Source organism: Kitasatospora sp. A2-31, assembly GCF_022288725.1.
GTDB lineage: Bacteria > Actinomycetota > Actinomycetes > Streptomycetales > Streptomycetaceae > Kitasatospora.
Map to the genome: position 1 here is coordinate 274,617 of NZ_JAKNTA010000006.1, position 56,001 is coordinate 330,617.

Below are 56,001 nucleotides of genomic sequence, written 5' to 3' on the forward strand. Positions count from 1 at the left end.
GTCGGCGACCCCTTGATCCCCAACTTCTTCTCCGGCGCCCCGAACGACACCCCCGCATCGCCCTTCTCCACCACGAACGCCGAGATCCCCCTCGACCGGGCCTGCGGATCCGTCACCGCCATCACCGTGTAGAACTCCGACACCCCGGCATTGGTGATCCACCGCTTCACCCCGTTCAACACCCAGAAGTCCCCGTCCCGCACCGCCCGGGTCTTCATCCCCGCCGCGTCCGAACCCGCCTCCGGCTCCGACAGGCAGTACGAGAACATCCCCTCACCCCGGGCCAGCGCCCCCAGGTACTTCGCCTTCAACTCCTCCGACCCCGACAGCTGCACCGGCAGCGAACCCAGCTTGTTCACCGCCGGGATCAACGACGACGAGGCGCACACCCGCGCCACCTCCTCGATCACGATCACCGTCGCCAGCGCGTCCGCCCCCGCACCACCGAACTCCTCCGGCACGTGCACCGCGTGCAGGTCATTGCCCTGCAACGCGTCCAACGCCTCCTGCGGGAACCGACCCTGCTCGTCCACCTCCGCCGCGAACGGAGCGATCTTCGCCTCGGCCAGCGAACGCACCGCCTCACGGAGCATCTCGTGCTCCTCGGAGATCCGGAAGAGATCGAAGTCCGCCGCCCCTGCGCTGCCCGCCATGATGCCCGCCTCGTCGAGTTCGGATGGTGCCGTGAAGTCCCGGTTAATTACCGTTAAGTAGAGATCCTAGGGCTCCGACCTGCGGCTGCCTAGATCAGTCGACGTCCGTGCCGAGGGTGTCGCCGGCCCGGTGATCGCGGAAGTACTGCGGCATCCGGTCGTTGCGCATCGCCTCCCAGAGCTGCGCGGCGGGGCGCTCGTCCAGCAGCACCACGCTCTGCCCGTCCCGGGTGTCGAAGCCGCCGAACGGAGCGTTCATGAACCGGACGTCGTCCGGGCGCAGCGAGCGCAGGCTCCAGGCGAGTCGGAACAGGTCGGTGTTGGAGAACCGGTCGTCGACGCTGACCACCTCGCCGACCGACTGCAGCAGGCCGCCCAGCCTGGCCGGGCTGGTCAGGGTGCCGGAGTCCATGATGCGCAGCATCAGCGAACGGAGGAAGTTCTGCTGCCGCTTGGTGCGGTCGAGGTCCCCGCCCGGCAGGCCGTACCGCTCGCGGACGTACAGCAGGGCCTGAGCGCCGTCCATGTGGTGGGTGCCGGCCTCCCAGGCGCGGGCCTCGCCGACCGCCTCGATGGTGCGCGGGATGGTGATGTCCACCCCGCCGACGGCGTCGGTGAGCGCCCGGAAGCCGTTCCAGTCGATCACGGCGAGGTGGTCGATCCGGATGCCGGTGAGGTTCTGCACGGTCTCGGTCATCAGCGCCGGACCGCCCCAGGAGTAGGCCGCGTTCAGCTTGGCCCGACCGTGACCGGGGACGTCCGCCCAGGTGTCGCGGGGCAGCGAGACCAGGGAGGCGCTGCGGCGGTCCTCGGAGAGGTGCAGCAGCATCATGGTGTCGCTGCGGGCCGCCCCCGCCCGCCAGGCCGGGGCGCGGGCGGCGCTCCCGGTGGTCGGGACGTCGGAACGTGCGTCCAGGCCGACCAGCAGCAGGTTGAGGCCGCTCGCCGGGACGGGTCGCGGCTGGGCGGACTCCGCTGCGGTGGGGAAGGCGTCCGGGATGCGGGTGACCGAGGAGGCGTAGTGCTGGGCCACCCAGTACACGGTGCCGCCGGCCCCGAGGGCCAGCACCAGCAGGGCGGAGAGCGTCCAGAGCAGGGCGCGGCGCGTGCGGCGGCGACGGGCGGGCGGGTCGGGGCCGTCGTCCCCCTGCGGGCCGTCCGCCGCGCCGTCCTCGCCGCCCCTCGGCTCGAAGAGGCTCAAGCCAGGCCCGGGGTGCGCGGATTCCGCGGGGAGCGCGGACCCCTCCGGGCACGGCGGGTCGTCGGGGCACGGCGGGTCGTCCGGGCACGGCGGGTCGTCCGGGCACGGCGGCCCGTCCGGGCGTGGCGGGTCGTCCGGGCGTGGCGGGTCGTCCGGGCGTTCGGGCTTCGGATCCATGCGCGCATTGTGCCGTCGGTCACATCCGCCGCGCCGGGGTTCGGCCGGATCGCCGCGCAACTCCGGCGCCGGGCCGGAAACGGAGCCCCCGCCGGCCGGAACATCGCTCCTGCTGGGACGGCCTGGGCGGGGTAGGAGGCGGCGGATAGCATCGGGGTCGCACGTCCTGTCCGTCCAGCCGACCAGGCCCCCCGGTCGACATCCTGCAAAGGGGAACCCGTGACCCTCCGCATCTCCGTGATCGGCACCGGTTACCTCGGCGCCACCCACGCCGCTGCCATGGCGGAGTTCGGCTTCGAGGTGCTGGGTCTGGACATCGACCCCGACAAGATCGCCATGCTGACCGCCGGACGGGTCCCGATGTACGAGCCGGGCCTGTCCGAGCTGCTGCTCAAGCACGTGGCCGGCCACGAGGGCTCGACCGGACGGCTGCGCTTCACCACCTCCGCCCAGGAGGCCGCGGAGTTCGGCGACGTGCACTTCATCTGCGTCAACACCCCGCAGCGCAAGGGGGAGTTCGCCGCCGACATGTCGTACGTGGACGCCGCGATCGACGCACTGGCCCCGCACCTGACCCGCCCGGTGCTGGTGGTCGGCAAGTCCACCGTCCCGGTCGGTTCGGCGGGCCGACTGGCCGAGCGGCTGGCCACCCGGGCACCGGTCGGCGAGGGCGCCGAACTCGCCTGGAACCCGGAGTTCCTGCGCGAGGGCTTCGCCGTCCAGGACACCCTGCGCGCGGACCGGATCGTGGTCGGCGTCCGCAGCGAGCGCGCCGAGCAGCTGCTGCGCGAGGTGTACGCGGACCCGATCGCGGCCGGGGTGCCGTTCGTGGTCACCGACTTCGCCACCGCCGAGCTGGTCAAGGCCGCCGCCAACTCCTTCCTCGCCACCAAGATCTCGTTCATCAACGCGATGGCCGAGGTCTGCGAGGCGGCCGGCGCGGACGTCACGCTGCTCTCGGACGCGCTCGGCTACGACGAGCGGATCGGCCGCAAGTTCCTCAACGCCGGTCTCGGCTTCGGCGGCGGCTGCCTGCCCAAGGACATCCGGGCGTTCATGGCCCGGGCGGGCGAGCTCGGCGCCGACCAGGCGCTGACCTTCCTGCGCGAGGTCGACTCGATCAACATGCGCCGCCGCTCCCGGATGGTCGAGCTGGCCCGCGAGCAGTGCGACGGCGGTTTCCTGGGCCGTCGGGTGGCCGTCCTCGGCGCCGCGTTCAAGCCGAACTCGGACGACATCCGGGACTCCCCCGCGCTCAACGTGGCCGCCCAGATCCAGCTCCAGGGCGCGCAGGTCACGGTGTACGACCCGAAGGCGACGGACAACGCCCGCAAGATGTTCCCCGGCCTGGCCTACGCCGGGTCCGCGCTGGAGGCCGCGGAGGGGGCGCACGTCGTCCTGCACCTCACCGAGTGGCAGGAGTTCCGCGAGCTGGACCCGGCCGAGCTGGGCGAGGTCGTCGCCGAGCGGCGTCTCCTCGACGGCCGCAACGCGCTGGACGCCGACGCCTGGCGGGCGGCCGGCTGGACGTACCGGGCCCTGGGCCGCCCGAGCTGAGCCGCGCCCGCGCCCGGCCGGGGGCGGCCTTCCGAGGCCGGCCCTCCAGGTGAACGACGGAGGCCGAAGGCCCGCCGGGCGCTCTCGCGCGCCCGACGGGCCCCGCTCCGCCTGCCCCGCCCGGTCGCTACCGGCGGGCCGGGCCGAGCCGGGGGATCTCGATGGCGGGGCACTTGTCCATCACCATCTCCAGCCCGGCGGCCCTGGTCCGCTCGTACGCCGCCGCGTCGATCACGCCGAGCTGGAACCAGACGGCCCCGGCCCCGATGGCGGCGGCCTCGTCGGCGACCCGGCCGGCCAGGTCGGAGCGGACGAACACGTCCACCACGTCGACCTCGAAGGGGATCTCCGCCAGGGAGGCGTAGCCCTTCTCACCGTGGACCGTCTCCGCCTTCGGGTGCACCGGCACGATCCGCTTGCCGAAGCGCTGCAGCACGTCGGCCACCCCGTACGCCGCTCGCCGCTGGTTCGACGAGAGGCCGACCACGGCCCACGTGTCGCCCAGCTCGGTCAGGATCCTGCGGACCGTGTCCGGGTCGCCGTACATGCCCTGCCTCCTCGCCTCCGGGAACTCGCCAGCTCCAGCGCCGGTGGACCCCGGGCCATTCCCGTCCGGGGCCCGGGAGCCGGAGCCGGACCTCATCGGCCGTCGAGCTGCGCGAGGGTGGCGATGGACGGCCGGCGGCCCTCGGCGCGCAGGCGGGCCGCGACCCCCTCGGCGTCGCGCAGGACGCGGACGGCGTTGTGCCAGGTGAGCTTGGCCAGGTCGGCCTCCGACCAGCCCCGGCGCAGCAGTTCGGCGATCAGGTTCGGATAGCCGGCCACCGAGTCCAGGCCGGCCGGGAGGAAGGCGGTGCCGTCGAAGTCCCCGCCGATGCCGATGTGGTCGACGCCGGCCACCTCGCGCATGTGGTCGAGGTGGTCGGCCACGGTGACCGGGGTGGCGACCGGGCGCGGGTTGGCCTGCTCGAAGGCGCGCTGGCAGGCCATCGCGGCAGGGGTGGTGTCGAGGTGGTCGAAGCCGTGGGCGCGCATGTTCTCGTCCGCGGCGGCGGTCCACTCGATGGCCGCGGGCAGGATGAACTTCGGCACGAAGGTGGCCATCGCCACGCCGCCGTTGCCGGCGAGCGCGGCGAGCACGTCGTCCGGGACGTTGCGCGGGTGGCCGCAGACGGCCCGCGCGGAGGAGTGCGAGAAGACCACCGGCGCCTCGGTGACGCGCAGCGCGTCGCGCATGGTGTCGGCGGAGACGTGCGAGAGGTCGACCAGCATGCCGAGCCGGTTCATCTCCCGGACGACCTCCTCGCCGAACGCGGTGAGACCGCCGGCGGACGGCTCGTCGGTGGCCGAGTCGGCCCACGGGGTGTTGTCGTTGTGGGTCAGCGTCAGGTAGCGGACGCCGAGGTCGTACAGCGCCCGCAGGGTGGCGAGCGAGCAGTCGATGGAGTGGCCGCCCTCGGCGCCCATCAGGGAGGCGATCCGGCCCTCGGCGCGGGCGGCCTCCACGTCGTCCGCGGTGAGGGCGAGCCGGAGCCGGTCGGGGAAGCGCTCGGCCAGCGTCCGGACGAAGTCGATCTGCTCCAGCGTCGCGCTGACCGCGTGGTCGCCGGCCAGCCGGGAGGGGACGTAGACGGACCAGAACTGCGCGCCGACCCCGCCCGCGGCCAGGCGGGCGAGGTCGGTGTGCAGGCGGGCGCTCTGGTCGGCGGCCAGATCGAGCGCGTCGAGGTCGTAGCCGACCTGCTCGCGCATCGCCCACGGCAGGTCGTTGTGCCCGTCCACCACGGGCGCGGCGCGCAGCAGAGCCCGGGCGCGCTCCAGCAGGGCGGTGGCGGAGGAGGGATCCAGCAGCTCAGAGGTCATACGAGCTGTTGTATCCGACAGGACTACTTTCCAAAGCCGAAGGAGGAGGAACCCGCCACCTTGGCCCTGAGCTTCTTGCCCTTCTCGGTGGCCTGGCTGTTCAGCTCGGCCTGGAAGTCGGTCATCCGCTCGGTCAGCTCCGGGTCGAACGCGGCGAGCATCCGCACCGCCAGCAGGCCCGCGTTGCGCGCGCCCGCCACCGAGACGGTCGCCACCGGCACGCCGGCCGGCATCTGGACGATCGACAGCAGGCTGTCCATGCCGTCCAGGTAGCGCAGCGGCACCGGCACGCCGATGACCGGCAGCGGGGTGACCGAGGCGAGCATGCCCGGCAGGTGGGCGGCGCCGCCGGCGCCCGCGATGATCGCCTTCAGGCCGCGCGCGTGGGCGTTCTCGCCGTAGGCGACCATCTCGCGCGGCATCCGGTGGGCGGAGACGACGTCCACCTCGTACGGGATCTCGAACTCGTCGAGGGCCTGGGCGGCGGCCTCCATCACGGGCCAGTCGGAGTCCGAGCCCATCACGATGCCGACGAGGGGGGTGCTCGCGTCGGCGCTCGAACGGGGGTGGTGGCCGGGCGACGGGTGGGTCATTCGGTGATCGTTCCTCGCAGGTAGGCGGCCGCGTGACGGGCGCGCTCGCGGACGTCGTCGAGGTCGTCCCCGAAGACGTTGACGTGGCCGACCTTGCGGCCGGGCTTCACGTCCTTCCCGTACATGTGGATCCTCAGGCCCGGGTCGCGGGCCATGCAGTGCAGGAAGGCGTGGTACATGTCCGGGTAGTCGCCGCCGAGGACGTTGACCATGACGGTCCACCTGGCGCGCGGGCGGGGGTCGCCGAGGGGCAGGTCGAGCACGGCCCGCAGGTGGTTCTCGAACTGCGAGGTGACGGCGCCGTCCTGGCTCCAGTGCCCGGAGTTGTGCGGGCGCATGGCCAGCTCGTTGACCAGGATCCGGCCGTCCCGGGTCTGGAACAGCTCGACCGCGAGGTGGCCGGTGATGCCCAGCTCGCCGGCGATCCGCAGGGCCAGTTGCTGGGCCTCGTCGGAGAGGGCCGGGTCCAGGTCGGGCGCCGGCGCGGTGACCTCGGCGCAGACACCGTTCTCCTGGACGCTCTCCACCACGGGGTAGGCGACGGCCTGGCCGCTGGGCGAGCGGACCACGTTGGCGGCCAGCTCGCGCACGAAGTCGACCTTCTCCTCGGCCAGCACCGGCACGCCGGCCAGGAACGGCGCCTGCGCCTGCTGCTCGTCGTCGATGACCCAGACGCCCTTGCCGTCGTAGCCGCCGCGAACGGTCTTCAGCACGACCGGGTAGCCGGAGCCCTCGGCCGCGAAGGCGGTGACGTCGGCCGGGTCGGCGACGATCCGGTGCCGCGGGCAGGGGACGCCGATGGCGTCGAGCCGGGCCCGCATGACGCCCTTGTCCTGGGCGTTGACCAGCGCGTCCGGGCCGGGGCGGACGGCGATGCCGTCGGCCTCCAGGGCCCGCAGGTGCTCGGTCGGCACGTGCTCGTGGTCGAAGGTGACGACGTCGCAGCCGGCCGCGAAGCGGCGGAGCGTGTCGAGGTCGCGGTAGTCACCGAGGACGACGTCGGACACCACCTGCGCGGCGGAGTCCTGGGGCGTGTCGGCGAGGAGCTTGAACCTGACCCCGAGCGGGATACCCGCCTGGTGTGCCATGCGGGCCAGCTGCCCACCGCCGATCATGCCCACCACTGGAAAATTCGCATTGCCCGGGGAAGTCACGCGGCCCAGGATATCCGGGCCGGTCGGGGGCGGTGGAACCACCACCGCGGCCGATGGACCGGACGCGCGTAGATGTCAACCCGACGCCCTCGGGGCTGAGCCGATCGGCGGAAGCGGGTAGCCTGGTTCGCCAGGTCCTGCTACGCGCGGTCAGATCATGTGTGTGCACGCAGGGCTCCAGGGGTCAGCCGAGCACCCGCTCCGGGCCCCCTCGTCGGCAGGTACATGGAGGCAGCCCGGTATGGCGACGACCACGGCGTCGAACCCCTCGCTGGCGCAGAAGCTGCGCGGACTGTCGGGCGAGGTGGTGAAGTTCGCCATCGTCGGCCTGAGCGGTGTGGTGGTCAACTTCGCCGTGTTCTGGATCTGCATCAACGGGCTCCACCTGGCCTCGCTGCGGTCGAACATCGCGGCCACGCTGGTGGCCATCGCCACCAACTACCTCGGCTACCGCTACTGGCTGTACCGCGACCGCGACGCGGCCTCGCGCAAGCGCGAGATCACGCTCTTCCTGCTCTTCAGCGGCGCCGGCATGCTGATCGAGACCGGGGTGCTGGGCTTCTCGGTCTACGTCCTGGGCCTGGACTCGCACTTCGAGCAGCTGGCCGCGAAGGTCGCCGGCCTCGCGGTGGCCACGGTGTTCCGCTTCGTCTCGTACCGGACCTGGGTGTTCACGGCGATCCCCGAGCCGGAGGCCGCCGAGGGCGAGGCGCCCGGCCTGGTCGCCCAGGCCGAACTGATGCTGGCCGCCGAGGAGATCCGGTACGCCAAGGCCGAGTAGGCGCCGGAGTCCACTTGCCCGGGCCGCCGGGACGAGAGGACAGTGGTCTTACCGGGGCGAGCACGGCCGGCGGACGATCGAGGCCGAGGGGGGTTACCCAGGAGGCTCGCCATGGCGTTCGTCCAGATCATCGACTGCAAGACCGACCGGGTGGACGACCTCAACCGGCTCATGGACACGTGGGCCGAGCAGACCAGGGGCAGGCGCACGGCGGGCCACGCGATGGTGGCCACGGACCGCTCCGACACCAAGCACGTCGTGGAGATCGTGGAGTTCCCCTCCTACGAGGAGGCCATGCGGAACTCCAACCTGCCCGAGACCGACCGGATCTTCCGCGAGATGGTGGCGCTCTGCGACGAGCCGCCGACCTTCACCGACCTCGACGTGGTCCGCGACACCCGGTTCAACAAGGCGACCGCGGTCCGCGTCCTCGACGAACTCGCCAGGGGCAACCTCGATGTGATCGACGAGTGCATGGCCGCCGACTACCGCGACCACGACTACGGCAGCGAGGCCGACGCGATCGGCACGGCGGCGTTCAAGGAGCGTTGCAGGGGCTACGTGAACGCCTTCGACTTCAGCTTCGCGATCGAGAGCCGGCTCGCCGACGGCGACGAGGTCGCGCTCCGCTGGACCTGGAACGCCACGCAGAAGGCCGACTTCATGGGCGTCCCGTCCACCGGCAAGTCGGTGGTCGGACGCGGGACGACGACCTTCCGGTTCAAGGACGGCATGATCCAGGAAGGCTGGTGGCAGTGGGAAGTCATGGGTCTGATGAGGCAGCTGGGCATGATGCCGGGCTGACCCGGCTCCGCCCCGGACAGCGCTGGCCGTTCCTGCGGCTCCGCCCCAGACAGCGCTAGTCGTTCCTGCGGCTCCGCCCCAGACAGCGCTAGTCGTTCCTGCGGCTCCGCCCCAGGAAGAGCGCGAACACCGGCGGCTTCAGCGAGAGCAGTTCGAGCCGGCCGCCGTCCGCCTCCGCCAGGTCGCGGGCGACGGCCAGCCCGATGCCGGTGGAGTTGCGGCCGCTGACCGCGCGCTCGAAGACCCGGTTGCCGAGCTCCGGCGGCACCCCCGCGCCCTGGTCCTGCACCTCGACCACCAGCGACGTCCCGGACGGCCGCACCCGCAGCGTGATCGTCCCGGCGCCGTGCATCAGCGAGTTCTCGATCAGGGTGGCCAGGACCTGCGCCACCGTGCCCGGCGTGCCGACCGCGGTGACCCCGTGCAGGCCCTCCACCTGGAGCACCCGGCCGGTGCCGCGCAGCGACGGGCCCCACTCCTCCACCTGCTGCTTGATCACTTCGTCGAGGTCGAAGGCGACCGCGGTGGGGCTGCGCGGGTCCCGCTGGGTGGTGAGCAGCCGCTGGACGACGTCGGTGAGCCGCTCGACCTGCTGGAGGGCGATGGTCGCCTCCTCCTTGACGGTGTCCGGCTCCTCGGCGAGCGCGGTGATCTCCTCCAGCCGCATCGAGAGCGCGGTGAGCGGGGTGCGCAGCTGGTGCGAGGCGTCGGCGGCGAGCCGCCGCTCGGCGGTGAGCATCCGGGCGATCCGCTCGGCGCTGACGTCCAGGACCTCGGCGACCCGGTCGAGCTCCGGGACGCCGTAGCGTCGGTCGCGGGGGCGGGGGTCGCCGGAGCCGAGCCGCTCGGCGGTCTCGGCGAGGTCGGTGAGAGGGCGGGCGAGCCGCTTGGCCTGCCAGACGGCGAGGGCGACGGCGGCCTGGACGGCGAGCAGGGCGACCACGCCGAGCAGCAGCAGCATGTTCGCGATCTCGTGGTCGACCGGCGCCCGGGACTGCTCCACGGTGACGGTCTCGCCGCTGGCGCCCTGCTCGACGGCCTTCAGCAGGTGGTCCCCCTCCGGCCGGGTGCCGCTGGAGACGATCGGCTGACCGGGGATGTCCACCTCGACGTACTGGCCGTCGGTCACCTGGTTGGCGAACTTGTCGCCGGTGACCGGCTCGCCGGCCGCCAGCCGGTTCTCCACCAGGGCGAGCACCCTTACGGCCGCGGCGTCGACGCGGTCCTGGGCGGCGTTGACGATGGTGCGCTTCTCGACCAGGGCGAGCGGCACGCAGAACACGACGACCACCACCAGGACGACGCCGAGCAGCGAGTTGATCATCCGGCGTTTCACGCTGCCGCTCCCCGTGGTGCTGTAGAACCGGGCCGGGGCGGGCGCCCCTTGACCGGGCCCAGGGCCTGTCCTGTGGATCAGCCCTAATTCTTCTCGAACCGGAAACCCACCCCGCGCACGGTGGCGATGTACCGGGGGTTGGCCGCGTCGTCGCCGAGCTTCTTGCGCAGCCACGAGATGTGCATGTCGAGCGTCTTGGTGGAGGTCCACCAGGTGGTGTCCCAGACCTGGCGCATGATCTCCTCGCGGGTGACCACCCGGCCGGCGTCCCGTACGAGCACCCGCAGCAGCTCGAACTCCTTGGCGGAGAGGGTGAGCTCCTCCTCGCCCAGCCAGGCGCGGTGCGACTCAATGTCGATCTTCACCCCGTGCGCACCGGTGGTGAGCTGGTCGACGTTGCCGCGCCGGAGCAGGGCCCGGACCCGGGCCAGCAGCTCGGCGAGGCGGAACGGCTTGGTCACGTAGTCGTCGGCCCCCGCGTCGAGGCCGACCACCGTGTCCACCTCGTCGGCGCGGGCCGTGAGCACCAGGACGGGGCAGCTCTTGCCGTCCGCGCGCAGGCGCCGGCAGACCTCCAGGCCGTCCATCTCCGGCAGCCCGAGGTCGAGGACGACGAGATCCACCTCCTCGGTGAGCCCGGCGGCCAGCGCGGTCGGGCCGTCCTCCCGGACGAGCACCTCGTACCCCTCGCGTCGCAGGGCCCGGGCGAGGGGTTCGGAGATCGCCGGATCGTCCTCGGCGAGCAGCACACAGGTCATGTGGTGATGGTAGTCCGCCGGGGTATGGCCGTTGTCGCTGTGAGGTAGTTCACAGAGCGTGATCGTTATACGGACGGCGAACACCGCTCAACGAACCGCTCCCGACCGCGCGTTCGGCGAAGATTCTGCTTTTCGATCTTCAATCCGAAGGAATTCCGGCGGCCGGACCATGGATCGAACAAGCTAGCCTGTCGCAGGCTTTACCGTCGGCATACCTAATTGCCACGTTTTGTCAGCCGATGCCGCCAAATATCGCCACGTACAGTGGTTCCGTCCACGTCCGCCTCCACCCCCCTTGGCGGACGCTGTCAGGCAAGGAACCCCTACACATGGCGTCTACGACCCTGGACGCCGGCCTCAAGCCGGCCTCTCCCAGCGGCAAGACCTTCCTCGGGCACCCCCGTGGACTCGCCACTCTCTTCATGAGCGAGATGTGGGAGCGCTTCAGCTACTACGGCATGCGCGCCCTGCTGGTCCTCTACATGACGGCCTCCGTCGCAGAGGGCGGCCTCGGCATGAAGGCGGCCGTCGCCGCCGCCGTCTACAGCGTGTACACGGCGATGGTCTACCTGCTCGCCCTCCCGGGCGGCTGGATCGCGGACCGCTTCCTCGGTGCCCGCAAGACCGTCGCGGTCGGCGGTGTGATCATCATGATCGGCCACTTCCTGCTGGCCGTGCCGATGAGCGCGTCGTTCTTCGTCGGTCTGGCGTTCATCGCGATCGGCTCCGGCCTGCTGAAGGCCAACATCTCGACGATGGTCGGCCACCTCTACGACGGGCCGAACGACCCGCGTCGCGACGGCGGCTTCACGATCTTCTACATGGGCATCAACCTCGGTGCCTTCGCCGCCCCGCTGGTCATCGGCACCGTCGGCCAGAGCGTGAACTGGCACCTCGGCTTCGCGCTCGCCGGCGTCGGCATGGCGCTCGGCCTGACCCAGTTCCTGCTGGGCACCCGCCACCTGAGCCCGAAGAGCGACGTGGTCACCTCGCCGATCTCGGCCGCCGAGAAGAGCGCGATCTTCAAGAAGGCCGGCATCTGGCTGGGCCTGGCCGCCGTCTTCTACGCGGTCGTCACGCTGACCGGCCACTTCACCATCAACTGGGCGATCTGGCCGCTGTCGATCGCGGGCATCGCGATCCCGGTCTTCGTCTTCTCCAAGGTGAAGCGGGACAAGGACCTCGACGAGACCGAGCAGTCCCGGATGAGCGGCTACATCTGGTTCTTCGTCGCCGCCGCCGTGTTCTGGATGATCTACGACCAGTCCGGCTCGACGCTGAGCATCTTCGCGGACGAGAACACCGCGTCCACGCTGTTCGGGTTCAACTTCCCGTCGACCTGGTTCCAGTCGCTGAACCCGCTGTACATCATGGCGCTGGCCCCGGTCTTCGCCTGGCTCTGGGTGGCCCTGTCCCGCAAGGGCAAGAACCCCAGCACCACCATGAAGTTCGCCTTCGGTCTGCTGATGATCGGCGGCTCCTTCCTGGTCATGATGCTGGCGATGGGCGCCGCCGCCGGCGGCACCAAGGTCACCCCGCTCTGGCTGGCCATGGTCTACCTGGTCCAGACCGTCGGCGAGCTGACCCTCTCGCCGGTCGGCCTCTCCGTCACCACCAAGCTGGCCCCGGCGAAGTACGCCAGCCAGATGATGGGTGTCTGGTTCCTCGCCGTCACCGCCGGTGACTGCGTCGCGGCCATCTTCCAGCTCGTGCTCGGCGACGAGGTGGTCGGATCCACCGGGTACTTCGCCTTCCAGGGTGCGATGGCCATCGTGGCCGGCGTCGGCCTGGCGATGTACCGCAAGAAGGTCGTGAAGCTGATGGGCGACGTGCACTGACGCCCAGCCGACCTGGCACCGGCTCCGGGGCCGCTGCGGATTCCTGAGATCCGCGGCGGCCCCGGTCGCGTTCCCGGCCCGGTCGCCTCCCGGCCCCGGTCGCGTTCGCGTTCCCGGCACCGGCCCCGCTCCCGGCACCGGCCCCGCCTCCGCCGCCGGTTCGTGCGAGGGTGACGGGATGCCGACCGACTCACTGCCCCGTCAGCTCGCCCTCACCCGGCGCTTCACCCTCGGCGCCCCCACCGCACCGGCCGTCTCCGCCGACGGCCGCACCGTGCTCTTCCTGCGCAGCCGGGGCGGCGACGACCCGGTCTCCTGCCTCTGGGCGCTCGACACCGCCACCGGCGCGGAGCGGCTGCTCGCCGACCCCGCCGCGCTCGGCGCCGCCGACGCCACCCTCCCCGAGGCCGAGCGGATCCGCCGCGAGCGCGCCCGGGTGCTGACCACCGGCATCACGGCCTTCGGCACCGACGGCACCGGCCGGCTCGCCGTCTTCGCCCTCCACGGCGCGCTCTGGCTCGTGGACGGCGCCGACGGCGCGGTCCGCAACGTCCCCACCGCCGCCCCGGTGTACGACCCGCGCCTCGACCGGGCCGGCCGCCGGATCGCCTACGTCGGCGGGGGCGCCCTGCGCGTGGTCGGCACCGACGGCCGCGGCGACCGGGCGCTCGCCGAGCCCGAGCACGAGGAGGTGGCGTACGGGACGGCCGAGCACGTCGCCGCCGAGTCGATGTACCGCACCCGCGGCCACTGGTGGGCGCCCGACGGCACCGCGCTGCTCGCGGCCCGCGTCGACGACCGTCCGCTGAGCCGCCTCCACCTCGCCGACCCGGCCGAGCCGCAGCGGCCGCCGCGGACGGTCCGCTACCCGCTGGCCGGCACCGCCAACTCCGACGTCTCGCTCTGGCTCCTCCCCCTCGACCCGGACCGTCCCGGGGACCGCACCGAGGTCCGTTGGGACCGGGCCGGCTACGAGTACCTCGCCGCCGCCGGCTGGGACGACCACGGCCCGTACGCCGCCGTGCAGAGCCGCGACCAGCGCACCGTCCGCACCCTGGCGATCGCCCCGGACGGCGCCACGAGCGTCCTGGCCGAGCAGCGCGACGAGCACTGGGTCGAGCTGGTCCCAGGCCTGCCGGTCCGCACGGCGTCCGGGGCGCTGGTCGGCTCCGCCGACCTCGGCGGGACCCGCCACCTCGACGTGGCCGGCGAACCCGTCACCCCGGCCGGGCTGCAGCTGCGCGAGGTGCTCGGGACCGAGGGCGAGCAGGTGCTGTTCACCGCCACCGAGGAGCCCACCGAGACCCACCTCTGGCTGTACGGGCCCGCCGCCGGCCTGCGCCGGCTGAGCGCCGGGCCCGGTCTGCACACCGGTGTGCGGCGCGCCGGCACGCTCGTGCTCACCACCCGGGCCTCCGGCGCCCCGGCCGGCCGGACCACCGTCCTGTCCGAGGGCCGCCCGGCGCTCCCGCTGGCCTCGTACGCGCAGGCGCCCGTCCTCACCGCCCGGCCGGAGCTGCTCCGGCTCGGCCCGCGCGGGCTCTGCGCCGCGCTCTTCCTGCCCGCCGGCCACGGCCCCGCGGACGGCCCGCTGCCGGTCCTGCTCGACCCGTACGGCGGGCCGGCCCTGCAGAAGGTCACCACCGGCGGCGGCTGGCCGGAGCTGGTCTCGCAGTGGTTCGCCGACCAGGGCTTCGCCGTGCTGGTCGTCGACGGCCGCGGCACCCCCGGCCGCGGGCCCCGCTGGGACAAGGAGGTCTTCGGGGACAAGGCCACCCCGGCCCTGGAGGACCAGGTCGAGGGGCTGCACGAGGCCGCCCGGCTGCGGCCCGGGCTGCTCGACCTCGACCGGGTCGCGATCCGCGGCTGGTCCTACGGCGGCTACCTCGCCGCGCTCGCCGTGCTGCGGCGGCCGGACGTCTTCCACGCCGCCGTCGCCGGAGCCGCGCCCACGGACCAGCGGCTCTACGACACCCACTGGCAGGAGCGGTTCCTCGGCCACCCCGGCGAGCACCCCGAGCGCTACGACGCCTGCTCGCTGCTCGCCGACGCGCCGCGACTGCGCCGTCCGCTGCTGCTGGTCCACGGCCTCGCCGACGACAACGTGTTCCCGGTCCACGCCCTGCGGCTCTCCGGCGCGCTGCTCGCGGCCGGGCGCCCGCACGAGGTGCTACCGCTCAGCGGCACCACCCACACCCCCACGGACGAGGCGGTGGCGGAGAACCTGCACCACCACCAGCTGGACTTCCTGAAGCGCTCGCTCGGCCTCGCCTGACGCCGGCCCCGCCCGGGGGCCGTCCGAGGCCCGCCCCCCGCACGCGAGGGGCCCCGCGCCCCCGGTGCGGGACGGGGGCCCCTCGCGGTGCACCGGTCAGACCTCGCGCACGCCCGCCCGCCAGACGGCCGCCGTCAGCGGCACGCCCGGCCGGTACGCGAGGTGCACGTGTGAGGGGGCCTCCAGCAGCTGCAGGTCCGCGCGGGCGCCCACGGCCACCGTCCCGACGTCCGTCCGCCGCAGCGCGTGCGCGCCGCCCGCGGTGGCCGCCCAGACCGCCTCGTCCGGCGTCATCCCCATCTCCCGCACCGCGACCGCGATGCAGAACGGCATCGAACTGGTGAAGCTGGAGCCCGGGTTGCAGTCGGTGGAGAGCGCCACCACGGCGCCCGCGTCGAGCAGCCGGCGCGCGTCCGGGTAGGCGGCGCGGGTTGAGAACTCCGCGCCGGGCAGCAGCGTCGCCACGGTGGCCGAGCCGGCCAGCGCCGCCACGTCCTCGTCGGTCAGGTGGGTGCAGTGGTCGGCGGAGGCCGCGCCCAATTCGACGGCGAGCTGCACACCGGGACCGTAGGAGAGCTGGTTGGCGTGCACCCGGGGGGTGAGACCGCGCTCGATGCCGGCGGTCAGGATCGCCCGCGCCTGGTCCCCGTCGAAGGCGCCGTTCTCGCAGAACACGTCCACCCAGCGGGCGTACGGCGCGCAGGCGTCCAGCATCTCGCCGGTGACCAGGTCCACGTAGCCGGCCGGGTCGTCCGCGTACTCGGGGGCGACCACGTGGGCGCCGAGGTAGGTGGTCTCGGGGGTGTACGAGGAGGCGATCCGCAGGGCCCGCGCCTCGTCCGGCACGGTCAGCCCGTAGCCGGACTTGCACTCGATCGAGGTCGTCCCCTGACGCAGCGCCTCGCGGACGAACCGGGCCAGGTTGGCGTCCAGCTCGGCGTCGCTCGCGGCCCGGGTGGCGGCCACCGTGGTGCGGATGCCGCCGGCCGTGTACGACTGGCCGGACATCCGGGCGTTGAACTCGGCGGTGCGGTCGCCCGCGAACACCAGGTGGGCGTGCGAGTCGACGAAGCCCGGCAGCAGCGCCCGCCCCGCCGCGTCGAACCGCTCGTCGGCGGCGGGCGCCTCGGCGGCCCGGCCGACCCAGGCGATCGTGCCGCCGTCCACCACCACGGCCGCGTCGGTGAGCAGGCCCAGCGGCCCGGTGCCCTGCGCGGGGTCGTTGGTGACCAGGCTGCCGATGCCGGTGATCAGGGTGCTCGGCATGCCGTCGCTCCTGGAAGTGCTGGGGGTGCTCACGTCAGGCCTTTCGGGATGGACGAGGGGCGGGGCGGGGGCGGGGCCCCCGCCCCGCCCCGGGGGTCAACGGGATCTCTCAGCAGCTCAGTGCGGCGATCGAGGACTGCAGCGCGCCCGGGACGTCCGGCACCAGCTGGTGCACGCCGTCCTTGACCACGTGCCGGCCGCCGACCACCAGGTGCCGCACGTCGGCGGCCGAGGCGGCGAAGACCGCGATCTCTGCGCCGAGCCGGGAGGGCGGACCGGCGGTGCGCACGGAGTCCAGCGCGATCACGGTGAAGTCGGCCAGCGAGCCGGCCTCGATCCGCCCGGCCTCCGGCCAGCCGAGCGAGGCGTGCCCGTCCTCGGTGCCGGCCCGCAGCAGCGCGTTGGCCGTCCAGTGGCCGCGGGTGCGGGTGCGCAGCCGCTCGTCCAGCTCCAGCGCGCGGGCCTCCTCGAACGGGTCGATGACGGCGTGGCTGTCGCTGCCGAGCGTCACCGGGCAGCCGGCCGAGGCCAGTTGGCGGGCCGGGCCGATGCCGTCGGCGAGGTCCCGCTCGGTGGTGGGGCACATGCAGATGGTGGTGGAGGAGTCGGTGAGGAGCTTGACGTCCTCCTCCGTGAGGTGGGTGGCGTGCACCGCGGAGGTGCGCGGGCCGAGCGCGCCGTGGTCGGCGAGCAGCCGGGTCGGGGTGACGCCGTGCGCGGCGAGGCAGGCGTCGTTCTCGGCGGTCTGCTCGGAGAGGTGGACGTGCAGCGGCGCCTCGTGCATCGACGCCCAGTGCGCGACGGTGCCGAGCTGCTCGGCGGGCACCGCCCGGACCGAGTGGATCGCCGCGCCGATCCGGGCGTGCTCGCGCGGGCGCAGCGCGGCGGCGCGCTCGGCCCAGGCGTCGGCGTCGCCGTCGCTGAACCGGCGCTGCGGCTTGGTCGGCTCGGCGCCGAAGCCGGAGGAGAGGTAGCAGGTGTCCAGCAGGGTGATCCGGATGCCGGCCCGGGCGGCCGCCTCGATCAGCGCCTCGCCCATCGCGTTCGGGTCGTCGTAGCGGGTGCCGCCGGGTGCGTGGTGCAGGTAGTGGAACTCCCCGACCGCGGTGATGCCAGCGAGCGCCATCTCGGCGTAGACGGCGGTGGCGAGCGCCAGGTAGCTGTCCGGGTCCAGCGCGGTGGCGAACCGGTACATGGTGTCGCGCCAGGTCCAGAAGGTGCCGGAGCCGACCTGGACGTTGCCGCGCAGCGCCCGGTGGAAGGCGTGCGAGTGGGCGTTGGCCTGGCCGGGCAGCAGCAGCCCGTCCAGCCGGACCGCGCCGGGCGGGCAGGGCCCGCTGTCCGGCGTCACCTCGGCGATCCTGCCGCCGCTCCCGGTGGCGATCAGCACGTCCTGCTCGACCACCGGCCCGTTGACGTGGGGCAGCCAGGCGTACTGCGCCCAGTAGATCACTGACACGCCAGGTCCTCCAGTACGTCGGCGAGCGCGGCGACCCCGGCCAGGCAGTCGGCGGTCTCGGCGTGCTCGGCCGGGGAGTGCGAGACGCCGCTCGGGTTCCGCACGAACAGCATGGCGGTCGGGATCGCCGATGCCAGGATTCCGGCGTCGTGTCCCGCGCCGGTCGGCAGGACCGGCACGCTGCCGGGTGCCCCGTCGCGCTCCAGCCGGCGGGCCAGCCGGTCGCGCAGCGGGCCGTCGAAGTCCACCACCGGGGTGTAGGACTCGCGGGTCAGCGCGACCCGGACGCCGTCGCGCTCACCGCGTTCGTACGCGGCCCGCTCGATCTCCTCGACCAGCGCGGTGAGGGTCGCCTCGTCGGCGGCCCGGGAGTCCAGCCAGCCGCGGACCAGGGAGGCGATCGCGTTGGTGCCGTTGGGCTCCACCGCGACCTTGCCGAAGGTGGCCAGGGCGCCCGCCAGCTTCGCCTTCTTCCGGGCCGAGAGCACGGTGTTGGCGTAGGTGAGCATCGGGTCGCGGCGGTCCTCGATCCGGGTGGTGCCGGCGTGGTTGGCCTCGCCGTGGAAGTCGAAGCGCCAGCGGCCGTGCGGCCAGATCGCGCTGGCCACGCCGACCGGCTGGTCCTCGGCCAGGTAGCGGCCCTGCTCGACGTGCAGCTCGACGAAGGCGCCGATCCGGGCCAGCCGGTCGCCGTCCGCGCCGATGGCGGCGGGGTCGTAGCCCGCCCGCTCCATCGCGTCGGGCAGCCGGACGCCGTCGGCGTCGCGCAGCTCGTACGCGGCCTCCCTGCCGAGCACGCCGGCGGTCAGCCGGGAGCCGATGCAGGCCACGCCGAACCGGGCGCCCTCCTCGTCGCCGAAGTTGACGATCGCCAGCGGCTTGCCGAACCGGGCACCGCGCGAGCGCAGTTCGTCCAGGGCGGCGAAGGAGGAGACCACGCCGAGCGGGCCGTCGTAGGCGCCGCCGTCCGGGACGGAGTCCAGGTGCGAGCCGGTGACGACGGCGCCCTGGCCCTGCGGGTCGCCCAGCCAGGCCCACTGGTTGCCGTTGCGGTCCAGCTCGTAGGTCAGGCCGCGCTTGCGGGCCTGCTCCTCGAACCAGGCCCGGCACTCGGCGTCCGCGGAGTTCCAGGCGAAGCGGCGGTAGCCGCCGGAGGAGGCGGAGCGGCCCACGGGGAGCAGCTCCGCCCACATCTCCAGGAAGGAGTCGCTCACAGCTCACCCATCGGGATGCGCACCCCGCGCTCGGCGGCGACCTCGTCGGCCCGGTCGTAGCCGGCGTCGACGTGCCGGATGACGCCCATGCCCGGGTCGTTGGTGAGCACCCGGCGGATCTTCTCGCCGGCCAGCGGCGTGCCGTCGGCCACCGTGACCTGGCCGGCGTGGATCGAGCGGCCGATGCCGACGCCGCCGCCGTGGTGGATGGAGACCCAGGACGCGCCGGAGGCGACATTGACCATGGCGTTGAGCAGTGGCCAGTCGGCGATCGCGTCGGAGCCGTCCAGCATCGCCTCGGTCTCCCGGTACGGGGAGGCGACCGAGCCGCAGTCCAGGTGGTCGCGGCCGATCACGATCGGGGCGGAGAGCTCGCCGGAGGCGACCATGTCGTTGAAGCGCTCGCCGGCCTTGTCGCGCTCGCCGTAGCCGAGCCAGCAGATGCGCGCGGGCAGGCCCTGGAAGTGCACCTTCTCCTGGGCCATCTTGATCCAGCGGGCCAGCGACTCGTTCTCCGGGAAGAGGTCGAGCACGGCCTTGTCGGTCTTGTGGATGTCCTGCGGGTCGCCGGAGAGCGCCGCCCAGCGGAACGGGCCCTTGCCCTCGCAGAACAGCGGGCGGATGTAGGCGGGGACGAAGCCGGGGAAGGCGAAGGCGCGGTCGTAGCCGGCCAGCTGGGCCTCGCCGCGGATCGAGTTGCCGTAGTCGAACACCTCGGCGCCGCGGTCCTGGAAGCCGACCATGGCCTCGACGTGCTTGGCCATCGACTCGCGCGAGCGCTGGGTGAACTCGGCGGGCTTCTCGGCCGCGTAGGTGGCCATGTCGTCGAAGGCGACACCGAGCGGCAGGTAGCTCAGCGGGTCGTGGGCGCTGGTCTGGTCGGTGACGATGTCGATCGGGGCGTCCATTGCGAGCAGCTGCGGGAACAGCTCGGCGGCGTTGCCCAGCAGGCCGATGGAGAGCGGCTGCTTCTTGTCGCGGGCGGCGGTGGCCAGCTCCAGGGCGTGGGAGAGGTTCTTGGCCTCGACGTCCAGGTAGCGGTGCTCGATCCGGCGGGCGATCCGGGAGGGGTCGCAGTCGATGCAGATCGCCACGCCACCGTTCATGGTGACGGCGAGCGGCTGGGCGCCGCCCATCCCGCCGAGGCCGGCGGTGAGGGTGATCGTCCCCTCCAGGGTGCCGTTGAAGCGCTTGTTGGCGACGGCGGCGAAGGTCTCGTAGGTGCCCTGGAGGATGCCCTGGGTGCCGATGTAGATCCACGACCCGGCGGTCATCTGGCCGTACATGGTGAGCCCCAGGCTCTCCAGCCGGCGGAACTCCTCCCAGTTGGCCCAGTCGCCGACGAGGTTGGAGTTGGCGATCAGCACGCGCGGCGCCCACTCGTGGGTCTGCATCACGCCGACCGGGCGGCCGGACTGGACCAGCATGGTCTCGTCCTGCTTCAGGCCCTGCAGCGTCCTGACCATGGCGTCGAAGGAGCGCCAGTCCCGGGCGGCCTTGCCGGTGCCGCCGTAGACGACGAGCTTGGACGGGTGCTCGGCCACCTCGGGGTCGAGGTTGTTCATCAGCATCCGCAGGGCCGCCTCCTGCTGCCACCCCTGTGCCGTGAGCCCCGTCCCCCGCGCCGCACGCACCTCGCGCGGTCCGCTCGTCTGCTGCTGCACCATGTCCTGGCCTCCCTGCGGATGAATTCATTCAGTCTTGACCTGGCTGAATATATCCAAACAATCAGCCCGCGGCCAGACCTCGGACCCATCCGATCAGCGCCGGTGCGCCGGACCCCCGAGCCCTACCCCGAATCAGGCGAACACCAGCCACTCGGCCCATCGCCGACGAACGGAGGACGCGAGGACGGCCGCCACCGTGCGACCCGCAAGGCTCGGGGATCCGCCGAGGAGATCGAGCGGAGCACGGCGAGCCCGTCCCGCTCGCCGCACCCCAGCCGCCGGAGCTGCACACCACCGCGGTACGGCCCGCGTCGTACAGCCCACGTCGCCGACCCGCACTCAGGCCGCTGCGCCACCGTCCCAGTCGATGCCGATCTCGGCGAGCCAGCGGCGATCCTCCTCGTCCGGGACGGCGGGGGCGGCCGGGCGGGGCGGGCGGGGGATCTCCTGGACCGGGCCGAGGCCGTACTCGTCGGCGGCCGCGGCCGCACGCGCGTCGGGCTCGATGACGCCGACGTGGACGGCGGTCTCGTCACCCGGGTCCAGGACGGTCAGTTCGGGTTCGGGCAGGCGACGCAGGGTGACGCGGCGTCCGCAGGTCGGGCAGGACCACTCGTCGGCGCCGGAGGCGAGCCGGCCGACGAACTTCATCTCGTGGATCACGCGCATGAGGGCACCCCCTACCGGAAGTGATGCCCGTTCTGGGCGGATCGGCAACCTGGAGGTACGGTCGCTGACGGGTCGGCGAGCGTCGACCCCAACGGGGAGGGACCGGGATGGACCGCGAGTGGAGTGTCGAGGAGAGCATCAGCGTGGCCGCCGCGCCGGCGGCGGTCTACCGCGCCGTCAGCGAGGTGCGCCGGATGGGTGAATGGAGCCCGGAGTGCCGTGCGGTGTGGGCGCGCCGCGGACCGCTGCGCAGGGGTGAGCGGTTCGTCGGCTTCAACCGCCGCGGGCTCTACGTCTGGTTCACCACCTCCCGGGTCACGGTCGCCGACCAGGACCGCGAATTCGCCTTCCGGGTGGACTCGTTCGGGCTGCCGATCGCCGAGTGGGGCTACCGCTTCGAGCCGGACGGCGACGGCGGCACGACCGTCACCGAGTACTGGCGGGACCTGCGGACCGGGCGGGGCGCGCCCTTCGCCGAGCTGCTGGGCAAGGTCTTCACCGGAGTCGCCCCCGAGCGGCGGGCGCAGGCCAACCGGATCGGCATGCGCGCCACCCTGGACCGGCTCCGGCAGGCGCTCGCCGTCTGACGGCCGGTGCCCCGGGCGCGGCCGCTCCGGGCGCGTTCACTCCAGGAACAACCCGCGGGCCGCCGCAGACTGCTCGATCGCCTCCAGCCGGGCCTCCGCACCGGGGAGTTCGTCGCACATGGTCTGCAGCAGCACCCGGCCGAGCATCATCGGCGCGCAGGCGGTGTCGAAGACCAGCCCGGTGCCGACGGCGGCCGGCAGCATCAGGTCGGAGAGCTTGGCCACCGGCGCGAAGGCGCTGTCGGCGACGGTCAGCACCGTCAGCCCGCACTCGCGGGCCACCGCCAGGGCGTCCATCAGCTCGCGCGGGTAGCGCGGCAGCGCGAAGCAGAGCAGCGCGCTGGCGCCGGCCGCGGCGGCCTGTTCGAGGCGGTCGGCCAGCATGCTGCCGCCCTCGTCGAGCAGCCGGATGTCCGGGTGCACCTTGGCGGCGAAGTAGGCGAAGCCGCGGGCCTGCGCCGAGGCGGCCCGCAGGCCGAGCACCGGCAGCGGCCGGGAGGCCGCCAGCAGCCGGGCGGCGCGGATGATCGGCTCGGGGTCGGCCAGCAGCTCGGCGAGGTGGCGCAGGTGCTCGATCTCGGCGAGCACGGCCTGCTGGTGCTCGTTGCGCACCGCGTCGTCCGGGGACTCCGGTGCGGCCGGCTCGCCGGCGCCCAGCTCGCGCAGCTGCTTGCGCAGCGCCGGGTAGCCGTCGTAGCCGAGGGCGACCGCGAAGCGGGTGACGGAGGGCTGGCTGACGCCGGCGAGTTCGGCCACCTCGACGCTGGAGAGGAACGGCGCCTCGTTCGCGTGCCGGACCAGCGAGTGGGCGATCCGCCGTTGGGTGGGGGTCAGCCGGTGCCCCTCGAAGAGCTGGAGCAGCCGGGCGGAGGGGCCGACGGTGCCGGTTTCGTCGGTGGCGGTCATCAGCGATACCTCCGGGTGCGAGCTGTTCGGACGACGACTGTGCAGCAGGACGTCGCGACTGGCAAAGACGTCTCGTCCAGCGGGACGTCCGGTGAGACGTCCCGCCGGCCGGGGCGGCCGGGGCGGCCGCGGGACCGGCCGCCCGGGAGCAGCCGCCGGACCGGTCGCCGACGAACCGCGGTGCGGGCGGGGGCGGTTCTCGGGGTAACCCTGATTTCCCCCTGAGCGCGCCCCGATTCCCGTGCGAACCGATGGACCCGCGGGGTACCGGGGGCCCAGGCTGACCTCATGGACACTCGCCAGGACGAACTGAGGCGCGACCTCGACGCCACCCTGCAGGCCCGCAAGGATCTGGGCAAGGAGTACGAGTCGGAGCTGGTCGACTCGTTCCTGGCCCGGCTCGACGCCCGGCTGGACGCCCGCCTCGACTCCCGGGTGGAGCGCCGGGTGGCGGAGCGGATGGAGGACTACGGTCCGGCCTCCCACCTCCGTCACCACCGCGGCCTCGGCCGCTCCAAGCTGCCGCTGGTCTCGCTGGTGCTGGGCATCCCGCTGACCGCGATCGCGACCGACGGCGGGAACGGCGGGTTCTCCGGCTTCATGGGCCTGGTGGTCTGCTGGGCCGGCATCGTCGGGGTCAACGTCGCGGCCGTGCTGGGCGACCGGCGTGACGAGCGCCGCTCGAAGCCGTCGCGGAGCGAGTGGGACTGAGTCCCACCCGCTCCCACGGCGTCGGGCGTCAGGCCAGCGGGCCGGTGACCTGCTCGACCGCCCGGATCAGCCCGCCGGACGCGACCAGCGCGGCGGCGGCCTCCAGGTCCGGCGAGAGGAAGCGGTCCCGGCCGGCCCCGCCCACCCCGGCCTCCCGGGCTGCGGCCATCGCGGCCGCGGTGGCGGGTGCGAGCCGGCCGCCGGAGTCGGCCTGCTGACGGATCTCCAGCGCGCGGGCGGCGGCGGTCAGCTCGACGGCCAGGATCCGGCCGAGGTTCTCGACCGCCTGGCGCAGCTTGCGCGCGGCGGACCAGCCCATCGAGACGTGGTCCTCCTGCATGGCGGAGGACGGGATCGAGTCGACCGAGGCCGGGACGGCGAGCCGCTTGTTCTCGCTGACCAGCGCGGCCTGGGTGTACTGGGCGATCATCAGGCCGGAGTCCACGCCCGGGTCGTCGGCGAGGAAGGCCGGCAGGCCGTGCGAGCGGGCCCTGTCGAGCAGCCGGTCGGTGCGGCGCTCGGAGATCGAGCCGAGGTCGGCGGCGGCGATCGCGAGGAAGTCCAGCACGTAGGCGACCGGGGCGCCGTGGAAGTTGCCGTTGGACTCGACGCGGCCGTCCGGCAGCACCACCGGGTTGTCGACCGAGGCGGCCAGCTCGCGGGAGGCGACCAGGGCGGCGTGGGCGAGCGTGTCGCGGCCGGCGCCGGCCACCTGCGGGGCGCAGCGGATGGAGTAGGCGTCCTGGACCCGCGGCGCGTCGTCCTGGTGGTGGCCGGTGAGGCCGGAGTCCTTGAGGACGGCGAGCATGTTGGCCGCGGACAGCGCCTGGCCCGGGTGCGGGCGGATCGGGGCGTGCAGCTCGGGGGCGAGCACCTTGTCGGAGCCGAGCAGCGCCTCCAGGGTCATCGCGGCGGTGATGTCGGCGGTGGTGAAGAGCCGCGCCAGGTCGGCGATGGCCATGACCAGCATGCCGAGCATGCCGTCGGTGCCGTTGATGAGGGCCAGGCCCTCCTTCTCCAGCAGCTCGACCGGCTCGATGCCGGCCTTGGCGAGCAGCTCGCCCGCGGGCCTCTCGACGCCGTCCGGGCCGGTCGCCACGCCCTCGCCCATCAGCACCAGCGCACAGTGCGACAGCGGCGCGAGGTCGCCGGAGCAGCCGAGCGAGCCGAACTCGCGGACGACCGGGGTGATGTCGGCGTTGAGGATGGCGGCCATGGTCTGGGCGACCACCGGGCGCACGCCGGTCCGGCCGGAGGCCAGCGTCTTCATCCGCAGGAACATCAGCGCGCGGACCACCTCGCGCTCGACGGCGGGGCCCATGCCGGCGGCGTGCGAGCGCACCAGCGAGCGCTGCAGCTGAGCGCGCAGCTCGGGGCTGATGTGGCGCACGGCGAGCGCGCCGAAACCGGTGGAGACGCCGTAGACCGGGCGGGGCTCGGCCGCGAGGGCGTCGATCCGGGCGCGCGCGGTCGCCATCTCGGAGAGCGCGTCGGGGCCGAGTTCGACCTTGGCGTTGCCACGGGCGACGGCCAGCACGTCCTCGGCGCTGACGTCGGCCTTGCCGACCTGGACGAGCGGCGCGTGGGGGGCCGCAGCACTGTGCATATCCATATACACCATCTCATCAGGTGAATGGAGATATGACAACCGCCTCGGGCCATCCGGCCGCATCACACCACCCGGCCGACCCGGCGGGCATGACTCCCAGCCGGGCCCGACCCCTCCACGACGGCGCCTCGGACCGGCACGGCCTCGACGAGGAGCCCGGCAGGGCGGGGCATTCGTCCCGCACTGCCGAACACCCCCCAGCATGCACCTCGGACCGGATCGCTCCAAGACGATACGTTCCGTCTCGCCAAGCCGGTACGATGACCCCATGGCCCGTCACAACGCCCCCGACCCGAACCGCCGCAACGAGCAGAGCCGCGCCGCGATCCTCACCGCGGCCGCCGAACTGGTCTCCGAGGTGGGCTTCGGCAAGCTCACCATCGAGAAGATCGCCGCCCGCGCCGGTGTGGGCAAGCAGACCATCTACCGCTGGTGGCCCTCCAAGGGCGCGGTGGTCTTCGACGCCTTCCTCGCCGCCAACGAGGACGCCGGCGGCGGCCACGACCTCCCCGACACCGGTGATCTCGCCGCCGACCTGCGGGCCGTGCTGCGCGCCACCGCCGACGAGCTGGCCGACCCGGCCTTCGACCGCACCGGACGCGCCCTCACCGCCGAGGTCCTCAACGACCCGGACCTGCTGCGCGAGTACCGCGAGCGGCTGCTCGACCCGCTGCTGGAGGTCAGCCGCGCACGCCTGCGGGCCGCCCGCACGGCCGGGCCGGTCCCCGCCGACGCCGACCTCGACCTCGCCGTCGAGCTGCTCTACGGCCCGATGTACTACCGCTGGCTGCACGGCCTCGGCCCGCTCGACCACGCCTACGCGGACCGCCTCGTCGAGGCGGCCCTGCGCACCCTCGGGGTGCCGACCGGCTGACAGCCGGCCGGCCGTCAGCTGCGGTTACGGCGACGGAGCATGACGATCACTGCGATGATCACGGCGATCACCACCAGCACCACCACGACGCCGATGATCGCGCCGAGCAGCTTGCCCAGGCCCTTCTTCTTCTTCTTCTTGGACTTGTCCTTGGAAGCGGCCAGCCGGCTGCTGTCGTGCCGGTCCGCGGCCACCCCGGCGACCGGGGCGGTCTGCGCGCCGGCGGTGGGGACCGATCCGGCCGAGGCGGCCGAGGCGACACCGACCGCGGCCGCGCGCGGCGCGGCCTGGGCCGCCGGAGCGGCGGCCAGCGCGGTGCCGCCGAACGCGAGCACCGCGGAGAGGACAAGGCCCGTCAGACGAGCACGCATGGTGTGAACCCCCATCCGGTCCGGCCCCCGTGGGCCCGCCGACCGCCGAACACCATCCCACGCCCGCCTCGCGCCGCCCAGCCCTGCGACAAGGTTCGCCCCGGACCGCGACCCGCTCGGAACACCCTGGTCACCGAACCGACACAACCCGCCGGGGCGCCGGCCGCGCGCGGGCGTCAGGCGACACCCGGCCGACCACCCGGGGCCGTCGGCGCGGCGCCCGCCGCCCCGCAGGCGGGGCCCGGAGAGGGCCGCCACGGCCGCCGTCAGGCCGGTGGTGCGGAGGAGGGGCCGGCGAGGGCGACGGAGACCAGGGCGCGCAGGGCCGAGGTCACCTGGCCGAGCGGCAGGGTGGCGTCGTCGGCGAACAGCTCGATCAGCCAGCCGCCCGCCGGGTTCTGGCCGCCGGCCGCGAGCATGCCGCGGTAGCCGGAGACCACCAGCACGGCCTCCTCCGCCGGGTCGTTCCCGGCCGCGCCCGCCCGCAGCGCGAAGGCACCGCCGCGCACCGCCCCCCGGGTCAGCGGGTAGTGCCGCAGGTCGAAGACCGCGTCCGGGGCCTCGATCTGCGCCCGCTGGGTCTCCGCGCGCGAGCTGCTCGGGCCGCTGGTCATCCGGTACACCGCGTGCTGGGTGGTGCGCATCAGCGGCGAACCGGGCGGGACGTACGACACCCACCAGCCGACCGCGTCCAGCAGCCGGGCCGAGGTCTCCGCGACCACCACCAGCTTGCCGATGGTGTCGGCCGGGTGGACCGAGCGGGCCTCGCCGTGCCGGTCGAGCGCGGCCAGCACCGCGGTGAGCAGCTGGCCCGGGTCTGCGCTGTGCGCCGCGCCGCGGAACCGCCGCCGGTCGGCGGCCCCGGCCCGGCCGTTGCGGCCCCGGGTGTCGGCCCGCTGGTGAGGGTCGGCGGCGTCGGCGAGCAGCACGGTCGGGTCCGGGGCGAAGCCGGGGCCGTGGCTGCGCCCGGCCACCACGGGGTGGGCCGAGCGGGCGGCCTTGGCCCGGTACTGCGCGGCGTCGGCGAGGCGGAACAGCCGGTCGGCCGTGGTGACCGGCCCGATCGAGTCCCCGGTGGAGGCGACCCCGCAGGCCACGCCCTCGCCCTCGGCCAGTGCCAGCGCGCGTGCGCACAGCTCCTCGGCGACGGCCACCACCTCGTCCGCCTTCTGGCCCTCGACCAGCAGGCAGAACTCGTCGCCGCCGAGTCGGGCGGCCAGGCTGCCGGGCAGCCGGGCGGCGGCCAGCGAGAGCTGGTGGGCGAAGCGCTCCAGCAGCCGGTCGCCCATCTCGTGGCCGAGCTGGTCGTTGACCCGCTTGAGACCGTTGACGTCGCAGACCACCAGCGAGACGACGGTGTCGTCCCGGTTGTGCGCCTCCAGCGCGCTCTCCAGCCGGGCGTCCACCGCGCGCCGGTTGGCCAGGCCGGTCAGCGGGTCGGAGAAGGCGAGCTTGCGCAGGTCGGCGAGGCGCTCGATCTGGGCCAGACCGGCCGAGATCTGGGCCGCCAGGAGGGTGGCGTAGTCCGCGTCGGCCTCGGTGAACTCGGGCATCCCGGCGGACCGGGCAAGGTAGAGCTCGCCCCAGGCCTGGCCGTGCAGCACGATCGGGGCGACCACGCAGCAGGCCCGCCCGCGCCGGCGCAGCGCCGCGGCGCGCTCCTGGCAGTACGCGCCGGCGGTCGGGTGCGAGTGCCCGGCGTGCGGCTCGGAGTCCTCGGCCGTCTGCACCCAGGCGCGCGGCAGCCGGCCGGTGGTCCAGCGCTCCTCCAGGTAGGTGACGATCTCGGGGAAGTCGGCGACCGGGTAGGACTCGTCCTCCGGCAGCTCCTCCTCCCCCGGGGCCAGCGCGCCGTGGTTGACCAGCACCCGCAGCCGGCCGGACTCCCGGTCCCAGACCGAGACGGCGGCCATCGACGCGCCGAGCGCCACGGTGGCGCGGGCGGCGGCGGCCCGGACCGCCTCCAGGGGGGTGAGCGCGGCCGACATGTCCTGGGCGAGCTCGACCACGGACTTCAGCCGCAGGTCGGGGGCGGCGGGCGGCTGGTCCGACCGGTCGCAGTCGCAGCCGCGGTCCGCCATGGTCGCCTCACTGCTCACCGGCTCGCCTCGTTCCCTGTGCCCGGTCCTGCCCGGTCCTGCGCGGCGCCGCCCACCGGGGGCGCCCGCTCCCCGCCCGGGCATGCAGCCACCACCGGGGGCTCGGACCGCGCCGGGGACGTACCGCTCGCATCCGCTTGCACCAAGACTATGGCGGTTTCGTTCGGTTATGCCCCGTTTGCCGGGATCGATCCGCGCCACCGGACGGGTTTCCACCGTTCGGCCACCGTTCCCCCACGTACGCCGGCGTACGCCCCGCCGCCGGGCCGCAACCGCGCGGACGCGCGGCCTCCACGCCGACCGGGCCGGGGCGCCGACCGGGCCGGAGTGCGGCGGATCGGGCGCACCCGCGCCGAGCGCGGGCGCGGGCCGGCGCGGGCTACTCCGTGCGCAGCCGCCGCGACAGCAGCCAGGGCTCGACCAGCCCGAGCCCGCGGACCGGACGGCGCCACATCGGCTGGAGGTTGAAGCGGTGCCCGGCGTCCGGCCCCGGGACCGGCAGACCGGACGCCGGCATCCCGGCGGCGGCCGACAGCGCGTCGGCGAGCCCGGGCCCGTCCGCGTCCGCCGGGGCGACGCTGCCGTTCTGCTCCAGCGCGATGGCGAACTCGCCGTCGATCAGCACGGCGTCCTTGGGCGCGATGGAGGTGAGCCGGCTGGCCAGGTTGACGGTGGTGCCGAAGACGTCGCCCATCCGCGAGGTGACGGTGCCGAAGGCCATGCCGACCCGCAGGGCCGGGATGGTCTCGTCCTCGGCCAGCGCCTCGATCAGGCCGAGGGCGATCTCGGCGGCGGTGACCGGGTCCTCGGAGACGTAGAGGATCTCGTCGCCGAGGGTCTTGATCACCCGGCCGCCCTGGCCGGCGATCAGGTCGGAGCAGGTGTTCTCGAAGGTCTCGACGAGCTCGCCGAGCTCCTCCTCCTCCAACCGGCGGGAGAGCCGGGTGAAGCCGACCAGGTCGGCGAAGCCCACCGCCAGCCGGCCACTGGTGATCTCGGTGTCCTCGGCGGCCTGCACCACCCGACCGGTGACGGCGGCCAGCTGCCGGCGCCAGACGTAGACCAGGAACTGCTCCAGCTCGGGCAGCAGCAGCTCGACGAGCGGGTACGCCACCTCGGCCCGGGTCAGTCCGGGCTCCACCGACTGGGTGAGGTTCTCCAGGAAGGTGTCCATCTGCCAGCCCGCCAGCCGGGCGGTGGTCTGGCCGGTGGAGCGCGCCACCTGGATCGCCATCGACTCGCTCAGCAGGCCGGACTCCACCAGGCCGGCCAGTCGGCGCAGCGCGATCACGTCACCGTCGGTGAGGGCCCGGGACTGCCCGATGTCGGGGAAGCCCATCGCCCGCCAGAACCTGGTGGCCAGCTCCATCGGGACGTCGGCGGCGCGCGCGGCCTGGTACGGGGTGTAGCGGCGCGGCGCATCCAGGATCAGGCGTTCGAGGTCGAGCGCGACCGTCTGGTCGTGGGTGCCCGCCGTTGCGCCCTTGCTGCCGTCCTCTGCCACCGGTCCGTCCCCGTGCGGTCGCCGCACTTGCCTCGTGTCCTGCCTGTCCGGGCGCGCCCGCCGCCCGCGGGCAGTGGCGCGCCTCACACTCCTGCCAGGTGGAATATTCGCACGGAATCCCGCGATCCGGGGCATCCGCCCGGGTCAAGGGGAGGTGAAGGGTGCCCTTCAGCGCGGCTCCGGGCGCACGTGGACGACGTCCCCCGCGCCCACCGCCCGCCGGGCGCCGTCGGGCGTACGGACCACCAGCCGGCCGTCGCCGTCCACCGCCACGGCCTCGCCCAGCAGCTCGCGGTCGCCCGGCAGGTGCACCCTGACCTGACGGCCCAGCGTGGTGCAGCGGTCCAGGTAGGCCGGCAGCAGACCGCTGGCCTGCGGGTCGCCGGCGGCGGCCGTCCACTCCTCGTACAGCCCGGCGAACTCGCGCAGCAGGGCGCGCAGGAGGGTGGACCGGTCGGTCACCGCGGCGCCGGCCAGCACCAGCGAGCCGGCCGTGGGGACGGGCAGCTCCGCCTCGCGCAGCGAGACGTTCAGGCCGAGGCCGGCCACCACCGCTCCGCCGCCGAGCTCGGTGAGGATGCCGCCGATCTTGCGCTCCGCGCCGGCGATCTCGACCTGGAGGTCGTTGGGCCACTTCAGGCCGACCTCGACCTCGGCGACCCGGTTCAGCGTGCTGGCCGCGGCGACGCCGACCAGGATCGGCAACCAGCCGTACCGTTCGACGGGTACCCCGTCCGGGCGAAGCAGGACGGAGAGGAAGATCCCGGAGCGGGCCGGGGCCGTCCACTGCCGCTCCAGCCGCCCGCGGCCGGCGTTCTGCTGCTCGGCGACGAGTACGGCGCCCTGCGGCGCGCCCTCCGCGGCCCGTGCGGCCAGGTCGCTGTTGGTGGAGCCGGTCTCGGTCACGACGTCCAGCGAGGTCCAGAACCCGCCCGGCACCAGCAGGTCGTGCCGCAGCGCCGCGGCGTCCAGCGGCGGCCGGTCCAGGTCGGTCCAGGGCGACGGCCCAGCGTGGCCGAAGCCGCGCAGTCCACTACGACGGGGGGTCACGGGTTCGGTCATGGTCCGAGCCTAGGCGCTGGCGGGCGGTGCGCGGGGGATTGCCGGACCGCTCCGGACGGCGCAGTCCGCCCCATCGTCCCGCAGAACGCGCGTCGACACACTGTGTCGCTGACCATAACGGCGGGACATTACGTCTGGCCCTCCGTGCTGGCTACGCTACTCAACGGTAGTTCGTTGCGCCGCCCTGCCCTCGTGCGCGGTCCCCCTTCCGGTCCGCGCAGCACTCAACAGGTCGCGGCCCATTGGATCAGGGAGAGCCCACCGGATGACCGAGGCGCCGTACGACCCCCACACCACTGCCGGAAAGCTCGCCGACCTGCGGCGCAGGATCGACGAGGCGGTGCACTCCGGCTCCGCCAAGGCCGTGGAGAAGCAGCACGCCAAGGGCAAGCTGACGGCCCGCGAGCGCGTGGTGGAGCTGCTGGACGAGGAGTCCTTCGTCGAGTTCGACGAGTTCGCCCGGCACCGCTCGACCAACTTCGGGCAGGAGAGGAACCGCCCGTACGGCGACGGCGTGGTCACCGGCTACGGCACCATCGACGGCCGCCAGGTCGCGGTCTTCGCCCAGGACTTCACCGTCTTCGGCGGCTCGCTCGGCGAGGTCTTCGGCGAGAAGATCGTCAAGGTGATGGACTTCGCGCTGAAGACCGGCTGCCCGGTCATCGGCATCAACGACTCCGGCGGCGCCCGGATCCAGGAGGGCGTGGTCTCGCTCGGCCTGTACGGCGAGATCTTCCGCCGCAACGTGCACGCCTCCGGGGTGATCCCGCAGATCTCGCTGATCATGGGCCCCTGCGCGGGCGGCGCGGTCTACTCCCCCGCGATCACCGACTTCGTGGTGATGGCCGACCAGACCTCGCACATGTTCATCACCGGTCCGGACGTCATCAAGACCGTCACCGGCGAGGACGTCGGCATGGAGGAGCTGGGCGGCGCGCGCACCCACAACACCAAGTCCGGCAACGCGCACTACCTGGCCACGGACGAGAAGGAGGCGATCGAGTACGTCAAGAGCCTGCTCTCGTACCTGCCCTCCAACAACCTCTCCGACGCGCCCTCCTTCCCCGAGGAGGCGGACCTCTCGGTCACCGACGAGGACCTCGAACTCGACACCCTGGTGCCGGACTCGGCGAACCAGCCGTACGACATGCACAAGGTGATCGAGCACGTCCTGGACGACGGCGAGTTCCTGGAGACCCAGCCGCTGTACGCGGGCAACATCATCACCGGCTTCGGCCGGGTCGAGGGCCACTCGGTCGGCATCGTCGGCAACCAGCCGATGGACCTCGCCGGCTGCCTGGACATCGCCGCCAGCGAGAAGGCCGCCCGGTTCATCCGCACCTGCGACTCCTTCAACATCCCGGTGCTGACCTTCGTCGACGTGCCCGGCTTCCTGCCCGGCACCGAGCAGGAGTGGGACGGCATCATCCGCCGCGGCGCCAAGCTGATCTACGCCTACGCCGAGGCCACCGTGCCGCTGATCACCGTGATCACCCGCAAGGCCTTCGGCGGCGCGTACGACGTCATGGGCTCCAAGCACCTGGGCGCCGACCTCAACCTGGCCTGGCCGACCGCGCAGATCGCCGTCATGGGCGCGCAGGGCGCGGTCAACATCCTGCACCGGCGGGAGATCGCCGAGGCGCAGGCGGCCGGCAACGTCGACGAGAAGCGGGCCGAGCTGATCGCCTCGTACGAGGACACGCTGCTCAACCCGTACCTGGCGGCCGAGCGCGGCTACGTGGACGCCGTCATCGCCCCGAGCGAGACCCGCCGGCACATCGTCCGCGGCCTGCGGGCGCTGCGCGGCAAGCGCGAGGTGCTGCCGCCCAAGAAGCACGGCAACATCCCGCTGTGATCGCCCCCACCCAGCAGCGGCCGTCGCGAGAGGATTGAGCCATGGCCCCGATCCACGTGCTGCACGGGCAGCCGACCCCCGAGGAGCTGGCCACCGTCCTGGCGGTGGTCCAGTCCCGGGCCGCCGCCGCGCAGGCCGCCGCCGAGGCGGCCCGCCGCGCAGGCGCCGGCCCGGACTCCCCCTGGAACGACCGCGCCCGCCGGCTGCGGGCCACCCCGCGCCCCGGCGTCAACGTCTGGCGCACCTCGGGCTGGGCCGGCTGAGCCACCCTCCCGCGCACCACCCGCGGAGCGGGAAGTCGGCTCGTCCGACTTCCCGCTCCGTACACGGCCGGCTCCGGCCCCGGGCCGCGGGAAACCTGAGTACGCGTACTCAGGCGGGCGGCACCGGGCGCAGCGCACCCTGGAGGCGTGCTCTGGTCAGATCCACGCGACGAACCCTCCCCCGAGGCCCAGCAGATGCTGAAGCGGATGCAGCGGGCGGGCCGGGTGCTGGCCGCCATCATGCTGGTGGGCTCCGTCCTGCTGATGGTGGCCCGCTTCTTCACCTGACCGGCGGACACCGCCACCCCCTACTCTGGTGGGCATGACCGACCGCCGCGCCCTCATCCTCGCCTCCGCCTCCCCCGCCCGCCTCGGGCTGCTGCGCCAGGCGGGCCTCGACCCGCGCGTGGTGGTCAGCGGAGTCGACGAGGACGCGATCACCGCCGCCACCCCCGCCGAGCTCGCGCTCGTCCTCGCCGAGGCCAAGGCCAAGGCCGTCGCCGCCGAACTGGCCGGCGGCGAGCTGGTGATCGGCTGCGACTCGGTGCTGGAGCTGGACGGGCAGGCGCTCGGCAAGCCCGCCGACGCCACCGAGGCGCTGGCCCGCTGGCAGTCCATGCGCGGCCGCGCCGGCGTGCTGCGCACCGGGCACTGCGTGATCGACACCGTCACCGGCGAGCAGGCCTCGGCCACCGCCTCCACCACCGTCCGCTTCGGCACCCCGGACGACGCCGAGATCGCCGCCTACGTCGCCTCCGGCGAGCCGCTGCACGTGGCCGGCGCGTTCACCCTGGACGGCCGCTCGGCGCCGTTCGTCGAGGGCATCGACGGCGACCACGGCAACGTCATCGGCCTCTCGCTGCCGCTGCTGCGCTCGCTGCTGGCCGACCTCGGCGTGCGCATCACCGATCTCTGGGCCTGACGGCCCGCCGCTGCGGCGGTCGACCGCCGGCCGGGCCGACCTCCTCCGCGCCCCGAACCGCCGCACTGCGCCGGAGCGACCGCCCCGCCGCCGTAGCACCCCGCGGCCGTCCCGCCGTTGTCCAGGTCGCCAGAGGCGGGCCGGGAGCGGCTGTGGAGACCGGCCATGGCTGCGGTCGGACACCGCGGCTAGGCTGACCGCCGTTCCGACGGGGAGGAGGCGAGCGGATGACCGACGGTCTGCTCAACGTGCTGCTGGGCCTGGTGGCCAGCGCGATCAGCGCCGGGCTGGGCTGGCTCGCGCAGAACCTGCGGCGGAGACGGCGGTTGGAGCGGGTCCGCTCCTTCCTCGGCCTGCCGGCGGGCAACGAGTGCCTGATCGTGGTGAACCGGCACGCCGCCTCGACCAGCGGGAAGAGCGTCTCGCGCAACGACGTCTTCGCCCTGATGGAGATCGCCGCCCTGGTGAAGGAGTGCGGCGCCGAGGCCGACCTGGTCGTCCACGACGAGGTCCGCCAGGGGCTGGGCCACAAGGCCGAGTTCTGCCTCGGAGGACCGGTCAGCAACGACCGGACGGCGGCCCACCTGGCGTCCTGGCTGCCCGGGGTGGCCTTCCACCAGGACCTCTCGGGGGCGGCCCCGGTGTTCACCCTGAAGGTGGGCGGCGAGGAGTTCCGGTCCGAGAGCGAGTCCGAGCCGTCCGGCGGCCAGGTCTTCGCCCTGCTCGCCCGGGTGCACCGGGCGCGCGGCAACCGGCCGGCCTTCCTGGTCGCCGGGCAGAGCGCCGTCGCCAACCACGCCGCCGTGCGCTACCTGGCCGCGAACCACCGGCAGCTCGCCCGGCGGTACGGCGAGGACGGCACCTTCGCACTCGTCCTGCGGGTCGCCAACCCCAAGGCGTACGGGCCGGACGTGGTGGAGCTCGCCGCAGACGTGACCGCCCGGGCACTCGAACGGCCGCCCGCTCCGGCCCCCGCCGGCTGAGTGTGGCCAAGGCCACCGCTTCGCCACGCCGGTCCGTCACCGTCCGCACGGACCTCGTGCGGACCGCGGCACCTGCGGCCACCTGCGCAGACCACCGCCCGACCGCGGACCGGCTCCCGGAATACATCACCCTGCGTGTGGGATAGTTCACAAGCTGGGGCTACTCGCCGGTACCGCCCAGAAATCCATAAACTCGACCAGGTTCAAGAAGGGAGCCACAGTGCGCAAGGTGCTCATCGCCAACCGCGGGGAAATCGCCGTCCGCGTCGCCCGTGCCTGCTCGGACGCCGGTATCGCCAGCGTCGCCGTCTACGCCGAGCCGGACCGGGATGCGCTGCACGTCCGCGCGGCCGACGAGGCTTACGCGCTGGGCGGCGACACCCCCGGCACCAGTTACCTGGACATCGCCAAGGTACTGAAGGCCGCCGCCGACTCGGGCGCGGACGCCGTCCACCCCGGCTACGGCTTCCTGTCGGAGAACGCCGACTTCGCCCAGGCCGTGCTCGACGCGGGCCTCACCTGGATCGGCCCGCCGCCGCAGGCCATCCGCGACCTCGGTGACAAGGTCACCGCCCGGCACGTGGCGCAGCGCGCCGGTGCCCCGCTGGTGGCCGGTACGCCGGACCCGGTCTCGGGCGCCGACGAGGTCGTCGCCTTCGCGCAGGAGCACGGTCTCCCGGTCGCCATCAAGGCGGCCTTCGGCGGCGGCGGCCGCGGCCTGAAGGTCGCCCGCACGCTGGAGGAGATCCCGGAGCTGTACGACTCCGCGGTGCGCGAGGCGGTCGCCGCCTTCGGGCGCGGCGAGTGCTTCGTCGAGCGCTACCTGGACAACCCGCGCCACGTCGAGACCCAGTGCCTGGCCGACCAGCACGGGAACGTGGTGGTCGTCTCCACCCGCGACTGCTCGCTGCAGCGCCGGCACCAGAAGCTCGTCGAGGAGGCGCCCGCGCCGTTCCTCACCCCGGAGCAGAACGCCGAGCTGTACCGGGCGTCCAAGGCCATCCTGAAGGAGGCCGGCTACGTCGGCGCCGGGACCTGTGAGTTCCTGGTGGCGCTGGACGGCACGATCTCCTTCCTGGAGGTCAACACCCGTCTGCAGGTGGAGCACCCGGTCACCGAGGAGGTCACCGGACTCGACCTGGTCCGCGAGATGTTCCGGATCGCCGACGGCGAGGAGCTGGGCTACGGCGACCCGGAGGTGCGCGGCCACGCCTTCGAGTTCCGCATCAACGGCGAGGACCCGGGCCGCAACTTCCTGCCCGCGCCCGGCACGGTGACGCTGTTCGCCCCGCCGTCCGGCCCGGGCGTCCGGCTGGACTCCGGTGTGGAGACCGGCTCGGTCATCGGCCCCGCCTGGGACTCGCTGCTGGCCAAGCTGATCGTCACGGGCCGGGACCGCAAGCAGGCCCTGGAGCGGGCGAGGCGCGCGCTGAACGAGTTCAAGGTGGAGGGCATGGCCACCGCCATCCCGTTCCACCAGGCGGTCGTCACCGACCCGGCGTTCGCGCCCGAGGTGCACGGCAGCGACGAGCCGTTCACGGTCTTCACCCGCTGGATCGAGACCGAGTTCCAGAACACCATCCCGGCGTTCGCGGGCGCTGCCGGCGAGGGCGAGGAGGCCGAGGGCCGCGAGACCGTCGTGGTCGAGGTGGGCGGCAAGCGGATCGAGGTCTCGCTGCCGTCCTCGCTGGGCGTCTCCGCCGCCCCGGCGGCCGGTGCCGGCGGTGCCGCCAAGGCCAAGCGCCGGGTGGGTGCCAAGAAGGCCGGCTCGGCGGTCAGCGGTGACACCCTGGCCTCGCCGATGCAGGGCACCATCGTCAAGGTCGCCGTCGAGGAGGGCCAGGTCGTCGCCGAGGGCGAGCTGATCGTCGTCCTGGAGGCGATGAAGATGGAGCAGCCGCTGAACGCGCACAAGGCCGGCACCGTGGTCGGCCTCAAGGCCGAGGTCGGCGCCAGCGTCAGCAGCGGCGCCGCGCTCTGCGAGATCAAGGACTGAGCCGTCCGGACCCGGGCCTGTCGGCCACCGGGTGCTCCGAACCGGTCCGTACGCCCCTCGTGGGTGTGCGGACCGGTTCCGTTCCGGGGGTCCGGCGGCCGCGCGGGCGCCCGGAGGCGGCGGTGGCCGGACGGCGCGCCGGCCCGGCCGTACGCCGGGCTCAGCGGACCCGCGGGAGGCCGCCCAGCTCGGCGAGGCGGACCGGGACCGGCCCGCCCGGCCCCGCGGGGCCGCCGTGCGTCGCGGGGCGGCGCTGGCCGGGCAGCGGGGCCCCGCCGGGCGGCGGCGCGGCCCGGCGCGCCAGCGGGCCGGGCTGGGTCTGGTGGACGGGGCCGCTGCCGGTGCCGTGCACCGGTGCGTCGCCGGCCGGGGCGGCGCCGAGCGGCGCCAGGTCGATCTGCACCCCGCAGTCGGCGAGCGCGTCCAGCTCGCGCGCGGTGGTGTCGTCGGAGGTGGCCTGCTCGTCGGTGACCAGGCGGGTGATGGTCTCGGTCGGGACGGTCTGGAACATGGTGTCCGCGCCGAGCTTGGTGTGGTCGGCGAGGACGATGACCTCGGCGGCCGACTGCACCAGAGCCCGGTCCACGCTCGCGGAGAGCATGTTCGTGGTCGACAGGCCGCGCTCGGCCGTCAGCCCGCTGCCGGAGATGAACGCCTTGGAGACCCGCAGCCCGTGCAGCGACTGCTCGGCCCCGCTGCCCACCAGGGCGTAGTTGGAGCCCCGCAGGGTGCCGCCGGTCATCACCACCTCGACGCGGTTGGCGTGCGCCAGCGCCTGCGCCACCAGCAGCGAGTTGGTCACCACCGTCAGGCCGGGCACCCGGGCCAGCCGGCGGGCCAGCTCCTGGGTGGTGGTGCCGGCGCCGACCACCACGGCGTCCCCCTCCTCCACCAGACCCGCGGCGAGATCGGCGATGGCGCTCTTCTCGGCCGCGGAGAGGTGGGTCTTCTGCGGGTAGCCGGGTTCGCGGCTGAAGCCGCCGGGGAGCACCGCGCCGCCGTGCCGGCGGTCGAGGAGCCCTTCTGCCTCCAGCGCCCGCACGTCTCGGCGCACGGTCACTTCGGAGGTCTGGACGACGCGGGCCAGTTCGCGGAGCGACACGGCTCCGTTGGCGCGCACCATTTCGAGGATCAACTGGCGACGTTCTGCAGCAAACACAGAACCGACGGTAACCTGCGTGACCGTCTGCTTTCAGGCGTTTGCAGCTGGTAGCCGGAATTGCTCGCACCCGAGCGGCGCGTGACCGTACAATACGCGCCGTCGGCAACCCGGGACTGCGCCCGCCGTCCGGGTGATCCCCGGGGTGCGCGAAGGGCGGCCGCCGGTCGGCGACCGCCCTCAACTTCGCGCCGGACGCTCAGCTTTCGCCGTCGGCCCGCTTCCGGATGTGCAGCTGGCGGGCGGCCTCGGCGGTCGAGCCGGAGACGGACGGGTAGACGGTGAAGGCGCTGGCCACCTGTTCGACCGTCAGATTGGCGTCCACCGCGAGCGAGATCGGGTGGATCAGCTCGCTGGCGCGCGGCGCGACCACCACGCCGCCGACCACGATGCCGGTGCCCGGGCGGCAGAACAGCTTCACGAAGCCGTCCCGGATGCCCTGCATCTTCGCCCGCGGGTTGCCGCGCAGCGGCAGCTTCACCTCGACCGCGTCCATCTTGCCGCACTTCACGTCGGCGGCGGTGTAGCCGACGGTGGCGATCTCCGGGTCGGTGAAGACGTTGGACGCCACGGTCTTCAGGTTCAGCGGCTGCACCGCGTCGCCCAGCGCGTGGTACATCGCGATCCGGCCCTGCATGGCCGCCACCGAGGCGAGCATGAAGACGCCGGTGCAGTCACCGGCCGCGTACACGCCGGGGGCGGTGGTGCGGGAGACCCGGTCGACCTGGATCTGGCCCCAGTCGTTGAGCTTGACCCCGGCCTCCTCCAGGCCCATGTCCGCGGTGTTCGGGATCGACCCGACCGCCATCAGGCAGTGCGTGCCCCTGATCACCGTGCCGTCGGAGAGGGTCACCTCGACGTGGTCGCCGACCCATCCCTCCTCGCCCGCCTCCGGCGAGGAGGGTCCCTCCGGGGCCTCCGTCCGTGCCGACACCCTCTTGACCGTCTCGGCCCGGGAACGGCTCATCACGTTCATGCCGCGACGGCGGAAGACCTCCTCCAGCACCTCGGCGGCGTCCGGGTCCTCGCCCGGCAGCACCCGGTCGCGGCTGGAGACCAGGGTGACCTTGGAGCCGATCGCCTGGTAGGCGCCGGCGAACTCGGCCCCGGTGACACCGGAGCCGACCACGATCAGCTCGCGGGGCAGCTCCTCCAGGTCGTACACCTGGGTCCAGGTCAGGATCCGCTCGCCGTCCGGCTGGGCGTCCGGCAGCTCGCGGGGGTGGGCGCCGGTGGCGATCAGCACGGCGTCCGCGCGCAGCGACTGGACGCTGCCGTCGGGCGCGTCCACCAGGACCTCGCGGGAGCCGTCCACGGCCTGGCCGCCGGCACCGAGCCGGCCGCGGCCGCGCAGCACGGTGACGCCCGCCCGGGTCACCGACTGGGTGATGTCGTGGGACTGGGCGATGGCGAGCCGCTTCACGCGCCGGTTGACCTTGCCGAGGTCCACGCCGACGACCCGGGCCTGCTGCTCCAGCGGCGGGGTGTCGTCGGCGACGATGATGCCCAGCTCCTCGTACGAGCTGTCGAAGGTCGTCATCACCTCCGCGGTCGCGATCAGCGTCTTCGACGGCACGCAGTCCGTGAGCACCGCCGATCCGCCCAGACCGTCGCGGTCGACGACGGTCACCTCCGCGCCGAGCTGAGCGGCGACCAGCGCCGCCTCGTAGCCGCCGGGTCCGCCACCGATGATCACGATCCGAGTCACGCCCCCCATTGTCCCGCACGCCGTGAGCAGTGCCACGCCGGGGTCGGGGCTTCCGCCGGTCCGCCCGGTCCCCCGGGAGCGCCCGCCGACGGTCTAGGCTTCGCCCCATGCCCCTTTACGCCGCGTATGCCACCAACCTCGATGCCCGGCAGATGACCCGCCGCGCCCCGCACTCCCCGCTGCGCGGCACCGGGTGGCTGGACGGCTGGCGCCTGACCTTCGGCGGCGAGAACCTCGGCTGGGAGGGGTCGCTGGCGACCGTGGTCGAGGACGGCAAGGACCAGGTCTTCGTCTCGCTGTACGACGTGTCGCCGATGGACGAGGAGGGTCTGGACCGCTGGGAGGGCGTCCAGCTCGGCATCTACCGCAAGATCAAGCTGCGCGCGCACACCCTGGACGGCGACATCCCGGTGTGGACGTACGTGCTCAACGACTACGAGGGCGGTCTGCCCGCCGCCCGTTACCTGGGGCTGATCGCGGACGCCGCGGAGAGCGCCGGTGCGCCGCACGACTACGTCCTGGACCTCCGCCGCCGGCCCTGCTGAGCCCGGCCGGGGCCGCGGGCGCGCACGGTGCCCGCGGCCGGCCACGGCCCGTACGCACGGCGGCTGCGGAGCGCGAGCGCGACTGGAGATTGCTCCCGTCCGAGCGGGTGGAAAGGCGGCCCCGAGCTGTACTTTCACGCCATCCGGGTAACGATCCGGCACGCCGCACCCGGATCTTCTACGCGCGTAGCCATTTCCCGTCTATCCTCGGATGCGTGAACGCATCTCCTCAGTCGGTCGTCTCCGCCGACCCCTACGCCGCCGCCCAGGCCGCCGCCGAGCGCCTGCGCGAGCTGACCGGTGCCGAGCGCCACGACGTCGCCCTGGTGATGGGCTCCGGCTGGGTGCCGGCCGCCGACGCCCTCGGCGAGACCGTGGCGGAGTTCCCGGTCACCGAACTCCCGGGCTTCCCCGCCCCCGCCGTGGCCGGCCACGCCGGCACGATCCGCTCGGTCAAGATCGGCGAGAAGCGCGCCCTGATCTTCCTGGGCCGCAACCACTACTACGAGGGCCACGGCGTCGCCACGGTCGTCCACGGCGTGCGCACCGCCGCCGCGGCGGGCTGCGGCATCATCGTGCTGACCAACGGCTGCGGCGGTCTGCGCGAGGGCTGGGTCCCCGGCCAGCCGGTCCTGATCAGCGACCACATCAACCTGACCGCGGACTCCCCGATCGTCGGCGCCAACTTCGTCGACCTGACGGACCTCTACTCCAAGCGCCTGCGCGACCTCTGCCGCGAGATCGACTCCACCCTGGACGAGGCCGTCTACGTGCAGTTCCGCGGCCCGCACTACGAGACCCCGGCCGAGGTCAACATGGCCCGGGTGATCGGCGGCGAGCTGGTCGGCATGTCCACCACCCTGGAGGCCATCGCCGCCCGCGAGGCCGGCGCCGAGGTGCTCGGCATCTCGCTGGTCACCAACCTGGCCGCGGGCATCACCGGCGAGCCGCTGAACCACGCCGAGGTGCTGGAGGCCGGCAAGGCCTCCGCCGAGCGCATGGGCGCGCTGCTGGCGAAGGTCCTTGAGCGGATCTGACCCGGATCCGGCGCACAATCATGAGCGACGGGGTCCGCGGGCGGCTGTGATCCGCTGATCACACCCGCCTGCGGGCCCCGTCCGCATGCGCACCCCCACCACTTTGCGGAACCTCTTCCATCGGAGCTGGCATGACGCAGGCACCCACCACCGACCTCCTCGCCCGCGCGCGGGCCTGGCTGGCCGAGGACCCCGACCCGCAGACCCGCGAGGAGCTGGCCGCGCTGCTGGCCGCCGCCGAGGCTCCGGATGCCGAGTCCGAGAGCAAGCTCGCCTGGTCCCAGCTGGCCGAGCGGTTCGCCGACCGCCTCCAGTTCGGCACCGCCGGCCTGCGCGGTGAGCTGGGTGCGGGGCCGATGCGGATGAACCGCGCGGTGGTGATCCGGGCCGCCGCCGGCCTGGTCGCGTACGTGAAGAAGGAGAACCTGGGCGACCTGGTCGTCATCGGCTACGACGCCCGGCACAAGTCCTACGACTTCGCCCGCGACACCGCCGCCGTCGTGGTGGGCGCCGGCCTGCGCGCCGCGCTGCTGCCGCGCGCCCTGCCCACCCCGGTGCTCGCCTTCGCCGTCCGCCACCTGGGCGCGGCCGCCGGCGTCACCGTGACGGCGAGCCACAACCCGCCGCAGGACAACGGCTACAAGGTCTACCTGGGCGACGGCTCGCAGATCGTGCCGCCGGCCGACGCCGGGATCGCCGCCGAGATCGACGCGATCGGCGCGCTCGCCGACGTCCCGCTGGCCGCGGACGGCTGGGAGGTGGTCGGCGAGGAGGTCGTCGAGGCGTACCTGACCCGCGCCGCGTCGATCGTGGACGAGCACAGCCCCCGTGACCTCTCCGTCGTCTACACCCCGATGCACGGCGTCGGCCGCGACACCCTGGTGGCGGCCTTCCACCGGGCCGGCTTCCCGGCCCCGACGGTGGTCGCCGAGCAGGCCGAGCCGGATCCGGACTTCCCGACCGTGGCCTTCCCCAACCCGGAGGAGCCGGGGGCGATGGACCTCGCCTTCCGCACCGCCGCCGCCACCGGCCCGGACATCGTCATCGCCAACGACCCGGACGCCGACCGCTGCGCGGTGGCCGTCCCGGCCGACGGCAACGCCGCCGGGGCCGGCGACGGGACCGGCTGGCGGATGCTCCGCGGCGACGAGGTGGGCGCCCTGCTCGGCGCCGCGCTGGTCGCCAAGAAGTCCGCCGGCACCTTCGCCACCACCATCGTCTCCTCCACCCTGCTCGGCCGGATCGCCGAGGCGGCGGGCCTGGGCTACGCCGAGACGCTGACCGGCTTCAAGTGGATCGCCCGCGCCGACGGCCTGCGCTACGGCTACGAGGAGGCGCTCGGCTACTGCGTCGACCCGCAGGGCGTGCGCGACAAGGACGGCATCACCGCCGCCCTGCTGGTGGCCGAGCTGGCCGCCACCCTCAAGCAGTCCGGCCGCACCCTGAACGACCTGCTGGACGACCTGGCGCTGGAGCACGGCCTGCACGCCACCGACCAGCTCTCCGTCCGCGTCCAGGACCTCTCGCTGATCGCCGACGCGATGCGGACGCTGCGCGAGCAGCCGCCGACCGTGCTGGCCGGGCTCACCGTCACCAGGGCCGACGACCTGACCGCCGGGTCCGCGGACCTGCCGCCCACCGACGGTCTGCGCTACTACCTGGCCGGGGAGGCCGTCCGCTCGGCCCGGATCGTGGTGCGCCCGTCCGGCACCGAGCCCAAGCTGAAGTGCTACCTGGAGGTCGTCCTCCCGGTCGCCTCCGCCGCCGACCTGGCCGGCGCCCGGGACCGGGCCGCCGAGCTGCTCGCCGCGATCAAGCGCGACCTCGCCGCCGCCGCCGGCATCGACGCCTGACGGCGCCGCCGGGTTCGCCCGCGGCGACGACGAAGGGGCCCGCCGTTCCCACGGCGGGCCCCTTCGGTGCTGTCCGGTCGGTCCTGTCGCGCGGCCCGCGTGACCGGCCGGCCCGGATCCGGATCCGGGTTCGGGTTCGGGTTGCGGCTGCGGCTGCGGGTCAGGCCGCGATCACGGTGATCAGCGCGACCAGCCCGAGCAGGGTCGGCGCGATGATCCACCAGCACCACGACACGGTCACCGGCCCGGAGGCGTCGGGGCGGGAGGCGTTCCGCTCGGCCATCTCCTGGAGGATGCCGACCACCTGGTCGGACCAGGCGCGGGTCGGGTCCGGCGCGCCGGCCACCACCGGGGTGGGCTGCTTGCCCACGACCATGCCCAGCCGGGAGAGGTGCTCGGCGCCGCCGCGGTCGCGGACGCGGTTGGCCCGCTTGCGCTGGCGCAGCGAGACCGGGACGGCCCAGACCTGGAACTTCCGGCCGTCCGCCAGCAGCTCGACCGAGTACCCGGCCCGCAGCGCGTCCACCGCGGCCCAGGGCGCCGTGATGGTCCGCAGCGGGTTGCGCACCACCAGCCGGCGGTCGTTGGCCAGCACGGCCGGCCGCAGGGTGTAGGCGATCACCGGGAAGGCGAACACCGGGACGGCGGCCAGCGCCACGGCCGGCGTCTTCCCGGTCCCGGTCAGCGCCGCGTCCCCGATCAGCCAGGCGGCCACGGCCAGCAACAGCACGCCGGAGATCACCCCGGGAATGGAGCGGTACACGCGGTCGGCGTACACGGGCTCGTCGGAGCCGGCAGGGCCCTGGTGGGGCTTGCCGTCGGATTCGGTCATGCCGACGATTCTGCCGCATGACCCGGCCGATCCACAGGGGTGGCGAGTGGGGCGGGAGGGGTTCGCAGATATCGGTCCGGCATCGAAAGGTCACGGCCCTAGCGGTTGACTACGCGCGTAGATATGCTGGTCTGGTGACTATGTCCACTCTTGCAGCCAATGCCCTCGGCGTTGCGGGCAGCGGTCTTCAGGACGTCGCGGCGTCCGAGGCCTCGCTCCGCCGCTTCCTGCACGGCCTGCCCGGCGTCGACCAGGTCGGCCTGGAGGCGCGTGCCGCCACTCTCGGTACCCGCTCCATCAAGACCACGGCGAAGGCGTACGCCATCGACCTGGCCATCTCGATGATCGACCTGACCACGCTGGAGGGCGCGGACACGGTCGGCAAGGTGCGCGCACTGTGCACCAAGGGCAGGACCCCCGACCCGACCGACCCGACCACCCCCCGCGTCGCCGCCATCTGTGTCTATCCGGACATGGTCGCCACCGCGAAGGCGGCGCTCCAGGGCACCGACATCCAGGTCGCCTCCGTGGCCACCGCCTTCCCGGCCGGGCGCGCCGCCCTCCCGGTGAAGCTCGCCGACACCGCCGACGCGGTCGCGGCCGGCGCCGACGAGATCGACATGGTGATCGACCGGGGCGCCTTCCTCTCCGGCCGCTACCTCGACGTCTTCAACGAGATCGTCGCCGTCAAGGAGGCGTGCAAGCGCCCGGACGGCACCTACGCCCACCTCAAGGTGATCTTCGAGACCGGCGAGCTGCAGACGTACGACAACGTGCGCCGCGTCTCGTGGCTGGCGATGCTCGCCGGTGCCGACTTCATCAAGACCTCCACCGGCAAGGTCGCCGTCAACGCGACCCCGCCGGTCACCCTGCTGATGCTGGAGGCGGTCCGCGACTTCCGCGCGCAGACCGGCGTCCAGGTCGGCGTGAAGCCCGCCGGCGGCATCAAGACCACCAAGGACGCCATGAAGTACCTGGTGATGGTCAACGAGACGCTCGGCGACGACTGGCTGACCCCGCACTGGTTCCGCTTCGGCGCCTCCAGCCTGCTCAACGACCTGCTGATGCAGCGTCAGAAGCTGACCACCGGACGGTACTCCGGTCCCGACTACGTGACGGTGGACTGATCACCATGGCCAAGAAGAAGAACACCGAAGAGCCCGTGACCGAGACGCGCGGCGGCCTCTTCGAGTACGCCCCGGCCCCCGAGTCGCCCGCCGCCGCGGGTGACATCGCCACCTCGTACGGCCACTTCATCGGCGGCGAGTTCGTCGACTCCTCCGGCAGCGAGGCCCTGAAGACGGTCAACCCGGCCACCGAGCAGGTGCTCGCCGAGTTCGCCCAGGGCACCGACGAGGACGTCGAGCGCGCCGTCGCCGCCGCCCGCAAGGCCTTCACCGACTGGTCGGCGCTGCCGGGCAGCGAGCGCGCCAAGTACCTGTTCCGGATCGCCCGGATCATCCAGGAGCGCAGCCGCGAGCTGGCCGTGCTGGAGTCGATCGACAACGGCAAGCCGATCCGCGAGACCCGCGACGTCGACCTGCCGCTGGTCGCCGCGCACTTCTTCTACTACGCGGGCTGGGCCGACAAGCTGGACTACGCCGGCTTCGGCGCGAACCCGAAGCCGCTGGGCGTGGCCGGCCAGGTCATCCCGTGGAACTTCCCCCTGCTGATGCTGGCGTGGAAGATCGCCCCGGCGCTGGCCACCGGCAACACGGTCGTGCTCAAGCCGGCCGAGACCACCCCGCTGACCGCGCTGCGCTTCGCCGAGATCTGCCGCCAGGCGGGCCTGCCGAAGGGCGTCGTCAACATCGTCACCGGCGACGGCCGCACCGGTGCCGCGCTCACCGCGCACCCGGACGTCAACAAGGTCGCCTTCACCGGCTCCACCCCGGTCGGCCGGGCGATCGCCAAGCAGCTGGCCGGCACCCGCAAGAAGCTCTCGCTGGAGCTGGGCGGCAAGGCCGCCAACATCGTCTTCGACGACGCGCCGATCGACCAGGCGGTCGAGGGCATCGTCAACGGCATCTTCTTCAACCAGGGCCACGTCTGCTGCGCGGGCTCGCGCCTGCTGGTCCAGGAGTCGGTGCAGGACGAGCTGCTGGACGCCCTGAAGCGCCGGATGGCCACCCTGCGGGTCGGCGACCCGCTGGACAAGAACACCGACATCGGTGCGATCAACTCCGCCGAGCAGCTGGCCCGGATCACCGCGCTGACCGAGGCCGGCGAGGCCGAGGGCGCCGAGCGCTGGTCGCCCGCCTGCGAGCTGCCGGGCACCGGCTTCTGGTTCAAGCCGACCCTGTTCACCGGCGTCAGCCAGGCCCACCGGATCGCCCAGGAGGAGATCTTCGGCCCGGTCCTGTCGGTGCTGACCTTCCGCACCCCCGACGAGGCGGTCGCGAAGGCCAACAACACCCCGTACGGCCTCTCCGCCGGCATCTGGACGGAGAAGGGCTCGCGGATCCTGTGGATGGCCGACAAGCTCAAGGCCGGCGTGGTCTGGGCCAACACCTTCAACAAGTTCGACCCGACCTCGCCGTTCGGCGGTTACAAGGAGTCGGGCTACGGCCGCGAGGGTGGCCGCCACGGTCTGGAGGCCTACCTCGATGTCTGATGTCGTGACGCGTCTTGACGTCCTCAAGACCTACAAGCTGTACGTCGGCGGGAAGTTCCCGCGCTCCGAGAGCGGGCGGGTGTACGAGGTGACGGACTCCAACGGCGAGTGGCTCGCCAACGCCCCGCTCGGCACCCGCAAGGACACCCGCGACGCCGTGCTCGCGGCCCGCGCCGCGGTCAAGGGCTGGGCCGGCACCACCGCGTACAACCGCGGCCAGGTGCTGTACCGGGTGGCCGAGATGCTCCAGGGCCGGCGCGAGCAGTTCGCCGCCGAGGTGGCGCTCTCCGAGGGCGTCGGCCCGAAGAAGGCCGCTGCGCTGGTGGACGCGGCGATCGACCGCTGGGTCTGGTACGCGGGCTGGACCGACAAGGTCGCCCAGATCGCGGGCGGGGCCAACCCGGTCGCCGGGCCGTACTTCAACCTCTCCACCCCGGAGCCGACCGGCGTGGTCGGGATCGTCGCCCCGCAGGCCGGCTACGGGCACTCGCTGCTCGGCCTGGTCTCGGTGATCGCGCCCGCCATCGCCACCGGCAACACCGTGGTGGTCGCGGCGGCCGCCGACGCCCCGCTGCCGGCCCTGTCGCTGGGCGAGGTGCTCGCCACCTCGGACGTCCCCGGCGGCGTGGTCAACATCATCTCGGGCCGTACCGCCGACATCGCGCCGACCCTGGCCTCGCACCAGGACGTCAACGCGCTGGACCTCACCGGGGCCATCGCCGCCGACGGCCCCGGCGCGGCGGGTGTCCTGGAGGCCGCTGCCGCGGATACCCTGAAGCGGGTGGTCCGTCCGGAGCTGGACCCGTTCGCCCAGGACTGGACCAATGCGCCCGGTACCGACCGGCTACTCTCGTTCCTGGAGACGAAGACGGTCTGGCACCCGATGGGGATCTGACCGTTCCCGTCACCCGTTGACCGACAACTCCACAGACTGGCCGTCCCCAGTGCCCTCTCCCCCCCAGGGCCCGGACGGTCATTGGACGGACCCGCACCTCTCCCCCCCTGGTGCGGGTCCGTCGCCTTTCGTCGCCGCGCGGTTGCGCCTTTCGGCGATACCGGCGGGGATCCGGCCCGGGAAGAATCGTCCGTACCGGAGACGACGGAGGGGGAGGGCACCGTGGGGGAACTCGCAGCGGAACTGGCGGCACTGTTCGCGGACGGGTTCCTGCGCAGACTGCACGTGGCCCGCACCCGCCGCCGGCTGGCCGCCGGGCGGCCCGTCCGGGTGCCCTGCGCGGTCCGCTCCGAGCGCCCCGGCCGGCAGCACGGGTACGTGAACGGCCGGCTGCACATCACCCCGGGGGCCGCCCGCGTCGGCTTCCGCTCGCGTGTCCTCGGCCACATCGAACTGGCCTGCGGCGGCACCTTCCACGAGACCGAGCCCGACGCCTGGCACAGCCAGGACTGGGCCGCCACCGCCTACCTGCCGCCGGGGGACGGGCACCCGGTCCTCCTCCAGGTCGACAGCCGGTACCTGCCGCTGGTCCGGGCAGCCCTCGTGGACCCCCGGGCCGTTCGGAAAGGCTGATCCGCCCGGTTTCGGCATCGGGTCCCGATACGTCAGACTGGTGTCTCGTGAGTGACTCCCCGCTGAACCCTGTGCCGACGACCCGTGCCCGGGTGGTCCTGCTGTCCGGTCCCTCCGGTTCGGGGAAGTCCTCGCTCGCCGAGCGCAGCGGCCTTCCGGTGCTCCAGCTCGACGACTTCTACAAGGACGGGGACGACCCGACCCTGCCGCTGCTGCCCGACGGAGCGGTGGACTGGGACTCCCCGCTCGCCTGGCACCGCGACCAGGCCGTCGCCGCCATCCGCAGCCTGTACGAGACCGGCCGCGCCGACGTCCCGGTGTACTCGATCCCGCACAACGGCCGGATCGACACCCGGGTGCTCGACCTCGCCGGCGCACCCGCGTTCATCGCCGAGGGCATCTTCGCCGCCGAGATCGCCACCGAGTGCGCCGCCGAGGGTCTGCTCGGCGACGCGCTCTGCCTGCGCAACGGCGCCCTCACCACCGCCTGGCGCCGACTGCGCCGGGACGTCCGCGAGGGCCGCAAGTCGCTGCCGGTGCTGGTGCGCCGCGGCTGGCGGCTGATGCGTGCCGAGCGCTCGATCGTCGAGCGCCAGGTGGCCCTCGGCTCGTACCCGTGCGCCGGGCCGGAGGCCGCGCGCCGGATCACCGCGGCGGCCTGGGCGACGGAGTACTCGGCGGTCTGAGCGGGCGGCGCTGCCGTTCGCCGCTCCCCGGCCGCGCGCCGGGGCCCGTGCACGACGGAACGACGGAACGACGGAACGACGGAACGACGGAACGACGGAACGACGGCGGGTCCGGTGCGTCTCCCCCCCCCCGGACCCGCCGTCGCTCCTGGACGGCCGCCGGACTCCCCCGGCGGCGCCGCTCCCCCGAGCCGGCGCCACCCATCCGCTGACCGTCCGCTACCCGTCCCCCGACGGGAGTTCCCGTGGCCGCTCCCCCCGCGGCCGACCGGTCGCCGTTACGCGACCAGCTCACCGAACGCGCGGGCGGTGTCGCCCGACTTGTTCAGGTGCTCGTCCTCGCGCAGCCGGCGCAGGGCGCGCCAGATGCTGCTCTTCACCGTGCCGACGCTGATGCCGAGCACGTCGGCGATCTCGGGGTCGGTCTTGCCCTCGTAGTACCGCAGCACCAGCATGGTCCGCTGGTTCTCCGGCAGCTTGGCCAGCGCCTGCCAGAGCACGGCGCGCAGCTCGGTGCCGCCCATCGCGTCGGTGTCGCCGGCCGTCTCCGGCAGCTCCTCGGTCGGGTACTCGTTGACCTTGCGGCGCCGCCAGGCGGAGATGTGCAGGTTGGTCATGGTGCGGCGGAGGTAGCCCCCGACCGCGGCCTTGTCGGTGATCCGGCCCCAGGCCCGGTAGGTGCTGAAGAGCGCGCTCTGCAGCAGGTCCTCGGCCTCGTAGCGGTCACCGGTGAGGTGGTACGCCGTGGCGTACAGGGAGGCGCGGCGCTCGCGCACGTACGCGGTGAACTCGTTGATGTGGTCCGCCGCGACGGCCGGGTGCTCCCCCTGCGCGCCTCCCTGTCCCGCCTCGGTGGCGCGGGCCGCCGCGGGGTTCAGCCGCAGCAGCGTCGCGCCCGCGGCCTCACGGCCGGCCGACTCCCCCGAATCGACCGTCCGAAGACCGCTCCCCCCGATCCCCCTGGTTCCCCCGTTCCCCCCCAGGGCGTCCTTGCCCTCGACGCGGACGGGGAGGATCCCCCGCAGCGTGAGGGTGTTGGCGGAGTCGACCGCACTCCCCATGCGGCCGATCCCGTGGAGCTCCCCCTGCCTGCTGCCGCCGCTCACCCGGCAGGCAGCAGTGTTTCCACCGGTGCTGTGCGCGCACCCCCGTACGGTCACGGCACCGGAGGCCTCGTCGGTCCTGACCTCGAACCGGGTCCGGTGGGTGGTCGCGGACGAACGCGCGGTGCGGACAGCCGGGTTGGTCCGGGTCTGAAGCGTGGCGTTCATCGTGCGCCCCCTTGGTCGGTACGAGCGGTTCCTGTTGCCGCCCTCCAGCCGGCCGGTTGGCCCGCTGTCCTGCGGCGACATGGAAAATCCTGCCCGCCGGTTGTGATGGGCCTGTCCGCCGACTGTCACAGGGGTGTCACAGGGCCGGGCCCTTCGTCCCGCACTCCCACCCGCCCTCACGGACGCCGGTGGTGCACATTCCGGTTCCCGCCCGGGCGGTGACCGGTGCCGGGGGGTGATTCGCCGCTCCGGGTGAGCCAGAATGAGGCCGTGCCTTTCCTCCTTCTGATCGAGGACGACGACGCCATCCGCACCGGCCTCGAACTCGCCCTCACCCGCCAGGGCCACAAAGTGGCCACCGCCGCCTCCGGCGAGGACGGTCTGAGGCTCTTCAAGGAGCAGCGGCCGGACCTGATCGTGCTGGACGTCATGCTGCCCGGAATCGACGGCTTCGAGGTCTGCCGCCGGATCCGGCGCACCGACCAGCTGCCGATCATCCTGCTGACCGCGCGGTCCGACGACATCGACGTGGTGGTCGGCCTGGAGTCCGGTGCGGACGACTACGTGGTCAAGCCCGTCCAGCCGCGCGTCCTGGACGCCCGGATCCGGGCCGTGCTGCGCCGCGGCGAGCGCGAGAGCTCGGACTCCTCGGCCTTCGGCAGCGTGGTGATCGACCGGGCGGCGATGACCGTCACCAAGGACGGCGAGGACCTCCAGCTCACCCCGACCGAGCTGCGACTGCTGCTGGAGCTCAGCCGCCGGCCCGGGCAGGCGCTCTCCCGCCAGCAACTGCTGCGCCTGGTCTGGGAGCACGACTACCTCGGCGACTCCCGCCTGGTCGACGCGTGCGTGCAGCGGCTACGGGCCAAGGTCGAGGACGTCCCCTCGGCGCCGACGCTGATCCGCACCGTGCGCGGGGTCGGCTACCGGCTGGACCCGCCCGCGTGAGCGCCGCCGACCACCCGCTCGCCCTGATACCCCGACGCTCCTGAACTTCCGCTACGACAGGCTCCCGTGACTGACCACCAGACGATGACCAGCCGGTTCTCCTCGGGCCCGTGGCGACGGCTGCGCTCCCTCCGGGTGCGGCTGATCGCGGTGTTCGCCGCCGTCGCACTGACCACCGCCGTCTCGGCCTCCGGCATCGCGTACTGGCTCAACCGCGACGCGGTGCTCAAGCGCGCCCAGGACACCGCCCTCAACGACTTCCGCGTCTCGCTCAGCCGCAACGTCTCCGAACTGCCGCTGAACGCGACCTGCGACGACCTGGTCAAGCTCGCCACCAGCGTCGCCAGCAGCGGCCTCAACTACGAGGTGGTGGTCAGCGACCCCGCGCGGCCGGACTGCACCGCCTCGTCGAACCCGGCCGGCTTCACGCTGGCCAACGTCCCGGCGAAGCTGCAGGACACGGTCGCCAAGCCGCGCGAGGTCACCGAGAGCAACCCGTACCCGTACCACCTGTACTGGCAGCGGCAGAACCTAGAGGGCCGGCCGTTCGTGATCGGCGGCACCAAGGTGGTGCCCACCGGCCCGACGGCGTACATGTTCAAGTCGCTGGAGAACGAGCGGGCCGACCTCAACACGCTCGGCTGGTCGCTGGCGATCGCCACGCTGCTGGCGCTGATCGGCTCGGCGCTGCTCGCCCAGGCGGCGTCGGCGACCGTGCTGCGCCCGGTCAAGCGTCTCGGCGACGCCGCCCGCCGGCTCGGCGAGGGCCACCTGGACACCCGGCTGGAGGTCGAGGGCTCGGACGAACTGGCCGATCTCGCCAGGACGTTCAACCGGACCGCGGAGTCGCTGCACGAGCAGGTCGAGGAGCTGAGCGCGCGCGAGGCGCAGAGCCGGCGGTTCGTCGCCGACATGTCGCACGAGCTGCGGACGCCGCTGACCGCGATGACCGCGGTGACGGACATCCTGGAGGACGAGGCGGAGTCGCTGGACCCGATGATCGAGCCGGCCGTCCGGCTGGTGGTCAGTGAGACCCGGCGCCTGTCCGACCTGGTGGAGAACCTGATGGAGGTGACCCGCTTCGACGCCGGCACGGCCAAGCTGGTCGCCGACGAGGTGGACATCGCCGACCTGATCATGTCCTGCATCGACGGCCGGGCCTGGTACGACGCGGTCGAGGTGGACGCCCCGCGCGGCATCCGGGCGGTGGTCGACCCGCGCCGGCTCGACGTCGTCTTCGCCAACCTGATCGGCAACGCGCTCAAGCACGGCGGCTCGCCGGTGCGGGTGAAGGTCCGGGAGGAGTCCCGCGGGGAGGGGGGCGAGCAGGGCGGCGACGTGGTCGTCGTCGAGGTCTCCGACAGCGGCCCCGGCATCCCGGAGGACGTGCTGCCGCACGTCTTCGACCGGTTCTACAAGGCCGACAAGGGGCGGGCGCGGTCGGAGGGCAGCGGGCTCGGCCTGTCGATCGCGATGGCCAACGCACAGATCCACGGGGGGACGATCACGGCCGCCAACGGGGAGGTGGGAGCGGTGTTCACGCTGACGCTGCCGCTGACCCCGCCGCCCCCGCCGGCGGACGCCGTCACCGAGGAGGGTGCGCAGTGAGCGCCGCCACGTCCCCCCGCCCGCTGCTGCGCCCCGCCGCGGGCGCGGTGCTGCTGCTCGCGCTGGCGACCGGCTGCGGGATCCGCCCGACCGCCGTCCCGGTGGACGCGGGCGCGCCGGCCAGCCGGACCGCCTGCCCGACCGTGGTGCACATACCCACCGCGCCCGCCACGCCCTCGGCGGCCGCTCCGGCGGCGCCGGCGCCGGCCGTCCAGGGCGCGCCGCCGGCCAGGGCGGGCGCGAGCCCGTCGCCGTCGGCGGTCGCGTCCGCGGCCCCGTCGGCCGCCCCGTCGGGGCTCCTGTCGCCGACCCCGAAGGCGTCCACCCCGCCGGCGGACAACGCGTTCAGCGCGACGCCCTCGGCGACGGCCACGGCGACCTGCCGGTAAACCCGCCGGCGCGCCCTCGGACGGCCTTCCGGGAGCGCGCCGTAATGTTCGCGCCGGGCGTGGAACCGATACGCCACCGGCTCACGTCCTTCCCCCCGTGCAGCGACATGGCACCAGCACACGCGACGAGCGTTCCGGCGTGCGGACCGAGACCCGGCCGACGGCGGGCGTCCACCGCCCCTTCCGCCTGGCGGGGCTCTTCGCCCTCACCGTCCATCTCGCGCTGGCCGGTTGGCTGGTGCTCAGGCCGCTGCCGGTGGCCTGGGTCTACGACGCCAACCTGACCCCGCTGGCCTCGCTGCGCTTCACCACCGCCTGGCAGGTGCTCGGCGAGCTGCTCCTCCTGGCCCCGCTCGGCGTGCTGCTCCCGCTGGCCGGCGGCCGGCTCCACGCCCGCTGGTTCCCGTCCTTCCTCCGCACCACCGGCGCCTCGGCCCTGCTGGCCACCGCGCTGGAGTTCCTCGCTTCCTGGACTCCGGGGCACGTGCTCGACGTCGACCGGATCCTGTTCGCGGTGATCGGAGCGGCCGGCACCCACCTGGCGATCGTCCCCGTCTCGCGCTCGCTGCTCCAGCACTCCGCCCGCCGCCCCCGGCCGGCCCGGCCGGAGCCGCCCGCTCGGGTGGTCCCGGCGCCGGCACCGCCTGCCACCGCGGCCCCGACGGCCGTCTACGCGGACCCCGTCTCCTCCCCCCTGCGCTGAGGCCGGACCGCGCGGTCCGCCGGTGGGATCGCACCGGGGCGCCCGGCGGCCCGCCGCTCCTCGTGGGCCCGGACGGGCTCCGCACCGGGGCCGCGACCGGCGCCGGCCCCCGGCCATGAGCCCTCAGACCCGCCGGACCCGGCCGCCCACCTCGATGAAGCCGCCGTCGCGGAGCGCCGTGACGAGCTGCGAGCCGAGCCCCTGGGTGATCGTCAGGTCCCGCTGCAGCTCAGCGGTCAGCAGCAGGGCGGCGGCGCCGGTGGCCTCGTCCTCGTCGATGCCGTCCCCGCGCCCGGGGAAGGCGCGCGCCCGGACGGTGCCGGCCGGCTCGTCCTGCCAGGCCCAGGCGTAGACCCACTCGCCCGGGGGCGGGACCTCCAGCGCGTCGACCTCGGCCGCCGAGCCGTACTGCCGGGTCGTCCGGGTGGGCGCCCACTCCGGGCGGGCCTCGATCCGGGTGAACTCCCCGTCGTGGCGCACCCGGACGGTGCCGGCCGCGGTGACCAGCCGGTCCGCACGGAGCAGCCAGGCGGCGCCGACGCACGGGTGACCGGCGAAGGGCAGCCGCAGGCCGGGGGTGTAGATGTCGATCGCGCCCTGCTCGGGGTCGTCGACGAACACCGTCTCGCTGAAGCCGAGTTCACGGGCGAACGCCTGGCGCTGCGCCTCGTCCGGCACGGCCGCGCCGTCGCGCACCACTCCGAGCTCGTTGCCGTGCTCACCGCCGGGCCCGCAGAACACCCGCAGCACCTCGTAGTCCGCCACTCGCCCGTAGTCCGCCACTCGCCCACCCCTGCCGTCGTCCCGGGCCGCCCCGCGTGCCCCTGCACGCGGTCCACCGACCGTACCGCGAGGAAAAGGAGAGGTCGGGTGCCGGTGCACTCCAGTACTGTGCGCCCTCGTCCCCATCGGTCGTTCATCCTCACTCCACAGGATCCCCGTGAACCTCGACTTCAGCGTCGACCCCGTCTTCTCCTGGTACGTCGTCGCCCTGGCGGTCAGCGGCATCGCGATCATCGCGCTCGGCTCCGTCAACAACGCACTGAGTGCCGGCGGGCGGCTCTTCTTCGTGCTCGCCGGCCTCGCCTTCGTCGGCTACGCCTACTACCTGGCGTTCGTCTTCCGGGGAGGCGAATACCGCTTGTACTACCAGACGTTCGCCATTCCGGTGCTGCTGGTCGCCCACTGGGTGAAGGCGCTGACGGGACGCCGCAACCAGGCCCCGCAGCCGGTGCCCTCCGCCGCGCCGTACGACCCGAGCGTGCCGTACCGGGGCGCGGCCCCGCACGACCCGAGCGCTCCCCGGGAGGCGCAGCCGGTCCCGCAGCAGCCGGCCCCGCCGCAGCAGCCGTCCGCCTGACCGGACGTGCCCCGGCCCGTCGGGGCCGGGGCACGGGGCCGGGCCGCTGCCGGCCGGGGTGCGCACCGGACTTCCACCCCCGACCGCGGGCCTCAGGCCTTCCCGCCGCGGGTGGTGAGCGTCCCCGCGACGTCCGCCACGTGCTCGCCCTCCTCCGCCGTCTCCCAGTTCGGGTAGTACACCTCGCGCGAGCCGCCGGTGGGCTCGTACCCCTGCTCGCGGATCCAGCTGAGCACCGCGTCGTGGACGCCCACCATCGTCGCGAAGTCCCGCTGCTTCTTGCCGAGTTCCGTGTACGCCTCACGGTGCGCCGGCTCGATCCGGACCCCGATCTCCCCCACCGGCCCGACCGTGTCCGCGGTCGGGACGCAGACCTCGACCGGGCCGTCCGAGTCGTCGCTCACGATGCCGTGGTAGACGGCGAAGAGCGGTCCGGACAGGCAGGCGCCGGACGTCCGCAGGTGGGCGAAGATCGCACCGGTGGCCTCGCCGAGGAAGTCGGGGAGACCGCCGGCCGTGACATGGCGCCGGATGAACAGCACCTTCTGCTCGGGTACGTCGCGTTCGGCCATCTCGTACATCCGCGGGTTCCTTCCGGCCAGGACCTCTCGGGCGTAGCCCACCGCCTCCCGGCGGGCCTCGTGCACGGACCGCTCCCCCCGCCAGTAGGCGTCGAGCAGTCGGACCGACTCGGCACCGCCTGGGGCGAGCACCCCCGCGATCAGCGCCAGCGGCATCCCCGCGGCGCGCAGC

At 73.6% G+C, this 56,001-nt stretch carries 51 protein-coding genes and 1 pseudogene (1 of these 52 cut by a window edge); 26 read left to right on the forward strand and 26 right to left on the reverse strand.

Features of this window, described 5'->3' with window-relative positions:
• A partial coding sequence (locus tag MCM47_RS19185) for an acyl-CoA dehydrogenase family protein (RefSeq protein WP_238863035.1) occupies nt 1-653 on the reverse strand: 653 nt, incomplete at its 3' end.
• Nucleotides 654-747: 94 nt separating this feature from the next.
• Nucleotides 748-1,854, reverse strand: a complete 1,107-nt coding sequence (locus MCM47_RS19190; RefSeq protein WP_238862859.1) for an LCP family protein — start codon at nt 1,852-1,854, stop codon at nt 748-750.
• Nucleotides 1,855-2,250: 396 nt separating this feature from the next.
• On the opposite strand from MCM47_RS19190, the gene MCM47_RS19195 reads away from it, so the two are divergent.
• Nucleotides 2,251-3,588 carry a UDP-glucose/GDP-mannose dehydrogenase family protein gene (locus MCM47_RS19195; RefSeq protein ID WP_238862860.1) on the forward strand — a complete coding sequence of 446 codons (1,338 nt, stop codon included), beginning with the start codon at nt 2,251-2,253 and terminating at the stop codon, nt 3,586-3,588.
• Nucleotides 3,589-3,715: 127 nt separating this feature from the next.
• On the opposite strand, the gene MCM47_RS19200 is transcribed toward MCM47_RS19195, so the two are convergent.
• The 4 genes from MCM47_RS19200 to MCM47_RS19215 form a co-directional block, all read right to left on the reverse strand.
• On the reverse strand, nt 3,716-4,135 hold the full coding sequence (locus MCM47_RS19200) for a CoA-binding protein (RefSeq protein ID WP_238862861.1): 420 nt from the start codon (nt 4,133-4,135) through the stop codon (nt 3,716-3,718).
• A gap of 92 nt (nt 4,136-4,227) precedes the next feature.
• Nucleotides 4,228-5,451, reverse strand: coding sequence for a dipeptidase (locus tag MCM47_RS19205; RefSeq protein ID WP_238862862.1), 1,224 nt, complete (start codon nt 5,449-5,451; stop codon nt 4,228-4,230).
• 23 nt (nt 5,452-5,474) lie between these two features.
• Entirely contained in the window at nt 5,475-6,044 is a 570-nt protein-coding gene (gene purE, locus MCM47_RS19210) for a 5-(carboxyamino)imidazole ribonucleotide mutase (protein WP_238862863.1), read from the reverse strand.
• Nucleotides 6,041-7,159, reverse strand: a complete 1,119-nt coding sequence (locus tag MCM47_RS19215; protein ID WP_238862864.1) for a 5-(carboxyamino)imidazole ribonucleotide synthase — start codon at nt 7,157-7,159, stop codon at nt 6,041-6,043. The genes purE and MCM47_RS19215 overlap by 4 nt, the downstream gene beginning before the upstream one ends.
• Nucleotides 7,160-7,439: 280 nt before the next feature.
• Between MCM47_RS19215 and MCM47_RS19220 the strand changes: the two genes are divergently transcribed.
• Nucleotides 7,440-7,979: a GtrA family protein gene (locus tag MCM47_RS19220; protein ID WP_238862865.1), complete on the forward strand. Its 540-nt coding sequence runs from the start codon at nt 7,440-7,442 to the stop codon at nt 7,977-7,979.
• 111 nt (nt 7,980-8,090) lie between these two features.
• The gene (locus MCM47_RS19225; protein ID WP_238862866.1) at nt 8,091-8,783 is read left to right on the forward strand and encodes an ester cyclase; all 693 of its coding nucleotides are present in this window, start codon (nt 8,091-8,093) and stop codon (nt 8,781-8,783) included.
• An 88-nt stretch (nt 8,784-8,871) separates the two neighbouring features.
• On the opposite strand, the gene MCM47_RS19230 is transcribed toward MCM47_RS19225, so the two are convergent.
• Together MCM47_RS19230 and MCM47_RS19235 are read right to left on the reverse strand one after the other, a co-directional pair.
• Nucleotides 8,872-10,119, reverse strand: a complete 1,248-nt coding sequence (locus tag MCM47_RS19230; RefSeq protein ID WP_238862867.1) for an ATP-binding protein — start codon at nt 10,117-10,119, stop codon at nt 8,872-8,874.
• Between the two features lie 83 nt (nt 10,120-10,202).
• Entirely contained in the window at nt 10,203-10,877 is a 675-nt protein-coding gene (locus MCM47_RS19235) for a response regulator transcription factor (protein WP_030290974.1), read from the reverse strand.
• Between the two features lie 329 nt (nt 10,878-11,206).
• On the opposite strand from MCM47_RS19235, the gene MCM47_RS19240 reads away from it, so the two are divergent.
• Nucleotides 11,207-12,715 carry a peptide MFS transporter gene (locus MCM47_RS19240; RefSeq protein WP_238862868.1) on the forward strand — a complete coding sequence of 503 codons (1,509 nt, stop codon included), beginning with the start codon at nt 11,207-11,209 and terminating at the stop codon, nt 12,713-12,715.
• A 178-nt stretch (nt 12,716-12,893) separates the two neighbouring features.
• A complete protein-coding gene (locus tag MCM47_RS19245; RefSeq protein ID WP_238862869.1) occupies nt 12,894-14,990 on the forward strand; it encodes a prolyl oligopeptidase family serine peptidase in 2,097 nt (698 codons plus the stop codon).
• A gap of 96 nt (nt 14,991-15,086) precedes the next feature.
• Here MCM47_RS19245 and hutI read toward each other — a convergent pair whose 3' ends face one another.
• The 5 genes from hutI to MCM47_RS19270 form a co-directional block, all read right to left on the reverse strand.
• Nucleotides 15,087-16,256, reverse strand: a complete 1,170-nt coding sequence (gene hutI, locus MCM47_RS19250) for an imidazolonepropionase (protein WP_238862870.1) — start codon at nt 16,254-16,256, stop codon at nt 15,087-15,089.
• Between the two features lie 109 nt (nt 16,257-16,365).
• The gene (locus tag MCM47_RS19255; protein ID WP_238862871.1) at nt 16,366-17,715 is read right to left on the reverse strand and encodes a formimidoylglutamate deiminase; all 1,350 of its coding nucleotides are present in this window, start codon (nt 17,713-17,715) and stop codon (nt 16,366-16,368) included.
• Nucleotides 17,706-18,908 carry an allantoate amidohydrolase gene (locus MCM47_RS19260; RefSeq protein ID WP_238863036.1) on the reverse strand — a complete coding sequence of 401 codons (1,203 nt, stop codon included), beginning with the start codon at nt 18,906-18,908 and terminating at the stop codon, nt 17,706-17,708. The genes MCM47_RS19255 and MCM47_RS19260 overlap by 10 nt, the downstream gene beginning before the upstream one ends.
• Before the next feature lie 17 nt (nt 18,909-18,925).
• Nucleotides 18,926-20,596 carry a urocanate hydratase gene (gene hutU, locus MCM47_RS19265; protein ID WP_238862872.1) on the reverse strand — a complete coding sequence of 557 codons (1,671 nt, stop codon included), beginning with the start codon at nt 20,594-20,596 and terminating at the stop codon, nt 18,926-18,928.
• 339 nt (nt 20,597-20,935) lie between these two features.
• Nucleotides 20,936-21,265 (reverse strand): hypothetical protein, encoded by a 330-nt coding sequence (locus tag MCM47_RS19270; protein ID WP_238862873.1) that lies wholly within the window; start codon nt 21,263-21,265, stop codon nt 20,936-20,938.
• A gap of 107 nt (nt 21,266-21,372) precedes the next feature.
• On the opposite strand from MCM47_RS19270, the gene MCM47_RS19275 reads away from it, so the two are divergent.
• Nucleotides 21,373-21,852, forward strand: a complete 480-nt coding sequence (locus tag MCM47_RS19275; protein WP_238862874.1) for an SRPBCC family protein — start codon at nt 21,373-21,375, stop codon at nt 21,850-21,852.
• Nucleotides 21,853-21,888: 36 nt separating this feature from the next.
• Here the strand turns inward: MCM47_RS19275 and MCM47_RS19280 are convergent, their stop codons facing one another.
• On the reverse strand, nt 21,889-22,758 hold the full coding sequence (locus tag MCM47_RS19280) for a MurR/RpiR family transcriptional regulator (protein WP_238862875.1): 870 nt from the start codon (nt 22,756-22,758) through the stop codon (nt 21,889-21,891).
• A 288-nt stretch (nt 22,759-23,046) separates the two neighbouring features.
• Between MCM47_RS19280 and MCM47_RS19285 the strand changes: the two genes are divergently transcribed.
• On the forward strand, nt 23,047-23,469 hold the full coding sequence (locus MCM47_RS19285; RefSeq protein ID WP_238862876.1) for a hypothetical protein: 423 nt from the start codon (nt 23,047-23,049) through the stop codon (nt 23,467-23,469).
• A gap of 28 nt (nt 23,470-23,497) precedes the next feature.
• On the opposite strand, the gene hutH is transcribed toward MCM47_RS19285, so the two are convergent.
• Complete coding sequence (hutH, locus tag MCM47_RS19290) at nt 23,498-25,081, reverse strand: histidine ammonia-lyase (RefSeq protein WP_374209169.1); 1,584 nt, start codon at nt 25,079-25,081, stop codon at nt 23,498-23,500.
• Between the two features lie 265 nt (nt 25,082-25,346).
• Between hutH and MCM47_RS19295 the strand changes: the two genes are divergently transcribed.
• On the forward strand, nt 25,347-25,952 hold the full coding sequence (locus MCM47_RS19295) for a TetR/AcrR family transcriptional regulator (protein WP_238862878.1): 606 nt from the start codon (nt 25,347-25,349) through the stop codon (nt 25,950-25,952).
• Nucleotides 25,953-25,966: 14 nt separating this feature from the next.
• Here the strand turns inward: MCM47_RS19295 and MCM47_RS19300 are convergent, their stop codons facing one another.
• The 4 genes and pseudogenes from MCM47_RS19300 to MCM47_RS19315 all read right to left on the reverse strand — a co-directional run bounded on the left by MCM47_RS19300 (nt 25,967) and on the right by MCM47_RS19315 (nt 30,988).
• Nucleotides 25,967-26,323, reverse strand: a complete 357-nt coding sequence (locus MCM47_RS19300; RefSeq protein WP_238862879.1) for a hypothetical protein — start codon at nt 26,321-26,323, stop codon at nt 25,967-25,969.
• A gap of 854 nt (nt 26,324-27,177) precedes the next feature.
• Nucleotides 27,178-28,404 (reverse strand): annotated as a pseudogene (locus tag MCM47_RS19305) (diguanylate cyclase domain-containing protein); the annotation flags it as partial.
• A 397-nt stretch (nt 28,405-28,801) separates the two neighbouring features.
• Nucleotides 28,802-29,926, reverse strand: coding sequence for an adenylate/guanylate cyclase domain-containing protein (locus tag MCM47_RS19310; protein ID WP_238862880.1), 1,125 nt, complete (start codon nt 29,924-29,926; stop codon nt 28,802-28,804).
• A gap of 168 nt (nt 29,927-30,094) precedes the next feature.
• Entirely contained in the window at nt 30,095-30,988 is an 894-nt protein-coding gene (locus MCM47_RS19315) for a biotin--[acetyl-CoA-carboxylase] ligase (protein ID WP_238862881.1), read from the reverse strand.
• Nucleotides 30,989-31,253: 265 nt separating this feature from the next.
• Between MCM47_RS19315 and MCM47_RS19320 the strand changes: the two genes are divergently transcribed.
• From MCM47_RS19320 to MCM47_RS19345, 6 genes are all read left to right on the forward strand, one after another.
• Nucleotides 31,254-32,843, forward strand: a complete 1,590-nt coding sequence (locus MCM47_RS19320) for an acyl-CoA carboxylase subunit beta (RefSeq protein WP_238862882.1) — start codon at nt 31,254-31,256, stop codon at nt 32,841-32,843.
• 41 nt (nt 32,844-32,884) lie between these two features.
• Nucleotides 32,885-33,106, forward strand: a complete 222-nt coding sequence (locus tag MCM47_RS19325; protein WP_238862883.1) for an acyl-CoA carboxylase subunit epsilon — start codon at nt 32,885-32,887, stop codon at nt 33,104-33,106.
• Between the two features lie 147 nt (nt 33,107-33,253).
• Entirely contained in the window at nt 33,254-33,394 is a 141-nt protein-coding gene (gene mmpB, locus MCM47_RS19330; protein ID WP_238862884.1) for a morphogenic membrane protein MmpB, read from the forward strand.
• 34 nt (nt 33,395-33,428) lie between these two features.
• Nucleotides 33,429-34,028: a nucleoside triphosphate pyrophosphatase gene (locus MCM47_RS19335; RefSeq protein WP_238862885.1), complete on the forward strand. Its 600-nt coding sequence runs from the start codon at nt 33,429-33,431 to the stop codon at nt 34,026-34,028.
• Nucleotides 34,029-34,255: 227 nt separating this feature from the next.
• The gene (locus MCM47_RS19340) at nt 34,256-35,011 is read left to right on the forward strand and encodes a hypothetical protein (RefSeq protein WP_238862886.1); all 756 of its coding nucleotides are present in this window, start codon (nt 34,256-34,258) and stop codon (nt 35,009-35,011) included.
• 220 nt (nt 35,012-35,231) lie between these two features.
• A complete protein-coding gene (locus MCM47_RS19345; protein ID WP_238862887.1) occupies nt 35,232-37,007 on the forward strand; it encodes a biotin carboxylase N-terminal domain-containing protein in 1,776 nt (591 codons plus the stop codon).
• A 160-nt stretch (nt 37,008-37,167) separates the two neighbouring features.
• Here the strand turns inward: MCM47_RS19345 and MCM47_RS19350 are convergent, their stop codons facing one another.
• Nucleotides 37,168-38,130 carry a DeoR/GlpR family DNA-binding transcription regulator gene (locus MCM47_RS19350; protein ID WP_238863037.1) on the reverse strand — a complete coding sequence of 321 codons (963 nt, stop codon included), beginning with the start codon at nt 38,128-38,130 and terminating at the stop codon, nt 37,168-37,170.
• Nucleotides 38,131-38,365: 235 nt separating this feature from the next.
• Nucleotides 38,366-39,910 carry an NAD(P)H-quinone dehydrogenase gene (locus MCM47_RS19355; protein WP_308222369.1) on the reverse strand — a complete coding sequence of 515 codons (1,545 nt, stop codon included), beginning with the start codon at nt 39,908-39,910 and terminating at the stop codon, nt 38,366-38,368.
• 71 nt (nt 39,911-39,981) lie between these two features.
• Here MCM47_RS19355 and MCM47_RS19360 point away from each other — a divergent pair, with 71 nt between their 5' ends.
• The 3 genes from MCM47_RS19360 to MCM47_RS19370 all read left to right on the forward strand — a co-directional run bounded on the left by MCM47_RS19360 (nt 39,982) and on the right by MCM47_RS19370 (nt 43,309).
• A complete protein-coding gene (locus MCM47_RS19360; RefSeq protein ID WP_238862889.1) occupies nt 39,982-40,419 on the forward strand; it encodes a gamma-glutamylcyclotransferase in 438 nt (145 codons plus the stop codon).
• 215 nt (nt 40,420-40,634) lie between these two features.
• A complete protein-coding gene (locus MCM47_RS19365) occupies nt 40,635-41,456 on the forward strand; it encodes a purine-nucleoside phosphorylase (protein ID WP_238862890.1) in 822 nt (273 codons plus the stop codon).
• 131 nt (nt 41,457-41,587) lie between these two features.
• A complete protein-coding gene (locus tag MCM47_RS19370; protein WP_238862891.1) occupies nt 41,588-43,309 on the forward strand; it encodes a phospho-sugar mutase in 1,722 nt (573 codons plus the stop codon).
• 160 nt (nt 43,310-43,469) lie between these two features.
• On the opposite strand, the gene MCM47_RS19375 is transcribed toward MCM47_RS19370, so the two are convergent.
• Nucleotides 43,470-44,141, reverse strand: coding sequence for a PH domain-containing protein (locus MCM47_RS19375; protein WP_238862892.1), 672 nt, complete (start codon nt 44,139-44,141; stop codon nt 43,470-43,472).
• Nucleotides 44,142-44,281: 140 nt separating this feature from the next.
• Between MCM47_RS19375 and deoC the strand changes: the two genes are divergently transcribed.
• The 5 genes from deoC to MCM47_RS19400 all read left to right on the forward strand — a co-directional run bounded on the left by deoC (nt 44,282) and on the right by MCM47_RS19400 (nt 48,969).
• Nucleotides 44,282-45,268 (forward strand): deoxyribose-phosphate aldolase, encoded by a 987-nt coding sequence (deoC, locus tag MCM47_RS19380; RefSeq protein WP_238862893.1) that lies wholly within the window; start codon nt 44,282-44,284, stop codon nt 45,266-45,268.
• A 5-nt stretch (nt 45,269-45,273) separates the two neighbouring features.
• A complete protein-coding gene (locus MCM47_RS19385) occupies nt 45,274-46,755 on the forward strand; it encodes an aldehyde dehydrogenase family protein (protein WP_238862894.1) in 1,482 nt (493 codons plus the stop codon).
• Nucleotides 46,748-47,650: an aldehyde dehydrogenase family protein gene (locus MCM47_RS19390; RefSeq protein WP_238862895.1), complete on the forward strand. Its 903-nt coding sequence runs from the start codon at nt 46,748-46,750 to the stop codon at nt 47,648-47,650. Before MCM47_RS19385 ends, MCM47_RS19390 begins: the two co-directional genes overlap by 8 nt.
• A gap of 222 nt (nt 47,651-47,872) precedes the next feature.
• On the forward strand, nt 47,873-48,283 hold the full coding sequence (locus tag MCM47_RS19395; protein WP_238862896.1) for a hypothetical protein: 411 nt from the start codon (nt 47,873-47,875) through the stop codon (nt 48,281-48,283).
• 47 nt (nt 48,284-48,330) lie between these two features.
• Entirely contained in the window at nt 48,331-48,969 is a 639-nt protein-coding gene (locus tag MCM47_RS19400) for an ATP-binding protein (RefSeq protein ID WP_238862897.1), read from the forward strand.
• 278 nt (nt 48,970-49,247) lie between these two features.
• Here the strand turns inward: MCM47_RS19400 and MCM47_RS19405 are convergent, their stop codons facing one another.
• Nucleotides 49,248-50,240, reverse strand: a complete 993-nt coding sequence (locus MCM47_RS19405; protein ID WP_374209170.1) for a SigE family RNA polymerase sigma factor — start codon at nt 50,238-50,240, stop codon at nt 49,248-49,250.
• A 270-nt stretch (nt 50,241-50,510) separates the two neighbouring features.
• On the opposite strand from MCM47_RS19405, the gene MCM47_RS19410 reads away from it, so the two are divergent.
• Nucleotides 50,511-51,188, forward strand: a complete 678-nt coding sequence (locus MCM47_RS19410; RefSeq protein WP_238862898.1) for a response regulator transcription factor — start codon at nt 50,511-50,513, stop codon at nt 51,186-51,188.
• Nucleotides 51,189-51,272: 84 nt separating this feature from the next.
• Nucleotides 51,273-52,796 (forward strand): ATP-binding protein, encoded by a 1,524-nt coding sequence (locus MCM47_RS19415; RefSeq protein ID WP_238863039.1) that lies wholly within the window; start codon nt 51,273-51,275, stop codon nt 52,794-52,796.
• Here MCM47_RS19415 and MCM47_RS19420 read toward each other — a convergent pair.
• Complete coding sequence (locus MCM47_RS19420) at nt 52,774-53,169, reverse strand: hypothetical protein (protein WP_238862899.1); 396 nt, start codon at nt 53,167-53,169, stop codon at nt 52,774-52,776. The genes MCM47_RS19415 and MCM47_RS19420 overlap by 23 nt on opposite strands.
• Nucleotides 53,170-53,324: 155 nt before the next feature.
• Between MCM47_RS19420 and MCM47_RS19425 the strand changes: the two genes are divergently transcribed.
• Nucleotides 53,325-53,888 carry a VanZ family protein gene (locus MCM47_RS19425; RefSeq protein WP_238862900.1) on the forward strand — a complete coding sequence of 188 codons (564 nt, stop codon included), beginning with the start codon at nt 53,325-53,327 and terminating at the stop codon, nt 53,886-53,888.
• A gap of 123 nt (nt 53,889-54,011) precedes the next feature.
• On the opposite strand, the gene MCM47_RS19430 is transcribed toward MCM47_RS19425, so the two are convergent.
• Nucleotides 54,012-54,653 carry a PhzF family phenazine biosynthesis protein gene (locus MCM47_RS19430; protein WP_238863040.1) on the reverse strand — a complete coding sequence of 214 codons (642 nt, stop codon included), beginning with the start codon at nt 54,651-54,653 and terminating at the stop codon, nt 54,012-54,014.
• 175 nt (nt 54,654-54,828) lie between these two features.
• Between MCM47_RS19430 and MCM47_RS19435 the strand changes: the two genes are divergently transcribed.
• Nucleotides 54,829-55,248 carry a hypothetical protein gene (locus tag MCM47_RS19435; RefSeq protein WP_238862901.1) on the forward strand — a complete coding sequence of 140 codons (420 nt, stop codon included), beginning with the start codon at nt 54,829-54,831 and terminating at the stop codon, nt 55,246-55,248.
• Between the two features lie 92 nt (nt 55,249-55,340).
• Here MCM47_RS19435 and MCM47_RS19440 read toward each other — a convergent pair whose 3' ends face one another.
• On the reverse strand, nt 55,341-56,001 hold the 3' portion of the coding sequence (locus tag MCM47_RS19440; RefSeq protein WP_238862902.1) for a MerR family transcriptional regulator. Its footprint extends 173 nt past the window's final position; the window shows 661 of its 834 coding nt (coding positions 174-834); its start codon lies off the right edge, out of view; it ends in the stop codon at nt 55,341-55,343.

Excerpts from the sequence above, each read along its gene's own strand:
- MCM47_RS19270 (WP_238862873.1), bottom strand. The coding sequence starts at position 21,265 with ATGCGCGTGATCCACGAGATGAAGTTCGTCGGCCGGCTCGCCTCCGGC.
- hutI (WP_238862870.1), bottom strand. The coding sequence starts at position 16,256 with ATGCCGAGCACCCTGATCACCGGCATCGGCAGCCTGGTCACCAACGAC.
- MCM47_RS19260 (WP_238863036.1), bottom strand. The coding sequence starts at position 18,908 with ATGTGGGCGGAGCTGCTCCCCGTGGGCCGCTCCGCCTCCTCCGGCGGC.
- MCM47_RS19340 (WP_238862886.1), top strand. The coding sequence starts at position 34,256 with ATGACCGACGGTCTGCTCAACGTGCTGCTGGGCCTGGTGGCCAGCGCG.
- purE (WP_238862863.1), bottom strand. The coding sequence starts at position 6,044 with ATGACCCACCCGTCGCCCGGCCACCACCCCCGTTCGAGCGCCGACGCG.
- deoC (WP_238862893.1), top strand. The coding sequence starts at position 44,282 with ATGTCCACTCTTGCAGCCAATGCCCTCGGCGTTGCGGGCAGCGGTCTT.
- MCM47_RS19300 (WP_238862879.1), bottom strand. The coding sequence starts at position 26,323 with ATGCGTGCTCGTCTGACGGGCCTTGTCCTCTCCGCGGTGCTCGCGTTC.
- MCM47_RS19370 (WP_238862891.1), top strand. The coding sequence starts at position 41,588 with ATGACGCAGGCACCCACCACCGACCTCCTCGCCCGCGCGCGGGCCTGG.
- MCM47_RS19350 (WP_238863037.1), bottom strand. The coding sequence starts at position 38,130 with ATGGTGCGCGCCAACGGAGCCGTGTCGCTCCGCGAACTGGCCCGCGTC.
- MCM47_RS19320 (WP_238862882.1), top strand. The coding sequence starts at position 31,254 with ATGACCGAGGCGCCGTACGACCCCCACACCACTGCCGGAAAGCTCGCC.
- MCM47_RS19385 (WP_238862894.1), top strand. The coding sequence starts at position 45,274 with ATGGCCAAGAAGAAGAACACCGAAGAGCCCGTGACCGAGACGCGCGGC.
- MCM47_RS19375 (WP_238862892.1), bottom strand. The coding sequence starts at position 44,141 with ATGACCGAATCCGACGGCAAGCCCCACCAGGGCCCTGCCGGCTCCGAC.
- hutH (WP_374209169.1), bottom strand. The coding sequence starts at position 25,081 with ATGGATATGCACAGTGCTGCGGCCCCCCACGCGCCGCTCGTCCAGGTC.
- MCM47_RS19405 (WP_374209170.1), bottom strand. The coding sequence starts at position 50,240 with ATGAACGCCACGCTTCAGACCCGGACCAACCCGGCTGTCCGCACCGCG.
- hutU (WP_238862872.1), bottom strand. The coding sequence starts at position 20,596 with ATGGTGCAGCAGCAGACGAGCGGACCGCGCGAGGTGCGTGCGGCGCGG.
- MCM47_RS19275 (WP_238862874.1), top strand. The coding sequence starts at position 21,373 with ATGGACCGCGAGTGGAGTGTCGAGGAGAGCATCAGCGTGGCCGCCGCG.
- MCM47_RS19415 (WP_238863039.1), top strand. The coding sequence starts at position 51,273 with ATGACCAGCCGGTTCTCCTCGGGCCCGTGGCGACGGCTGCGCTCCCTC.
- MCM47_RS19335 (WP_238862885.1), top strand. The coding sequence starts at position 33,429 with ATGACCGACCGCCGCGCCCTCATCCTCGCCTCCGCCTCCCCCGCCCGC.
- MCM47_RS19285 (WP_238862876.1), top strand. The coding sequence starts at position 23,047 with ATGGACACTCGCCAGGACGAACTGAGGCGCGACCTCGACGCCACCCTG.
- MCM47_RS19280 (WP_238862875.1), bottom strand. The coding sequence starts at position 22,758 with ATGACCGCCACCGACGAAACCGGCACCGTCGGCCCCTCCGCCCGGCTG.
- MCM47_RS19360 (WP_238862889.1), top strand. The coding sequence starts at position 39,982 with ATGCCCCTTTACGCCGCGTATGCCACCAACCTCGATGCCCGGCAGATG.
- MCM47_RS19245 (WP_238862869.1), top strand. The coding sequence starts at position 12,894 with ATGCCGACCGACTCACTGCCCCGTCAGCTCGCCCTCACCCGGCGCTTC.
- MCM47_RS19295 (WP_238862878.1), top strand. The coding sequence starts at position 25,347 with ATGGCCCGTCACAACGCCCCCGACCCGAACCGCCGCAACGAGCAGAGC.
- MCM47_RS19215 (WP_238862864.1), bottom strand. The coding sequence starts at position 7,159 with ATGATCGGCGGTGGGCAGCTGGCCCGCATGGCACACCAGGCGGGTATC.
- MCM47_RS19325 (WP_238862883.1), top strand. The coding sequence starts at position 32,885 with ATGGCCCCGATCCACGTGCTGCACGGGCAGCCGACCCCCGAGGAGCTG.
- MCM47_RS19235 (WP_030290974.1), bottom strand. The coding sequence starts at position 10,877 with ATGACCTGTGTGCTGCTCGCCGAGGACGATCCGGCGATCTCCGAACCC.
- MCM47_RS19225 (WP_238862866.1), top strand. The coding sequence starts at position 8,091 with ATGGCGTTCGTCCAGATCATCGACTGCAAGACCGACCGGGTGGACGAC.
- MCM47_RS19205 (WP_238862862.1), bottom strand. The coding sequence starts at position 5,451 with ATGACCTCTGAGCTGCTGGATCCCTCCTCCGCCACCGCCCTGCTGGAG.
- MCM47_RS19220 (WP_238862865.1), top strand. The coding sequence starts at position 7,440 with ATGGCGACGACCACGGCGTCGAACCCCTCGCTGGCGCAGAAGCTGCGC.
- MCM47_RS19200 (WP_238862861.1), bottom strand. The coding sequence starts at position 4,135 with ATGTACGGCGACCCGGACACGGTCCGCAGGATCCTGACCGAGCTGGGC.
- MCM47_RS19315 (WP_238862881.1), bottom strand. The coding sequence starts at position 30,988 with ATGACCGAACCCGTGACCCCCCGTCGTAGTGGACTGCGCGGCTTCGGC.
- MCM47_RS19240 (WP_238862868.1), top strand. The coding sequence starts at position 11,207 with ATGGCGTCTACGACCCTGGACGCCGGCCTCAAGCCGGCCTCTCCCAGC.
- MCM47_RS19390 (WP_238862895.1), top strand. The coding sequence starts at position 46,748 with ATGTCTGATGTCGTGACGCGTCTTGACGTCCTCAAGACCTACAAGCTG.